At 63.1% G+C, this 54,919-nt stretch carries 59 protein-coding genes, 1 tRNA gene and 2 pseudogenes (2 of these 62 only partly in view); 26 read left to right on the top strand and 36 right to left on the bottom strand.

Annotated features, from left to right (window positions below):
* Window positions 1-555, top strand: the 3' portion of a protein-coding gene (locus tag R6U53_RS06010) for a sulfide-dependent adenosine diphosphate thiazole synthase (protein ID WP_410321457.1). 375 nt of this gene lie to the left of the window's left edge; the window shows 555 of its 930 coding nt (coding positions 376-930); its start codon lies beyond the left edge, outside the window; the stop codon is at window positions 553-555.
* A 9-nt stretch (window positions 556-564) separates the two neighbouring features.
* Here R6U53_RS06010 and R6U53_RS06015 read toward each other — a convergent pair whose 3' ends face one another.
* The 3 genes from R6U53_RS06015 to dcd form a co-directional block, all read right to left on the bottom strand.
* Complete coding sequence (locus tag R6U53_RS06015) at window positions 565-1,239, bottom strand: class I SAM-dependent methyltransferase (RefSeq protein WP_410321458.1); 675 nt, start codon at window positions 1,237-1,239, stop codon at window positions 565-567.
* Between the two features lie 104 nt (window positions 1,240-1,343).
* On the bottom strand, window positions 1,344-2,243 hold the full coding sequence (locus R6U53_RS06020) for a thiamine-phosphate synthase family protein (RefSeq protein ID WP_410321459.1): 900 nt from the start codon (window positions 2,241-2,243) through the stop codon (window positions 1,344-1,346).
* Window positions 2,240-2,836 (bottom strand): dCTP deaminase, encoded by a 597-nt coding sequence (gene dcd, locus R6U53_RS06025; protein ID WP_410321460.1) that lies wholly within the window; start codon window positions 2,834-2,836, stop codon window positions 2,240-2,242. The genes R6U53_RS06020 and dcd overlap by 4 nt, the downstream gene beginning before the upstream one ends.
* A 113-nt stretch (window positions 2,837-2,949) precedes the next feature.
* On the opposite strand from dcd, the gene R6U53_RS06030 reads away from it, so the two are divergent.
* Window positions 2,950-3,411: a hypothetical protein gene (locus R6U53_RS06030; RefSeq protein ID WP_410321461.1), complete on the top strand. Its 462-nt coding sequence runs from the start codon at window positions 2,950-2,952 to the stop codon at window positions 3,409-3,411.
* Window positions 3,412-3,432: 21 nt separating this feature from the next.
* Window positions 3,433-4,032, top strand: a complete 600-nt coding sequence (locus R6U53_RS06035; RefSeq protein WP_410321462.1) for an NUDIX hydrolase — start codon at window positions 3,433-3,435, stop codon at window positions 4,030-4,032.
* A gap of 24 nt (window positions 4,033-4,056) precedes the next feature.
* Here R6U53_RS06035 and R6U53_RS06040 read toward each other — a convergent pair whose 3' ends face one another.
* Both R6U53_RS06040 and R6U53_RS06045 read right to left on the bottom strand, forming a co-directional pair.
* Window positions 4,057-6,159 (bottom strand): ATP-dependent DNA helicase, encoded by a 2,103-nt coding sequence (locus R6U53_RS06040; RefSeq protein ID WP_410321588.1) that lies wholly within the window; start codon window positions 6,157-6,159, stop codon window positions 4,057-4,059.
* 134 nt (window positions 6,160-6,293) lie between these two features.
* The gene (locus tag R6U53_RS06045) at window positions 6,294-6,455 is read right to left on the bottom strand and encodes a preprotein translocase subunit Sec61beta (protein ID WP_410321463.1); all 162 of its coding nucleotides are present in this window, start codon (window positions 6,453-6,455) and stop codon (window positions 6,294-6,296) included.
* 117 nt (window positions 6,456-6,572) lie between these two features.
* On the opposite strand from R6U53_RS06045, the gene R6U53_RS06050 reads away from it, so the two are divergent.
* Window positions 6,573-6,839, top strand: a complete 267-nt coding sequence (locus R6U53_RS06050; protein WP_410321464.1) for a thioredoxin domain-containing protein — start codon at window positions 6,573-6,575, stop codon at window positions 6,837-6,839.
* Window positions 6,840-6,916: 77 nt separating this feature from the next.
* On the opposite strand, the pseudogene R6U53_RS06055 reads toward R6U53_RS06050, so the two are convergent.
* From R6U53_RS06055 to R6U53_RS06105, 11 genes and pseudogenes are all read right to left on the bottom strand, one after another.
* Window positions 6,917-7,190, bottom strand: a pseudogene (locus tag R6U53_RS06055) (transposase); the annotation flags it as partial.
* Window positions 7,191-7,494: 304 nt separating this feature from the next.
* Complete coding sequence (gene argF, locus R6U53_RS06060; RefSeq protein WP_410321589.1) at window positions 7,495-8,391, bottom strand: ornithine carbamoyltransferase; 897 nt, start codon at window positions 8,389-8,391, stop codon at window positions 7,495-7,497.
* An 8-nt stretch (window positions 8,392-8,399) separates the two neighbouring features.
* The gene (locus R6U53_RS06065; RefSeq protein WP_410321465.1) at window positions 8,400-9,455 is read right to left on the bottom strand and encodes a [LysW]-lysine hydrolase; all 1,056 of its coding nucleotides are present in this window, start codon (window positions 9,453-9,455) and stop codon (window positions 8,400-8,402) included.
* Complete coding sequence (locus R6U53_RS06070; RefSeq protein ID WP_410321466.1) at window positions 9,452-10,579, bottom strand: aspartate aminotransferase family protein; 1,128 nt, start codon at window positions 10,577-10,579, stop codon at window positions 9,452-9,454. Before R6U53_RS06070 ends, R6U53_RS06065 begins: the two co-directional genes overlap by 4 nt.
* A gap of 13 nt (window positions 10,580-10,592) precedes the next feature.
* Window positions 10,593-11,459 (bottom strand): acetylglutamate/acetylaminoadipate kinase, encoded by an 867-nt coding sequence (locus tag R6U53_RS06075; protein WP_410321467.1) that lies wholly within the window; start codon window positions 11,457-11,459, stop codon window positions 10,593-10,595.
* Window positions 11,456-12,499: an N-acetyl-gamma-glutamyl-phosphate reductase gene (gene argC, locus R6U53_RS06080; protein ID WP_410321468.1), complete on the bottom strand. Its 1,044-nt coding sequence runs from the start codon at window positions 12,497-12,499 to the stop codon at window positions 11,456-11,458. The genes R6U53_RS06075 and argC overlap by 4 nt, the downstream gene beginning before the upstream one ends.
* Window positions 12,496-13,359: a lysine biosynthesis protein LysX gene (gene lysX / locus R6U53_RS06085; protein WP_410321469.1), complete on the bottom strand. Its 864-nt coding sequence runs from the start codon at window positions 13,357-13,359 to the stop codon at window positions 12,496-12,498. Before lysX ends, argC begins: the two co-directional genes overlap by 4 nt.
* A 128-nt stretch (window positions 13,360-13,487) precedes the next feature.
* Window positions 13,488-13,670 carry a lysine biosynthesis protein LysW gene (gene lysW / locus R6U53_RS06090; RefSeq protein ID WP_410321470.1) on the bottom strand — a complete coding sequence of 61 codons (183 nt, stop codon included), beginning with the start codon at window positions 13,668-13,670 and terminating at the stop codon, window positions 13,488-13,490.
* 177 nt (window positions 13,671-13,847) lie between these two features.
* On the bottom strand, window positions 13,848-15,353 hold the full coding sequence (argH, locus tag R6U53_RS06095) for an argininosuccinate lyase (protein WP_410321471.1): 1,506 nt from the start codon (window positions 15,351-15,353) through the stop codon (window positions 13,848-13,850).
* 3 nt (window positions 15,354-15,356) lie between these two features.
* On the bottom strand, window positions 15,357-16,607 hold the full coding sequence (locus R6U53_RS06100; RefSeq protein WP_410321472.1) for an argininosuccinate synthase: 1,251 nt from the start codon (window positions 16,605-16,607) through the stop codon (window positions 15,357-15,359).
* A gap of 273 nt (window positions 16,608-16,880) precedes the next feature.
* Window positions 16,881-17,615, bottom strand: coding sequence for a hypothetical protein (locus tag R6U53_RS06105; RefSeq protein ID WP_410321473.1), 735 nt, complete (start codon window positions 17,613-17,615; stop codon window positions 16,881-16,883).
* 9 nt (window positions 17,616-17,624) lie between these two features.
* On the opposite strand from R6U53_RS06105, the gene R6U53_RS06110 reads away from it, so the two are divergent.
* Entirely contained in the window at window positions 17,625-17,906 is a 282-nt protein-coding gene (locus R6U53_RS06110) for a hypothetical protein (protein ID WP_410321474.1), read from the top strand.
* Between the two features lie 14 nt (window positions 17,907-17,920).
* Complete coding sequence (locus tag R6U53_RS06115) at window positions 17,921-18,394, top strand: 2'-5' RNA ligase family protein (RefSeq protein WP_410321475.1); 474 nt, start codon at window positions 17,921-17,923, stop codon at window positions 18,392-18,394.
* Window positions 18,395-18,458: 64 nt separating this feature from the next.
* Here the strand turns inward: R6U53_RS06115 and R6U53_RS06120 are convergent, their stop codons facing one another.
* Window positions 18,459-18,767: a hypothetical protein gene (locus R6U53_RS06120; RefSeq protein ID WP_410321593.1), complete on the bottom strand. Its 309-nt coding sequence runs from the start codon at window positions 18,765-18,767 to the stop codon at window positions 18,459-18,461.
* On the opposite strand from R6U53_RS06120, the pseudogene R6U53_RS06125 reads away from it, so the two are divergent.
* The 4 genes and pseudogenes from R6U53_RS06125 to R6U53_RS06140 all read left to right on the top strand — a co-directional run bounded on the left by R6U53_RS06125 (window position 18,655) and on the right by R6U53_RS06140 (window position 22,171).
* A pseudogene (locus R6U53_RS06125) lies at window positions 18,655-19,277 on the top strand (SDR family oxidoreductase). The gene R6U53_RS06120 and the pseudogene R6U53_RS06125 overlap by 113 nt on opposite strands.
* The gene (locus R6U53_RS06130) at window positions 19,274-20,422 is read left to right on the top strand and encodes a Re/Si-specific NAD(P)(+) transhydrogenase subunit alpha (RefSeq protein ID WP_410321476.1); all 1,149 of its coding nucleotides are present in this window, start codon (window positions 19,274-19,276) and stop codon (window positions 20,420-20,422) included. Before R6U53_RS06125 ends, R6U53_RS06130 begins: the two are co-directional and overlap by 4 nt.
* 18 nt (window positions 20,423-20,440) lie before the next feature.
* Window positions 20,441-20,725, top strand: coding sequence for an NAD(P) transhydrogenase subunit alpha (locus tag R6U53_RS06135; RefSeq protein WP_410321477.1), 285 nt, complete (start codon window positions 20,441-20,443; stop codon window positions 20,723-20,725).
* A 3-nt stretch (window positions 20,726-20,728) separates the two neighbouring features.
* Window positions 20,729-22,171, top strand: coding sequence for an NAD(P)(+) transhydrogenase (Re/Si-specific) subunit beta (locus tag R6U53_RS06140; RefSeq protein WP_410321478.1), 1,443 nt, complete (start codon window positions 20,729-20,731; stop codon window positions 22,169-22,171).
* 23 nt (window positions 22,172-22,194) lie between these two features.
* On the opposite strand, the gene R6U53_RS06145 is transcribed toward R6U53_RS06140, so the two are convergent.
* Genes R6U53_RS06145 through R6U53_RS06155 form a run of 3 tightly spaced genes read right to left on the bottom strand, consistent with a single transcriptional unit; the run spans window position 22,195 to window position 24,843 of the window.
* Window positions 22,195-23,514 (bottom strand): phosphoribosylamine--glycine ligase, encoded by a 1,320-nt coding sequence (locus R6U53_RS06145; RefSeq protein WP_410321479.1) that lies wholly within the window; start codon window positions 23,512-23,514, stop codon window positions 22,195-22,197.
* A 43-nt stretch (window positions 23,515-23,557) separates the two neighbouring features.
* Window positions 23,558-24,082, bottom strand: coding sequence for a hypothetical protein (locus tag R6U53_RS06150; protein WP_410321480.1), 525 nt, complete (start codon window positions 24,080-24,082; stop codon window positions 23,558-23,560).
* The gene (locus R6U53_RS06155; protein ID WP_410321481.1) at window positions 24,079-24,843 is read right to left on the bottom strand and encodes an AAA family ATPase; all 765 of its coding nucleotides are present in this window, start codon (window positions 24,841-24,843) and stop codon (window positions 24,079-24,081) included. Before R6U53_RS06155 ends, R6U53_RS06150 begins: the two co-directional genes overlap by 4 nt.
* Before the next feature lie 158 nt (window positions 24,844-25,001).
* Between R6U53_RS06155 and R6U53_RS06160 the strand changes: the two genes are divergently transcribed.
* Window positions 25,002-25,142, top strand: coding sequence for a hypothetical protein (locus R6U53_RS06160; RefSeq protein WP_410321482.1), 141 nt, complete (start codon window positions 25,002-25,004; stop codon window positions 25,140-25,142).
* A gap of 43 nt (window positions 25,143-25,185) precedes the next feature.
* On the opposite strand, the gene R6U53_RS06165 is transcribed toward R6U53_RS06160, so the two are convergent.
* Window positions 25,186-25,848, bottom strand: a complete 663-nt coding sequence (locus tag R6U53_RS06165) for a hypothetical protein (protein ID WP_410321483.1) — start codon at window positions 25,846-25,848, stop codon at window positions 25,186-25,188.
* Between the two features lie 84 nt (window positions 25,849-25,932).
* On the opposite strand from R6U53_RS06165, the gene ncsA reads away from it, so the two are divergent.
* On the top strand, window positions 25,933-26,916 hold the full coding sequence (gene ncsA / locus R6U53_RS06170) for a tRNA 2-thiolation protein NcsA (RefSeq protein ID WP_410321484.1): 984 nt from the start codon (window positions 25,933-25,935) through the stop codon (window positions 26,914-26,916).
* A gap of 145 nt (window positions 26,917-27,061) precedes the next feature.
* Here the strand turns inward: ncsA and ftsZ are convergent, their stop codons facing one another.
* The 3 genes from ftsZ to R6U53_RS06185 all read right to left on the bottom strand — a co-directional run bounded on the left by ftsZ (window position 27,062) and on the right by R6U53_RS06185 (window position 29,211).
* The gene (gene ftsZ, locus R6U53_RS06175) at window positions 27,062-28,246 is read right to left on the bottom strand and encodes a cell division protein FtsZ (protein WP_410321485.1); all 1,185 of its coding nucleotides are present in this window, start codon (window positions 28,244-28,246) and stop codon (window positions 27,062-27,064) included.
* A gap of 3 nt (window positions 28,247-28,249) precedes the next feature.
* Window positions 28,250-28,423: a ribbon-helix-helix domain-containing protein gene (locus tag R6U53_RS06180; protein WP_410321486.1), complete on the bottom strand. Its 174-nt coding sequence runs from the start codon at window positions 28,421-28,423 to the stop codon at window positions 28,250-28,252.
* Between the two features lie 227 nt (window positions 28,424-28,650).
* On the bottom strand, window positions 28,651-29,211 hold the full coding sequence (locus R6U53_RS06185) for a double zinc ribbon domain-containing protein (protein WP_410321487.1): 561 nt from the start codon (window positions 29,209-29,211) through the stop codon (window positions 28,651-28,653).
* Window positions 29,212-29,341: 130 nt separating this feature from the next.
* Between R6U53_RS06185 and R6U53_RS06190 the strand changes: the two genes are divergently transcribed.
* Window positions 29,342-29,415: transfer RNA gene (locus R6U53_RS06190), tRNA-Tyr, on the top strand.
* A 278-nt stretch (window positions 29,416-29,693) separates the two neighbouring features.
* Window positions 29,694-30,140 (top strand): cyclic nucleotide-binding/CBS domain-containing protein, encoded by a 447-nt coding sequence (locus tag R6U53_RS06195; RefSeq protein ID WP_410321488.1) that lies wholly within the window; start codon window positions 29,694-29,696, stop codon window positions 30,138-30,140.
* A 249-nt stretch (window positions 30,141-30,389) separates the two neighbouring features.
* Here the strand turns inward: R6U53_RS06195 and R6U53_RS06200 are convergent, their stop codons facing one another.
* From R6U53_RS06200 to R6U53_RS06210, 3 genes are all read right to left on the bottom strand, one after another.
* The gene (locus R6U53_RS06200; RefSeq protein ID WP_410321489.1) at window positions 30,390-32,654 is read right to left on the bottom strand and encodes an amino acid permease; all 2,265 of its coding nucleotides are present in this window, start codon (window positions 32,652-32,654) and stop codon (window positions 30,390-30,392) included.
* Entirely contained in the window at window positions 32,651-33,091 is a 441-nt protein-coding gene (locus R6U53_RS06205; RefSeq protein ID WP_410321490.1) for a universal stress protein, read from the bottom strand. Before R6U53_RS06205 ends, R6U53_RS06200 begins: the two co-directional genes overlap by 4 nt.
* A 172-nt stretch (window positions 33,092-33,263) precedes the next feature.
* The gene (locus R6U53_RS06210; protein WP_410321491.1) at window positions 33,264-33,491 is read right to left on the bottom strand and encodes a double zinc ribbon domain-containing protein; all 228 of its coding nucleotides are present in this window, start codon (window positions 33,489-33,491) and stop codon (window positions 33,264-33,266) included.
* 489 nt (window positions 33,492-33,980) lie between these two features.
* Between R6U53_RS06210 and R6U53_RS06215 the strand changes: the two genes are divergently transcribed.
* The 3 genes from R6U53_RS06215 (at window position 33,981) to trkA (ending at window position 37,693) form a co-directional block, all read left to right on the top strand.
* Window positions 33,981-34,661, top strand: a complete 681-nt coding sequence (locus R6U53_RS06215) for a potassium channel family protein (RefSeq protein WP_410321492.1) — start codon at window positions 33,981-33,983, stop codon at window positions 34,659-34,661.
* A gap of 93 nt (window positions 34,662-34,754) precedes the next feature.
* The gene (locus R6U53_RS06220; RefSeq protein WP_410321493.1) at window positions 34,755-36,305 is read left to right on the top strand and encodes a TrkH family potassium uptake protein; all 1,551 of its coding nucleotides are present in this window, start codon (window positions 34,755-34,757) and stop codon (window positions 36,303-36,305) included.
* A gap of 50 nt (window positions 36,306-36,355) precedes the next feature.
* Window positions 36,356-37,693, top strand: coding sequence for a Trk system potassium transporter TrkA (trkA, locus tag R6U53_RS06225; protein ID WP_410321494.1), 1,338 nt, complete (start codon window positions 36,356-36,358; stop codon window positions 37,691-37,693).
* 64 nt (window positions 37,694-37,757) lie between these two features.
* On the opposite strand, the gene R6U53_RS06230 is transcribed toward trkA, so the two are convergent.
* From R6U53_RS06230 to R6U53_RS06245, 4 genes are all read right to left on the bottom strand, one after another.
* The gene (locus tag R6U53_RS06230) at window positions 37,758-39,296 is read right to left on the bottom strand and encodes a TrkH family potassium uptake protein (protein WP_410321495.1); all 1,539 of its coding nucleotides are present in this window, start codon (window positions 39,294-39,296) and stop codon (window positions 37,758-37,760) included.
* Window positions 39,297-39,697: 401 nt separating this feature from the next.
* Entirely contained in the window at window positions 39,698-40,153 is a 456-nt protein-coding gene (locus R6U53_RS06235) for a hypothetical protein (RefSeq protein ID WP_410321496.1), read from the bottom strand.
* Between the two features lie 153 nt (window positions 40,154-40,306).
* Window positions 40,307-41,203 carry a haloalkane dehalogenase gene (locus tag R6U53_RS06240; RefSeq protein WP_410321497.1) on the bottom strand — a complete coding sequence of 299 codons (897 nt, stop codon included), beginning with the start codon at window positions 41,201-41,203 and terminating at the stop codon, window positions 40,307-40,309.
* Window positions 41,204-41,291: 88 nt separating this feature from the next.
* Complete coding sequence (locus tag R6U53_RS06245; RefSeq protein WP_410321498.1) at window positions 41,292-42,347, bottom strand: right-handed parallel beta-helix repeat-containing protein; 1,056 nt, start codon at window positions 42,345-42,347, stop codon at window positions 41,292-41,294.
* A gap of 159 nt (window positions 42,348-42,506) precedes the next feature.
* Between R6U53_RS06245 and R6U53_RS06250 the strand changes: the two genes are divergently transcribed.
* Together R6U53_RS06250 and R6U53_RS06255 are read left to right on the top strand one after the other, a co-directional pair.
* A complete protein-coding gene (locus R6U53_RS06250; RefSeq protein WP_410321499.1) occupies window positions 42,507-42,635 on the top strand; it encodes a hypothetical protein in 129 nt (42 codons plus the stop codon).
* Between the two features lie 271 nt (window positions 42,636-42,906).
* Window positions 42,907-43,344 (top strand): lasso peptide biosynthesis B2 protein, encoded by a 438-nt coding sequence (locus R6U53_RS06255; RefSeq protein WP_410321500.1) that lies wholly within the window; start codon window positions 42,907-42,909, stop codon window positions 43,342-43,344.
* Window positions 43,345-43,453: 109 nt separating this feature from the next.
* Here the strand turns inward: R6U53_RS06255 and R6U53_RS06260 are convergent, their stop codons facing one another.
* Window positions 43,454-45,265, bottom strand: coding sequence for an ABC transporter ATP-binding protein (locus R6U53_RS06260; RefSeq protein WP_410321501.1), 1,812 nt, complete (start codon window positions 45,263-45,265; stop codon window positions 43,454-43,456).
* A 137-nt stretch (window positions 45,266-45,402) separates the two neighbouring features.
* Here R6U53_RS06260 and R6U53_RS06265 point away from each other — a divergent pair, with 137 nt between their 5' ends.
* The 3 genes from R6U53_RS06265 (at window position 45,403) to R6U53_RS06275 (ending at window position 48,376) form a co-directional block, all read left to right on the top strand.
* Window positions 45,403-45,687 (top strand): PqqD family peptide modification chaperone, encoded by a 285-nt coding sequence (locus R6U53_RS06265; protein ID WP_410321502.1) that lies wholly within the window; start codon window positions 45,403-45,405, stop codon window positions 45,685-45,687.
* A gap of 557 nt (window positions 45,688-46,244) precedes the next feature.
* Window positions 46,245-47,159 carry a hypothetical protein gene (locus R6U53_RS06270; RefSeq protein ID WP_410321503.1) on the top strand — a complete coding sequence of 305 codons (915 nt, stop codon included), beginning with the start codon at window positions 46,245-46,247 and terminating at the stop codon, window positions 47,157-47,159.
* Window positions 47,153-48,376, top strand: a complete 1,224-nt coding sequence (locus R6U53_RS06275; RefSeq protein ID WP_410321504.1) for a nucleotidyltransferase family protein — start codon at window positions 47,153-47,155, stop codon at window positions 48,374-48,376. The genes R6U53_RS06270 and R6U53_RS06275 overlap by 7 nt, the downstream gene beginning before the upstream one ends.
* A 4-nt stretch (window positions 48,377-48,380) precedes the next feature.
* Here R6U53_RS06275 and R6U53_RS06280 read toward each other — a convergent pair whose 3' ends face one another.
* Entirely contained in the window at window positions 48,381-48,767 is a 387-nt protein-coding gene (locus R6U53_RS06280; protein WP_410321505.1) for a cupin domain-containing protein, read from the bottom strand.
* Window positions 48,768-48,861: 94 nt separating this feature from the next.
* Between R6U53_RS06280 and R6U53_RS06285 the strand changes: the two genes are divergently transcribed.
* From R6U53_RS06285 to R6U53_RS06300, 4 genes are all read left to right on the top strand, one after another.
* A complete protein-coding gene (locus R6U53_RS06285; RefSeq protein WP_410321506.1) occupies window positions 48,862-49,605 on the top strand; it encodes an alpha/beta hydrolase family protein in 744 nt (247 codons plus the stop codon).
* A 177-nt stretch (window positions 49,606-49,782) separates the two neighbouring features.
* Window positions 49,783-49,926, top strand: a complete 144-nt coding sequence (locus R6U53_RS06290; RefSeq protein ID WP_410321507.1) for a hypothetical protein — start codon at window positions 49,783-49,785, stop codon at window positions 49,924-49,926.
* A gap of 48 nt (window positions 49,927-49,974) precedes the next feature.
* A complete protein-coding gene (locus R6U53_RS06295) occupies window positions 49,975-51,426 on the top strand; it encodes an Hvo_1808 family surface protein (RefSeq protein ID WP_410321508.1) in 1,452 nt (483 codons plus the stop codon).
* A 56-nt stretch (window positions 51,427-51,482) separates the two neighbouring features.
* Window positions 51,483-51,731 (top strand): glutaredoxin family protein, encoded by a 249-nt coding sequence (locus R6U53_RS06300; protein ID WP_410321509.1) that lies wholly within the window; start codon window positions 51,483-51,485, stop codon window positions 51,729-51,731.
* A gap of 15 nt (window positions 51,732-51,746) precedes the next feature.
* Here the strand turns inward: R6U53_RS06300 and R6U53_RS06305 are convergent, their stop codons facing one another.
* The 3 genes from R6U53_RS06305 to R6U53_RS06315 form a co-directional block, all read right to left on the bottom strand.
* Complete coding sequence (locus R6U53_RS06305) at window positions 51,747-53,087, bottom strand: glutamate-1-semialdehyde 2,1-aminomutase (RefSeq protein ID WP_410321510.1); 1,341 nt, start codon at window positions 53,085-53,087, stop codon at window positions 51,747-51,749.
* A 469-nt stretch (window positions 53,088-53,556) separates the two neighbouring features.
* Window positions 53,557-54,015 carry an Lrp/AsnC family transcriptional regulator gene (locus R6U53_RS06310; protein ID WP_410321590.1) on the bottom strand — a complete coding sequence of 153 codons (459 nt, stop codon included), beginning with the start codon at window positions 54,013-54,015 and terminating at the stop codon, window positions 53,557-53,559.
* Between the two features lie 11 nt (window positions 54,016-54,026).
* On the bottom strand, window positions 54,027-54,919 hold the 3' portion of the coding sequence (locus R6U53_RS06315; RefSeq protein ID WP_410321511.1) for an ammonium transporter. 823 nt of this gene lie beyond the right edge of the window; the window shows 893 of its 1,716 coding nt (coding positions 824-1,716); the start codon falls outside the window, past its right edge — the gene reads right to left on this strand; it ends in the stop codon at window positions 54,027-54,029.

Here is a 54,919-nt window from a genome sequence, read left to right on the forward strand (position 1 = left end):
GCCGGCGCGAAGATGCAGAACATGACGGAGTTCACCGACATCGTCATCCGCGAGGATCACCGCGTCGGCGGCATCGTGATGAACTGGACGCCGGTGCACGCGCTCCCCCGGGAGATCACGTGCGTCGATCCGATCGCGGTCGAGGCCGACCTCGTCATCGACGCGACCGGCCACGACGCGGTCGCCGTCTCGAAGCTTCAAGAGCGCGGCGTCCTCGAAGCCGCCGGGCTCGAACACGCCCAGGCGCACAACACCGGGATGGATCAAACCGACGCCGACTCCTACGGTGCACCGGGGCACGACTCGCCTGGCCACGATTCGATGTGGGTCGCCAAAAGCGAGGACGCGGTCGTCGAACGCACCGACCTCGTCCACGAGGGGTTGATCGCGACGGGAATGGCGACGGCGACGACCCACGGACTCCCCCGAATGGGGCCGACATTCGGCGCGATGTTGCTCTCCGGAAAGCGCGCCGCACAGATCGCGATGGACGAACTCGGCGTCGACGGTCCGGCGGTCGAAATGGCGACCAGAGCCGAACCCGCCGACGACTGAACCGATCCGTCACCCGTCTCGCTGGGCGACCGTTCCGCTCGCGAGGCCGACGAACCCCAATCCGAACTCCTCGTAGCGCCGCCCGACGGTTCGTTCGGCGAGGGCGGCGCGCGAGGCACCGACGCGGCGCGAAAGCGCTCCGTCGAAACGGTCGAATGGAGCCGAGAGAACGTCTTCGACGCCGCTCGTGGGCGATCCGGCCGCGACGAACGCCTTGAAAACCGGATTGAGCGGCCTGCCGATCGGCTGGTCGGTCGTGGTCGCATCGAGAAGCCCGACCCGACCCCCCGGACCGACGAGGTCACACCAGCGATCGACGACCGTCGTCGGATCGTCGAACAGCCCGCAGACGAACGTCGCGAGAACGGCGTCCGCCTCCGCGATCGGAAGTGACGTTGCGTCGCCTCTGAGGACCCAAACGTTGTCGTATTCGGCGACCCGAGCGCGAGCGCGAGAGAGCAGCGGTCCGGTCAGATCCACTCCGATGACCGTCCCATCGGACCCGACGCGCTCACGGAGGAACGGAAGATTCCCACCGCTTCCACAACCGGCGTCGACGACGGTGTCGCCCTCGCTTGCGACCCGCCCGGCGGCGACTCGCCGCCACCTAGCGACGCCGGGGGCGGTCGCGATCCGATCGTACAGGTCGGCCCACCGACCGTAGAACCGAGCAACGTCGTTCATGATAGCGAATTCCCGTCAGTGACCCACGGCTGAAGCCGTAGGCTTCCTCGCTGATTTTCTGTGAATCACTCCGATCTTTCCACGGTTATCGGGGCTTTGCCCCCTCATTGAGTTATTTTTCGGACGATCTCGACGACGGCCGAAGCATCCGGACCGAGCACATAGCAGATGGGTTCGATGCCGAAGCTACCGGTCTGATAGAGTACGTCGACGTCGGGCGTCCCGTGGATGGCTTCTGCGACTGCGGTTTCGATATCGCGATCGGCGTCGAACTCGGCGGTGACACAGCCGGCCGATTCGAGGGCGTCGATCGTCCCGGCGTCGTAGCTGATGTTGAGGGCGGCGCGAGCGTCCGACCCAGCGCCTCGGGCGGCGAGCAGGATCGACGCGACGTGCTCTGAGACGCCGAACTCCGGTTCGCCGGGGACGGTCGCGCGGCCCTTGATATCGAGGATCCGCCCGGGAACGCCGGCGACGCCGTCGATCGTCGTCGCCTCGGGAAGTGCCTCGACGAGATTGGAGCCGACAGCCGGGATGAGGGAGGCGAAACCGCTCGTGTTTTCGAGGGTGCGGACGCCGCGGCGAACCGACGACCGAACCCGTTCGGTTATCCGCAACTCACCGTCGGGGTCGTGGATGTCCAGCGGACCGTCGTACTCGCCGATCGGCGGGTACGCGGCCTCGTGGATACGGGCGAGCAGATCGGCGCGTTCGAGTCGCCGAATCAACACCTCGGTCTCGACGAGCGCTTGCACGCGGCTCATGTCGCCGGCCGAAAGTCCCTCTGCGATCCGCTCGACCAGGCCTACGACTCGCTCGTCGGTCGCGATGTCGTCGTTGATGTCGACCTCGCCGTGGGCGTACTTCGAGACGGCACTCTGGCTGACCCCGAGCAGATCGGCGACCTCACTTTGGGTTCGACCGCGCTCGCGGAGTTCGCCGGCGAGCATGGTCCGGAACGTCGGGAGGAACTCCTCGACGACGATCTCTTCGATGAATTTCATCGCTCCAACTGTGCGCCGCCGAACTCCTCGTCGGACTGGATCCGAGAGGCCTGCGGCCCCGACTGGTCCTGATACTTCGAGCCGCGGTCACTGCCGTAGGGCGACGATGCGGCGTTTTTCAGTTCCGTGAAGATGACCTGTGAGATGCGCATGTCGGGACTCAGCGCGACCGGTGCGGTCCCGAGGTTCGACAGTTCGAGGGTGATCTGCCCGCGATAGCCGGGATCGATGATGCCCGCCGTCGCGTGGATGACGATCGCGAGTCGGCCCAGCGAGGAGCGTCCCTGGACGGTCCCCAGGAGATCCGGTGGAATCTCGACGCGCTCTTTGGTCGTCCCCAAGACGAAGTCACCGGGGTGGAGGATGAACTCCTCGCCCTCCTCGACGTGGGTCTCCTCGACGTACTCACCGACTTCCTGTTCGCGGTTCGGATGGATACAGGAGATGTTCGTCCGCTGAAACTCGAGGAATTCCCGGCCGAGGCGGAGGTCGATGCTCGCCGGCTGTATCTGTAGCTCCGGATCGGCGAGCGGTTCGACGACGAGATCGCCGTCGGTCAGTCGCCGACGGATGTCGGTATCCGAGAGGATCATATCCCGACAGGGGTCGCCGAGGACTTAAAATCGGACGGTCGGGCGCGGGAGCGATCGACACGTCCCGCGCCGCGTCCGGAACGTTCACCACGGTCGGCCGAGGATTGACGGACATGTTCACGCCCGACGAGGTGGCCGGCGTCGTCGATCTCTTCGGGACGTTGACCCGCGAGGAGGCGACACTCGCGCTCTCTGAGCTCGCATACCGACGCGGCGAGGAAGTCACCGAAGATGCCATCGACGACGCGCTCGCGGCCTTCGCGCTCGTCGGCGTCGACCGTGACGTCGATCGACTCGTGGCCCCCGGCCCGGCCGCCTTTCCAACACTCCCCGACGGAGCCGAAGACCTACCGCACATCCTCGACACCGACGGACGGTCGCTCGACAGAGCAGTGGTCGTCGATGCGGCGATCGAGCGGCTTCGAACCGAGGCGGTCTGTGCGGCGACGCTCGAGGCGGGCGAGCGGGCGACCGTTCTCATCGACATCAGCTACGACATCGAGGCGTGGGGCGGACCAAATCTCGCGGGGATCAGGGAGCTGCTCGATACCGTCCGGGATGGGACGAACTATTAAGATCGAACGTCTACCCCCCACATGGATTGGGAGCGGGTCGTGCGGTATAAGCCGACCGCGACGGTCGAGGGCGACAGAGAGGCCTCCGTCCTCGTCCCGGTTATCACCCGCGCCGACGGCGAGTACCTGCTCTTTACGAAACGCGCCGACCATCTTGGCGAGCATCCGGGACAGATGAGCTTCCCCGGCGGTGGGCGCGAACCCGAGGACGAGACCCTCGAAACGACCGCAAAGCGCGAGGCGTTCGAGGAGATCGGGCTCGATCCCGAGGTGGCCGAGATCGTCGGCCGCCTCGACGACATTCCGACGGTGTCGAACTACGCGGTCCGACCGTTCGTCGCGCGGATTCCCGACGCGGAGTACGTTCCGGACGAACGCGAAGTCGCGGAGATCGTTATTCTTCCGGTTTCAGGGCTCACAGACCGCGAAAACTACGAATCCGAGCGACGAGAACATCCCTACTACGGCGACATTCGGATCCACTACTTCCGCGTCGATGGGTACACCGTCTGGGGGGCGACTGGCAGAATGTTGGTGCAGTTTCTCGAACTCGCTACCGACTGGCGAATGCCCGCCGAACCCGACCGCGTCGTCGATCCCGACGCCGAGTATCCGGTGTAGAGCGAGCGGAATCGCCGGATTCGATCACGGGGCCGGAGGTGATCCGTCCCACGCGTCCACGTCCGTATAGAAATTCAACATAGCGAACTTCAGTTTCTCGGGGGCGATGTCGATGTGCTCGTCGCGCTCCTCGGGCGGAAAGCTCGGATAGACGCTGTACTCGGCGAGTTCGTGCCGTTTCGAACTCGTGTAGCGCTCGTCGACGAGGACGCGAACCCCGAAATCGTCCGGCGATCGGACGACCCGACCGAGCGCCTGCCGCGTCTTCCGAACCGTCGGGATCTCGACGGCGTACCGCCAGCCCGCGTCGCCACCCGACCCGTCGCCGAACGCGCCCTGATAGGCGCGCTGGACGGCCTCCATCCGGTCATCGAGATGCGGGTACGGCACGCCCACGACGATCACGCTTCGAGCATCGTCGTCATCGAAGCTGACGCCCTCCGCCAGCGTACCCCAAAGCGACGTGAACAGGACCGCGTCGTCGTCCGCGATGAACTCCCGTCTGAGCTCTTCCGCGCGGATACCCGGTCTGTCGAGATATGGAGTCGACTCGCCCGAGAATCGGTGATAATAGCGCTCGGCCTCCGCGTAACTCGGGAAGAAGGCGAGGGTGTTGCCGGGGGTGAACCGGACCGTGTCCTCGATTACGTCGCCGATGGTCTCTTGGACGCCGGGATCGTCGCGCTGGCTCGCGAAGAGGGCTGGCGTCTCGACGGCGTAGGTGCGCCGGCGCGATTGGGGGAACTGCTCGCCGTAGGCCATCGTGAGTGGATCGTCGAGCCCCAACACGTCCTCCGTGACGTCGAAGGGTCGAAGCGTCGCGCTCATGAGAATCGTCGCGTGAAGCTCCTCGAACAGCGGCTCAGTGACCTGTCTCGGCAAGCAGGTGTATAACTCGGCTCTCCCGACCACGCCGGTTTCGGTCCGACGGACACCCGCGACGGGGTACTGTCCGAGCTCGACGCTCGATTCCATCCACCGCTCGATGAACGCCGACGCCGTGAGCGTCGGACACTCCTTTCGGGTCGTCTCCTCGCCCTGCTTGTACGCGCGTTCGTAGCGGCGGTCCAGCTCCTCGCCGAACGCGAGCGCCTCCTCGAGATCGGTCCCGAACCCCTGCCCAGTGTAGTTCTGTAAGAACGTAACCGACAGGTCGTCCCGACCGGTTTCGTTGTCGATGGACACGTCGGTCCACTCCTCGTCGACCGCTTCGCGATCGCCGAGGCCGAAGGAGTCCTCGTACGTGTCGACCAGCGCGTCCCGGAACGTTCCGATGACGTTCGCCGCCGGGTCCGCCCGCGCGTCCTCGACCCCGTCGAGTTCGTCGAGCGCTCCGTCGAGGGTTCGTTCGGCGAGCGTTCGCGTCGCGTGATCGCGTGCGGCGTCGGCGACGTTGTGCGCCTCGTCGAAGACGACGACGATGTCCTCGGGGTCGCGGCCGAGCCACCGGAAGAACTGCTCGCGAATCATCGGATCGAGCAGGTGATGGTAGTTACAGATGACGAGGTCGACGCCCTCCATCCCGTCCTTCAGCAGTTCGTAGCCGCAGAGATCCCGCTCGTGGGCGTACTCGTAGATCTCGTCCGGCGTCCGAACGTCCCCGTAGAGCCACCGGTAGAACTCGTCGGTGTCACGGGCGAGGTTGTTGTAGTAACGCTCGCAGATGTTCTGTTCCTCGCGGATGGCCTCGGCGCCGACCTCGAGGTCCTCGAGTTCCTCCATCACGGAGCCGCGGGCTTGGGCCGCCTCGCCGTCGCCGTCGCGGCTCGCATCGAGGAGTTCGCCCTCGCGTTCCTCTAGCTCCGCGATATCCTGCTCTTTGTCGACCAGTTCGCGCGTCGTATCCCGGAGCGCCTGACACTCCTCGTAGCCGACGTCTATATGACACATCGACGCCTTCCCGCGGAAGACCACCGCGCGGATCGGCTCCGTGTCGGCGATTGCGCGCGCCTCTTCGATGAACTGCCGGGTCTGTTGGTGGACGTTCGTGGTGATGACGACCGTCTTGCCCGCCGCCTGCCCGTATTCGAGCGCCGGGACGAGCGATGCGAGCGTCTTGCCCGTTCCGCACGCCCCCTCGAAGAGCACGTCGCGCTCCTCGACGAGCGCCTCCCGTATCTTCCCCATCGCGTCCGTCTGATGGTCGTACGGCTCGTCGTAGGGGAAATATCGCCGGGAACCGTCCGATTTCGCCACGACTCGTCGTTGGTCGCTTTCAGGTAAAAGGGTTCGGCGGCCGCGGCGGAAGTGATCCGTACCGGTCAGGCCAACGCGTTCAACATCAGGATGAATACACCCATGAGAACCCCGAAGGCGATGACCGTTCGGGGATCCATCGTCGGCGTGTTGCTATCCTCGGAGTCGAAGTATCGGACGAGTCCGGCGCTGGACATCAACCCACCGGAGTTTTGACCGCTGCTCATACGTCACGATTCGCCTCCGGCATCCTAAGCGTTTCGACCACCGGATTTGCCCGGGGGTTCCACCCGTTTCGTGCCGTTTGGAAAACCCTTATGCGCTCGGCTGGGATATCGCTAGCCATGCCCGTCACGCTCAAAGACTTCTACGCCGACTGGTGCGGCCCGTGTAAGACGCAGGATCCGATCCTCGACGAAATCGCCGAAGAGTACCCGGACGTCGAATTCGAGAAGGTCGACGTGGATAAAGAACAGGACGTCGCGAACGAGTACCAGGTTCGGTCACTCCCGACGCTCGTCGTCGAAAACGACGACGGCGTCGTCGAGCGCTTCGTCGGCGTCACACAGCGCGACGATATCGAGGCCGCGCTCGGAGAGGCCGGCGCGTAAACTACCCTACCCTGCTTCGCCCACCCATACGGGATTCGCTCGTTGGGGGTTAGGGTTTTGATGTAGACTCCCAGCACTCAGTCCCCGGCGATAGGCCGGTGACTCTCGGCGTTTACCGTCCCACCATTTATGCGCACGTCTACCGGTATCGAAGGAAGTCGGAGAGTTCCTCGTCCTGACCGCTGGAAAACTTCGTTTTCCAAGACGTCTCCGCTCCCCGACGCGGGCGAGGAACGGAGTCCGTGCGTCGTTTCGGGCGTACCGTAGCCCGGTCCTCTTCGCCGCGTTGTAGCCCGTATTGACCTCGTATCCACGGTTCGCACAGTGGAGGAGCTGCCGGAGGGATTCGTGGAGGTCGTCGTGGCGCTCATCGGGAACGATGACTTTAGCGGGCGCGGTTCGACGTGCCCCCATATTTCTGAGACCAATCCGGCGGAGGGTATATACACGGGAGTCGGGGAGTGCCGGTTCACGCTCCGACCTACTCGCTCGTGGTTCGAGACGCCTCTGACGGCTCGTCATCACGAGAGATCTCCGGTCTTTCGAACGACTTCGCTCGCTCTCTCACGGGCGCGAAGCGCCCGTTCGAATGGTCAGCGAGACCTTTGATCCCGCACGGCTTAACATCGGGAGTTCCATTTTGAATTATGCTGAGTTATGACAGCAGGTACGTCAACAGCCCTTTCTGCGCGTGCAGGCGGTTTTCCGCCTGATCCCACACGATCGAGTTCTCGCTTTCTAACGCCGCGTCGGTCACTTCCTCGCCGCGGTGGGCGGGCAGACAGTGCATGAGGAGCCGGTCACCGAGGAGGTCCTCGGTCACCTGAAAGCCGGTTCGCGAGAAGGCGTCGAGTTTCTCCGCACGCTCGGATTCCTCGCCCATGCTCACCCACACGTCGGTGTAGACGACGTCGGCACCCTCGGCGGCGCTTTCGGGATCGGTGACTATCTCGGGCTCGCTCCCGAGTTCGGCCGCCTGATCCAACACCGCGTCGTCGACGCCGTATCCCTCGGGCGTAGCGACGACGAGATCGAGCCCGACGAGCGCCGCCCCGAGGACGAACGACTGACAGACGTTGTTCCCGTCGCCGACCCACGCGACGCGGGCGTCGAAACCGTCGAAGCGCTCGCGAATCGTCAACAGGTCGGCGAGCGTTTGACACGGATGAGCGTCGTCGGTCAATCCGTTGACGACCGGAACGGTAGCGTACTCACCCAACTCGATCACGTCGGCGTGATCGAAGACGCGGGCCATTATCACGTCGACGTACCGACTGAGCGCGCGGGCGGTGTCCCGGACGGGTTCGCCGTGCCCCAGGTGGATGTCGTCGGGGCCGAGGAAGATCGCGTGGCCGCCCAACTGCGTCGCGCCGGTCTCGAACGAGACCCGCGTCCGCGTCGAGGGCTTCTCGAAGATCATGCCGAGGGTCTTGCCGTCCATCGCCTCGGCGGTCTTCCCGCGAGCCGTCCGCTCCTTCAGATCGGTCGCTCGCGTCAGTACGTCGTCGAGTTCTTCGCGTGTCAGATCGTCGATGTTCAGGAAGTTAATCATGGCTGTCGTCACGTTAGCTCGGCCGCGACGGTCTCCAACACCGCCGCCGCGCGGTCCAACTCGCGCAGTTCGAGGTGTTCGTTCGGTGCGTGGTCGAGATCGGAATCGCCGGGGCCGTACGTCGCCATCGGGCAGCTCCACACCCCGGCGTAGATGTTCATGTCCGCGGTGCCGGTCTTTCTGAGGAGGCGCGGATCGCCGCCCGCCTGCCTGATCGCGACGCGGAACGCCCGCGCGACCGGCGTTCTCGGGCTCTGCATCGTCGGTTCGACCGCGTCGGACCAGTTGACCGTCCCCGCCGTGAGTTCGGCGTCGGCCAGTTCTCTGACCTCCCCGGTGGTGTAGCGCGGGGGGACCCGCAACTGGGCGTCGAGCGCCGCCTCGACCGCCAATCCGTCGTCGCTCACACCGCCCTCGATCGCCACCGGCTTCGGCGTGACGCGCTCGAAGACCGGATCGTAGTCGTCACCATCGAAGCGCGCTTCGACGGCGGACCACCACTCGATCGCTTCCTGGATCGCGTTGTTCTCCGGGCGGGAGGTGTGGCCCGACTCGGAGGTACACAGGTAGGTGCCGCTGAGGATCCCCCGGTAGCCGAGCGTGATCCCGTCCCAACCGGACGGTTCGCCGTTGACGACCGCGTCGGGAGCGTCGCGATCCTCGGCGAGGTGGCGCGCGCCGCGGGAGTCGATCTCCTCGCCGACGACACCGGCAAAGGAGACGCCCGTGCGGACGGCCGCAACGGCCAGCGCCGCGAGCGGCCCCTTCGCGTCGACGGAGCCGCGACCCCACAAAGTGGGGCCGTTCTCGCCCTCCTCGATCCGGACCGGGATGTCGCCCGGCACCGTGTCGATGTGGGAGGTGTAGAGGACGCCGTCGTCGGCGGGTGCGCGGACGTTGCCGACATCGTCGACGAACACGTCGCGGCCGTGGTCCTCGAAGAAGTCGACGAGCGCGTCCGCGCACGCCTCCTCCTCGGGCGTCGGCGAGGGGATCGAGACGAGTCGCTCCAGCAGCTCGCGGGCCTCGGCGTCGGCGGTCGATCCGGAGGCCGGGTCGCTCACGCGACGACCGCCTCCAGCGCGTCGAGGAGCGCGTCGGCGTGTTTCTCCTCGACTGTCAGCGGCGGCAGCAATCGGAGGACGGTCCGGCCCGCCGGCAGCGCCAATACGTCGTGGTTCAACGCGAGGTCGCGCAACAACCGATTCGAGCCGCGCTTGACCTCGATACCGATCATGAGGCCGTGGCCGCGAACCTCGCGGACGTCGTCGCCCATGCGTGTCTCGATCCCCTCGCGAATGTACGCGCCTATCTCCGCCGCGTGTGCGGGCAGCGACTCGGATTCGATCACGTCGAGGGTCGCCCCGGCGGCCGCCGACACGACCGGGCCGCCGCTGAACGTCGAGCCGTGGTTCCCCGGGTCCTCGGCGATCCAGTCGCGACACAGCGTTGCTCCCATCGGGAGCCCGCTCGCGAGGCCCTTCGCCGTCGTCAACACGTCGGGGACGACGTCGTACTTGTCGGCCGCCCACAGCTCGCCGGTGCGGCCGAGGCCGGTCTGGATCTCGTCGAGGATCAACGCCGCCCCCGAAGTCGCCGTCTGGACGCGGACCGACTGGAGGTACGACTTCGGGACGGGGTTGATGCCGCCCTCGCCCTGTAGGGGTTCGATGATGACCGCGGCGGTGTCGTCGTCGACCGCCTCGGCCATCGCGTCGCGGTCGCCGTACTCGACGAACTCGACGGCTCCGGCGAGCGGACCGAAGCCCGTCTTGTACTCGTCTTTCCACGTCGTCGCGAGCGCGCCCATCGTCCGACCGTGGAAGGAGCGGGTCGTCGCGACGATCTTCGATCGACCGGTCGCGTGGCGGGCGAACTTCAGCGCCGCTTCGTTCGCCTCGGTGCCGGAGTTACAGAGCCAGACGTTGTCGATATCGCCCGGCGCGACGTCGGCCAACTGCTGGTACAGCGCCGTCCGCGCGGCGTGAGGGTAGGACGCTTGCACGTAGAACAGCTGTTGGAGTTGCTCGGTCGCCGCGTCGACCACGTCCGGATGGCAGTGGCCGACCGGCGTACAGGCGTAGCTCGCGCCGAAGTCGAGGTACTCGTTGCCCTTCGTGTCGTAGAGATACACTCCCTCGCCACGCTCGATGCCGATCGGTTTCTCGGAGAAGACGAAGCCGCTCATGGTGTGTGTGCTATCATTCGATCGCACCGGGGGTTATGTGTGTCCCGCCGCCGTCGAGGGCCGAACGGATCGGCGATTCGGCGTTGGCGTCCGCGATGACGACGCGCTCGGCGCCGCCTTCGAGTGCCTCGGTCGCTGCCATCACTTTCCGGCCCATGAAGCCCTCGGCGACCGATTTCAGTTCCTCGTACGCTTCGGGGGTGTCGACAGTGCCGATGACCGTCGACGGGTCGTCGGGGTCGCCATAGACGCCGGCCACGTCGGTCAAAGAGACCAGCGCCGCGTCGAGTTCGGCGGCGACCGCCGCGGAGGCGCGATCCGCGTCGGTATTCACCGCGACCCACGGGCGAGACTCCGCCTCGCCGTCCGCCGACCGTTGCTCGGCGACGTCCTTGGCCAACATCGGCGGCGAGGCGACCGGCGTGTAGCCGTCCTCGAGCAACGTCTCCAACAGCTCGCCGTTGACCGACTGGATCGAGCCGGAGTGGTCGCCCCGGCGGATCTTTTTTTTGCCGTCTTCGAGGACCCGGACCGCGGATTTTCTCGGTCCGGTGAGCAGTCCACCGTCGACGCCCGAGAGACCGACGGCGTCGCAACCCTCGTTTCGCAGGCCAGTGACGAGGTCGGTGTTGACCTGTCCGGCCATGGCCATCTTGAACACCTCCATCGTCTCGACGTCGGTGAACCGACCGACGACGCCCGAGGGCGTCTCGACGTACTCGGGCTCGATGCCCATGCGTTCGAGCGCGTCGTCGACCGCCGTCGAACCGCCGTGGACGACGACGACGTCAGTTCCTTCCTCGGCCAGCGCCGCGACGTCGGCCAGCGCGCCCTTCGGTTCGACCGCGCGCGCGCCGCCGATCTTGACCACGACCGTCATGGTGCCCCCACCGGGTGCATACCGGTGAATTCCAGCCCGGCCGTCTCATCGAGACCGAGCGCGATGTTCGCCGCGTGGACCGCCTGTCCGGCGGAGCCTTTCATCATGTTGTCGATCGCCGAGAAGACGACGATCCGGCCGTTGCGCGAGTCGAGTTCGAAGCCGACCTCGGCGTGGTTCGAGCCGGCGACCGCCTTGGGTTCGGGGTAGCGGTAGACGCCGGAGCCGCCCGCGACGATGCGGACGAACGGTTCCTCGGCGTAGCTGCCGCGATACGCCTTCCACAGATCCGCCGTCGATACGGGATCCTCCGGGTAGACGTGGCAGGTCGCGGAGGCCCCGCGCGTCATGTCGACCGCGTGGGCGCTGAACGACACCTGCGTGCCGAGGAACGCCTCGATCTCGGCCTCGTGGCGGTGACCGGTCGGTGCGTACGGTCTGACGACGCCCGAGCGTTCGGGGTGTGAGGAGGCCTCACCGCCGCCTGCGCCGCCCTCCGAGGAGCCGACCTTCACGTCGACGACGATTTGCTCTCCCCCGGCGAGGATATCCGCGTCGAAGAGCGGTTTCAACCCGAGGATCGCCGCGGTAGCGTTACAGCCGCCCGAGGCGATCAGTTTCGCGCCAGGGAGGTTCTCGCGGTTGAGCTCCGGCAGCGCGTATTCGGATTCGGCGAGCAGTTCGGGCCGGTCGTGGCCGTCGTACCACTCGTCGTACTCGGCTTCGGTGTCGAGTCGGAAGTCAGCGCTCAGATCGACGACGACCCCTGCTGCGTCCCGAAACGCGTCGATGTGTTTCATCGAGACGCCGTGGGGCGTACACGCGAAGAGCACGTCGACCGACTGGAGGTCGTCGGGGTCCGAAAATCGGAGATCCGTCCCCCGCAGGTTCGGGTGGACCGAGCCGATCGTCTTGTTCCCGTAGCTTCGACTGGTCGCCTGGACGACTTCGACGTTCGGGTGGCCGTCGAGTAATCGCAGCAACTCGCCGCCGGTGAAACCGCTCCCACCGACGACGCTCGCGGTCGAGGACTCGCTCATGCGGTCACCTCGACGCCGTGAACGCGCGATTCGAGCCAGTCGACGACGACGGCGGGCACGTCGACCTCCGAAACCTCGTTGAGCGCTTTGAACTCGACAGTGTGGTTGACCTCGTGGACGGTGTAGGAGTCACCGGTCTCCATGAGGTCGATGCCGAGCAGCCCACCGCCGACCGCCTCGGAGGCGCGCTCGACGAGATCGGCCATCCCGTCGGTGATCTCGATGGACTCGGTTTGGGCTCCGCGGGCGGCGTTCGTCAGCCAGTGATCCGAGGAGCGAGCCATCGCCGCGATCGGCTCGCCGTCGGTGGCGAGCACGCGGATGTCGCGTTCCGGCTTCTCGACGAACTCCTGGATGTAGAACACCTTGTGTTCGTAGTGACCGAGCGTCTCTTTGTGTTCGAGGATCGCCTCGGCGGCGTCTCGGGAGTCGATCTTCGCCATCAGCCGCCCCCACGACCCGATAACGGGTTTCAACACGCAGGGGTAGCCGAACTCCTCGATGGACTCTATCGCGGACTCTTTGGTGAAGGTGACTTCAGTCCGGGGCGTCGGCACGTCCGCCTCGGCGAGCGCGAGGCTGTTTCTGGCTTTGTCGGCGCAGATCGCCGCCGTCTCCGGATCGTTCACGACGGGGATGTCGTAGGCGTCGACGAACCGGGTGACGTACCGCGATCGGCTGGTCGCGAGACAGCGGTCGACGACTATGTCGACGGCGTCGAACGCCGCCGGCGCCTCGTGGATGCCGAAACGCTCCTTGCGGACGTCGATCTTCGTCACCTCGTGGCCCCGGTCGCGAAGCTCGCTCAACAGGAGCTTCTCGTCGCGGCGGATCCGCGAGTAGAGGACGCCGACGTTCACGGGGCGTCACCTCCTAACGGCCCGTTAGCTCGAGACGAAATCGTCGGCTCGGCGTTCACCTGGCGACACCTCCGATCCCGCTGGCAGAGCCGGCGTTCGAACGACGATGCGCGCCGACGTTCATCGCCTTACTCCCCCCAGTCCTCTTCCAGCTCGGGGGCCTCCTCGAGGACGACGGGGTCGACGGAGACGACCTCGAGTTCGGCGCCCGTGATGGGGCTGTCGATTATTTCGCCGACCTCGACGTCGGCGGGAATCTCGATTTCGTCGCCCGTGATGGGGTCTTCCGTGGTGATCGTGTCTTCTGCCATTGTACAGTATACTCGTCGACACACCTACTTAAAAGCTTCGAACTTATCAGAACAAAGTAATAAGCCATACCGGCAACTATCGGTGTATAACCCCCGAATAAGGCTTTAACCCCGATTCAATGTCAGTTGCTTTACTTTTTAGTGAGGCGGGACGGCGGGTCTCGCCTCGGCCGTCGGCTACACACGGCGGGTTACCTCCTCGTCGAGCCGCGTTTCGGCGCGTTCGAGCGCCTCGCGGCGTTCGTCGACGGTCGCACGATCGGCATCCAGCCCGTCCGCGACGCGGGACAGTTCTCGTTCGACCTCCGCCGGTGCTGGACCGCCGACCGAGTCCCGCGAGGCGACGCTCTCGACCGGATCCAGCGCCGCCACGACGGCCCCCCGGTCGACAAAGGCGTCGAGCGGATCGCCGAGCACCTCCGTGGCGGCGGCGGCGAGCGCCGCGTAGGCGGCGTCGACGTCCGCGTCGTCGGCCATCCGCTCGGCCGCGAGCGCGACCAGTTCGTGGGCCGTACGGAACGGCATTCCCTCCATCGCGAGCAGATCCGCGACGCCGGTGGCCGTCGAGAACCCGCCGTCAGCGGCGGCTTCGAGCGCCGATTCGTTCCAGTCTGCCGTCGCGACTGCGCCGGCCGCGACCCCGGTCGCCTCGGCAACCGCATCGATCGCCTCGAACGCGTGCGGATGGGCGCGCTGGAGGTCGCGGTTGTACGCCCGCGGGAGCCCCTTCAGAATCGACAACAGGGCGTTTAGCCCGGCGGCCGCCTCGCCCGCCGTCCCCCGGACGAGCTCCATCGTGTCGGGGTTCTTTTTTTGCGGCATGATCGAGGAGGTCGACGCGTAGGCGTCGTCCAACTCGACGTGTCCGAGGTTCGAGAAGACGACGAGATCCTCCGCGAGGCCCGACAGCGTCGTCGCGAGCGCGGCGACCGCGCCCGTCGTTTCGACGAGGAAGTCCCGCGCCGAGGCGGCGTCCATCGAGTTGCGGACGAGTCCGTCGAAGCCGAGCAGTTCGGCGGTCCGCTCGCGGTCGACGTCGAACGGCGTCCCGGCGAAGGCCGCACCGCCGAGCGGCGATCGGTTGATACGGCCGTACGCGTCGAGCAATCGGTCGGTGTCGCGCGCGAGCGCTGACTCGTACGAGCACAGGTAGTGTGCGACCGTCGTCGGCTGGGCCGGCTGGAGGTGCGTAAAGCCCGGCATCACCGTATCGGTGTGGTCCTCGGCGACGTCGGCGAGCACCTCGCGGGCATCGATCGTGGCCTCGGCGGCGACGAGGGCGTCCTCGCGGAGTCGATAGCGGATGCACGTCGCGACCTCATCGTTGCGGGATCGGGCGGTGTGCATCCGGCCGCCGCGGTCGCCGATGTGCTGGATGACCGCCGTCTCGATGGCCGCGTGGACGTCCTCCCCGTCGGGAAGGTCGGCGTGACCTGCCGCTTCGACCTCCCCGAGCGCGTCGAGGATCGCGCCCGCGTCATCGCGGTCGATGATGTCCCGCTCGTCGAGCATCACGACGTGGGCGCGATCGACGGCGATGTCGGCCGCGAAGATGCGCTCGTCGGCAGCGAGACTCGACAGGAACTCGCGGGCCGGGCCGCCGCTGAATCGCTCGCGGCGGACGACGTCACCGGAGCTGCCGGTACCGACGTCATCCCGCCCGCCGCCGTCCTCGTCCGTCATGACTTACTCCTTGTTCTGGTTGATCACGCGGTTCGCCAGGCGCTCTTGGAACCCGTGGTACTTTGCGACGCCCGTCGCGTCGCTCTGTTCGATGCTGCCCGTGATGTCCTCGGTGTTGAACGAGGCGGCCTCCGCGGAGTAGACCGCGTACGGCGAGGAACGGCCGACCGGACGGGCCTGACCGCCCTCGAAACGGATCGTCACGCTGCCCGTGACGCGCGTTTGGGTTTCGGCGATGAACCCCTCGAGCGCGGATACCAGTGGCGCGTTGACGAGCCCCTGATACCCCTTCTCGGACCACTCGTGATCCACCTGCTTTTTGAACGCGCGTTCCTCCTTCGTCAACACGAGATCTTCGAGCGCTGCGTGGGCGTTGAGCAGCACCGTCGCCGCGGGATGCTCGTAGTTCTCTCTGACCTTCAGCCCGAGCATGCGATCCTCCATGATGTCGGAGCGGCCGACGCCGTAGCCGCCCGCGAGGTCGTTGAGTTCTTCGATGAGTTCGACCGGCTCCATATCGCTGTCTGCATCGGAACGCGTGGCGTTCCGATTGCTCTGGGAGCTCTGCTCGCCGGGGTCGAGCGAAACCGGGTAGCCGTTCTCGAAACCGACCTCGATCTCGAGCGTATCGGCGGTCGGCGCGTTGGTCCACTCGTAGATGCCCTCCGGTGGGACGTAGCTCGGCTCTTCGAGCTCCGAGCCTTCGACCGATCGACTCCAGAGGTTCGTATCGATGCTGTATTTCCCCTCGTCGCCGCCCTCGATCGGCAGGTCGCGCTCCTCGGCGTACGACTGCTCGAACTCCCTCGTGAGCCCGAGTTCGCGGACCGGCGCGATGACCTCAAGATCGGAGTCGCGCCAGACGGCCTCGAAGCGGAGTTGGTCGTTTCCCTTCCCCGTCGAGCCGTGTGCGAGACCGGTACAGCCCTGTTCTTTCGCGACCTCGAGGATCGACGTGGCGATCACCGGACGCGCGAGAGCGGTCCCGAGCGGGTAGCCCTGATAGGAGGCGTTCGCGCGGACGGCGTCGAAACACAGTTCGGCGAACTCGGCTTTCGCGTCGACGACGTAGTGTTCGAGGTCGAGCGCCTCGGCGGTCTCCTCGGCCTCGGCGAACTCCGCCTCGGGCTGGCCGACGTCGACGGTGACGCCGATAACCTCGTCGTAGCCGTATTCTTCTTCGAGCAGCGGTACGCAGACGGTCGTGTCGAGCCCGCCGGAGAAGGCGAGCGCGACGCGTTCGGTATCTGACATTGTGTGTTGTGTGGGTGACGGACCGTCGACCGGACGGTCATCGTTGGGATCGGGGCGAGCGCGACGGGGGAGTGGATACTATTCGGGCCTACCGGCCCGCCGCGGTCGCGAGAGAAGAGTGGACCTACCGCTGGAAGCGATCGCGCCGGTGCGGTAGGGTCGCGTCATGTACTCGTGAGTATTCGCAGAACGGTATTAAATGCTTGCGGAACGTCGATCGCGTGGGACGTGATACCGAAGCAAGCGGCGGTCGGATCGCGGAGGCACGACGACCTATCGCTCCCGCCCGATGAAAAGCGAGGCGAGGAGGAACACCGCGACGCCCAGCGCGGCCGGCGCGCCGCCGTAGGTGTCCGTCTTCGCCGGGGAATGTGAGACGGGATCGAGAGCGTCCTCGGTGCCGGCATCAGCGGACCCATCCGGACCGACCGCGACGACCTCGAACGTCTCACCGAACTGCGCCAGTCCCGGCCACGTCGCGGCCTCCTCGCCGAGGCGTTCGGGCTGGGGGGAGACGCTGGTCAACTCGCCGCCTTCCGGCGCGATGACGATCAGTTCGCGATCGAGGCTGTCGTACGTCGAGAACGGTTCAGACAGCACGATCCGGTCGCCGTCGACGCGGGCGAGGTTCTCCCAGCGGAACTGGTAGGCCACGATCCCCGTCTCGCCATCGACGGTCGTTTCGACGGTCACCTCACCGACGCGGAGCTCCCGGTCGAGGTCGGCGCTGGCCTCGTCGGAAATGAACTGCATCTCCTGTCGAAACTGTTGGGCTGCCGCCGCTCGAAGCTCGGGATCGTCCCGTGCGTCCTCGAACACCGCCCGATCGTCGGGGTCGGTCAGGTCGAACTCGTCGGTGAATACGACGTTCGCGTCGCCGTTCGGTTCGAGTTCGACGACGAATTGGCCGTTCGCGGGCGTGTCGACGGCGGCGGCGCTGCCGGCGAGCCCCCCGAGCGCGAGAGTCGCGATACAGCAAACGACGGCGATCCGAGCGGCGAGGTGCATCGTCCGGAGATGGCCGTCGAGTGCAAAAAACCGACCGATTACGCGCCGTCGATCGACGAGTGTGCCGCATCGGCCGGAGCGCTTTTGATCGGGGCGGTCCCATCACCGGACATGTTCGACAGGGGCGCACTCGAAGTCGAGGACCTGCTAAAGCTCGTCCTCCTGCTCGTGGTCGTGATACTCGTCCTCGAGATCGTCGGGGAGTTCATCAGCATCCTCGCGTCGATCAGTCCGATCATCGCGGTCGTCATCGTCGTTCTCATCATCGCGTACTTCCTCGATTACATCTAGTGTACAGCTGTAACGTGCCGGTTCCGACGGAGATCTCCAGACTTGCGCGGGGCCTCGCGAGCGATTGTTTCGACGCGACGACGCGGGACCGACACACGCTCGTCCTCAAGCGCCTCGGCGACGGAGCACCTGCCAGGCTCGCCCGTCGAATCAGACGCGAATTGGCGGGCGTTGGCCCCTTCGAGGCGCGACCCGACGGTGTGGGGACCTTCCGAACGCCGCCGGTCGGCCGCGGGCCCGTCGCCTATATCCGGATCGAGTCGCCGACGCTCGTGGAGCTACACCGACGACTCTGTACCGCCTTCGAACCGATCGACGGAATCGAGGGCGACGACTACGTTCCACACGTGACCATCGCCCGCGGCGGCGACGCGGACCGGCTCCTCGGGCGCGACTTCGACAACCTCACGTGGGAGGTCGAGTCGCTGTCGGTGTGGTCCGCGGAGTACGGCGAGGAGGTCGAGCGGATTTCGCTTCCGATCCGGTGAGTAGGGCGTCTGGAGGTATGTCGCCGCGAGCCAGTTCTCACCGGCTGCGACCTGTCGTCCACGCCTATGTGCGTTCCCCGCCTCGATTCGCGACGGTGTACGTATCATGGCACTTCTCGATGGCAAAGCGGCGGTCGTTACCGGCGGCAGTTCGGGGACCGATCAGGTGATCGCGCGCGGCTTCGCGGAGCACGGTGCCGAGGCGGTCGTCTCCGAGGTCCGCGAACCCCCCGAAGGAGGAGGCAAAACCGACTTGCGAACTGCTCGAAACCGAAAGCGACACCGAGTCCGTCTTCGTCGAGTGCGACGTGACGCGTCGGTCGGACCTGACCGACGCGGTCGACGCCGCCGAAGCGGCCGGCGGACTCGACATTGTGGTCAACAACGCGGGGATCTGGCACACCCAAGACTTCTTAGACGTGATCGACCCGGAGTACCAGCGACTCGCGGGCATCAACCACGAGGGGCGTGCTTCGGCTCACAGATCGCCGCCGAGCGGCTGGTGGAGAACCACGGTGGAGACACCACGGTCGATACACGCAGTATCGCGGGACCCTTCGGCAACGCGGAGTTGGCGACGTATTCCGCGTCGAAGGACGGATTGACGATGTTGACCGACTCGCTCGCACACAAACCGGGCAAAGACGTGGTTCCGGTGAACGCGGTCCCCCCAGGTAGCGCGCAGACGATGATTGGCGGCGAGCCGGCAGATCCGGGTGCGGCGGCCACAGAGGCCGAACAGTTCACACATATGGTCCCGCTTGGGCGATACGGGCGGCCCGAGGAGATCGCCGGCCCCTCGACGTTTCTCGCGAGCGACCGGGCGGGATACGTGACCGGCGAATCGCTCGTCGTCGACAGGGACTGGACGAGTCGACGATGAGGATCGGCGTCCCGAGTGAAGCCGATCCGGACGAATCGCGCGTGGCGCTCGTGCCGCCGGTCGCGAAGAAACTCGTCAATACCGGTCACGACGTCGCCGTGACCGCAGGGGCGGGCACGGGTGCGGATTGGAGCGATGCGCAATACGCCGCCGTCGGGTGCGAGATCGTCGACGGTCGCGATGGCGTCTTCGAACGGTCGGACGTCGTCCTACAGGTTCGCGCCCTGGGAGCCGTTTCGGACGCACCGATGGAGCCGTATCGCGACGGACGGACGGTCATCGGCTTACTCGGCCCCTACGACCTCGACGACGGGACCCTCGACGAGCTCGCGACACGACGCGTCAGCGCCTTCGCACTCGAACTACTGCCGCGGATCGGCCGAGCGCAGAGCATGGATGTACTGACCTCCATGGCGAGTGTGGGTGGCTACAAAGCGGCGGTGCTTGCGGCGGACACCCTGCCGAGCCTCTTCCCGATGCAGATGACGGCCGCGGGGACTATACGCCCTGCGAACGTGTTCGTCGTGGGTGTAGGGGTGGCAGGATTACAGGCCATCGCGACCGCCAAACGGCTCGGTGCGCGGGTGCGCGCATACGATATTCGGCCGGCCGTGAAAGAGGAAGTCGAGAGCCTTGGCGCGAACTTCGTCGAACTCGATCTCGAAGCGACCCAGGCGGCAACCGAGGGCGGATACGCGAAAGCCCAACAGGATGAGTTCTACCGAAAGCAGCGGGAGGCGATGACCGAGGCCGTCGGGAACGCGGACGTGGTGATCACCGCGGCTGCGGTGCCGGGACGGACGGCGCCGACGCTGGTCACCGAAGAGATGGTCGACGGGATGGATTCGGGCTCCGTCGTCGTCGATCTCGCGGCCGACGGCGGCGGCAACTGCGAGCCGACCCGACCCGGAGAAGCGGTCGCGTACGGCGGTGTCACGATCGTCGGTCCGACGAACCTGCCATCCCAGGTGTCACACACGGCGAGTCAGCTCTTCGCGAGCAACGTCACCAACTTCCTCGACAACGTGCTCGAGGAGGGGCGACTCCACGTCGACCTCACCGACGAGATCGTCGACGCGACGCTGCTCACGCACGACGGAGTGGTTCGAGCGCCGCACAGATCGGGTGGTGTCGATGCCGCGTAACCGCCGGGAGTCGAGCTGATGGCGTTCGTCGATAACCTGACGCTGTTCGTCCTCGCGGGCTTTCTCGGATACGAACTCATCACGAAGATTCCTGCGACGCTTCACACGCCGCTCATCTCGGGGACGAACGCGATCTCGGGTATCACGCTGATCGGTTCCGTCGTCGTCGCCGGATCGGGGAATTCGACGCTTGCGACCGTCCTCGGTTTCATCGCAGTCGTCTTGGCGACGATCAACGTGGTCGGCGGCTACCTCGTCAGTCACAAGATGCTCGAAAATTTCGGTCGACGGAGGGGTGAGTAACCGATGGGTGGGATCCTGAGCGGTCTGCCACCCGAGACGCTTTCGGTCGTGTACCTCGTCTCCGGCGTTCTATTCATCCTCGGACTTCGGAAGTTGACCCACCCGCGGACGGCCGAACGGGGCAACGTTATATCGGCTGCCGGGATGGCACTCGCCGTGGGCGTCACCGTCCTCTGGTTCGAGATCCTCTCGCCGTTCGTGTTGGCCGCGGCGCTCCTCGTGGGAGGGGCCGTCGGGACCTGGCTCGCGCTGTCCGTCGAGACGACCGACATGCCGCAACTCGTCGGCGCGTTCAACGGCTTCGGGGGCGGAGCCTCGGCGCTCGTCGCGGGCGCTGAGCTCGTCGATCAGGTCGGGACGGTCGGCCCGAGCGAGCTTTCGGCCACGGTGTCGGGCGCGGCCGCAGTCACCGGATTGATCGGCGCGGTCACGTTCTGCGGCAGCCTCGTCGCCGCCGGAAAACTGCACGGGATCTACGAGGATCCGATCCACTATCCCGCTCAAAACGGCGTCAAAGTTGGCGTCGCTGGAGTCGCGGTACTCGTCGGCATCGTACTGGTCACACAGTCGAGCCTGGGAGTGGTTTCGATGGGGCCGTTGGTCGAACCGTACTGGGCGTTACTCGCAGTGGCGTCGATCCTTGGCGTGTTGTTCGTCATCCCGATCGGCGGAGCCGATATGCCCGTCGTCATCGCGCTCTTGAACGCCTTCTCCGGGTTGGCGGCCGCCGCGACGGGCTTCGTGTTGAACAACAGCGTTCTCATCATCGCCGGGACGCTCGTCGGTGCCTCCGGGTTCATTTTGACGACGATCATGTGCGACTCGATGAACCGGTCGCTCACCGACGTGCTGTTCAGAGCGTACGGCGGCCCGGGCGCGGGAGGCGATGGAGCGGACGACGTCTACGAGGGGAACGTCGTCTCGACGTCTCCCGAAGAAGTCGCAATGCTCCTCGAAACCGCTCGCCGCGTGGTGATCGTCCCGGGCTACGGAATGGCCGTCGGGCAAGCCCAACACGCCGTCGCCGAGTTGGCACAGCTGCTGGACGAAGACGGCGTCGAGGTCGTCTTCGGCATCCACCCCGTCGCGGGCCGGATGCCCGGGCACATGAACGTCCTGCTGGCCGAGGCGAACGTCCCCTACGAGCAGATGCGAGAACTCTCGGATATCAACCCGGCGTTCTCACGGACCGATCTGGTGCTCGTGACGGGGGCGAACGACGTCGTGAATCCGACCGCCTACTCCGGCGAACCGAGCCCGATAGCTGGCATGCCGGTGTTGAACGTCTGGGAAGCGGAGACGGTCGTCGTGAACAAACGAAGTCTGAGTCCGGGCTACGCGGGAATTCCGAACCCGCTGTTCGCGATGGACAACGCCCTCATGTTGTTCGGAGACGCGAGAGAGGAGATACAAGCGCTGGTGAACGAGTACAAGGGGAGCCGCTGATCCCCGTTCGGCTCGGAAAGCCATCAGTCCTCGTTCGGCCCGAGATACCCCCACGCCAACAGGCGATCGCCGTCGCCGTCGATCCAGCGTTCGCCGATGTCGTCGCGGTAGTACAGGTTCGGGATGACGATGCGGTCGATCCGGTCGTAACACACAGTTCGGGCTTCCTGCATCGTCTCTCCTTTCCCGGTCACGACGAGCGGCATCCCGCTGTCGCCGGCTACGCGCCACTGCCCCTCGACGTTTTTTGCGTCCTCGATGTGGATTCCTTCGCGACTGTCGGTCTCGAAGACGACGGCCGCGTTCCGCGAGCTCTCGTCGTACGTCTTCTCGTCGTCGAAGGGGAACGGTGGGAGGACGACGCGAACCCCGATCTGGTAGCCCTCGTGGACCGTCAGATCCGGATCGTTACCGCTGGCGAGATCGTAGAGGAACTGTCCGGTCGGGGACTCGAACGATTCCTCCTGGAGGGTGATCGTCGGATAGCCGAATCGGGGCGTGAACTCCAGCGGATAGATCCCGTTTTCGTTGACGATGCAGTTGATATCGATGCTCCCGACGTACCCCTCCTCTGCGAGCCATCCTTCGAGTCTGCCGAGCGTCTCGTCGAACAGGTCGTTCTGGCCCGCCCAGAACATCGACGTCCCCATCTCGCCCGTCGACGGGCCGATGTTTCCCGGGAACAGTTTCTTGTGCTCGAAGTTGAAGTTCACTCGATCGATGAACCGCTCGCCGTCGAAGAAGCCACAGACGGCGACCTCGACGCCTTCGACCTTCCGCTGCAGCTGGAATCCCTTCATCCGATGGCCCCACGCCTTCTTGTACGCGCCCAACACCCCGGTCACGTCGCTGCCGTCGTCCTCGTTACCGACGTACAACAGCCGTTTGACGTTTTGCACCTCTCCGAGGGGCTTGATCACGTAGGCAGCCGGATTCCGCTCGACGAACTCGATCCCTTCGTCGAAGTCCGAGAACACCTGGTGCTCGATGGTGTTGACGCCGTGTTCCTCCAAGATCTCCATCGCGTAGCCGCGATCCTCCTCGAGGTGATCCGTGTTCGGCGTCCCGCCGATCACAGTCGTCCCGTCCTCGCGAAGTTCCCGGGCGAGCGCACCCGTCCCGACATCGCTACCCACCCAGATGTCGTCGAATATCACCACGTCGGCCCAGTCCACTTCCGCGCGCCAGTCGTCGGTTTTCGCGACGAACCCGTCGGCGATCTCCTTGTCTCGCTCGCTCTCGATGTAGTATTTCACGTCGTGTCCCTCCCCGTGGACCTGCCGGGCGACGTCGCCGATGAGCGCCGAATCGAGCGAACAGAACAGGAAGTTCTTCGCGTCCATAGCGAACCGATGCGACCTGCCGAATAAAGCGTGGCGGCGGTTCTCACCCGTCGAGCGCGTCCGCGAACCCCCACTCGTCGGCTCGGTCGAGCGCGTCTCGACGCGCGTCCGCTCGGAGCTCCGACACCGCCTCCGCGTCGTCGAGGAACGCTTCGACGGCACCGATATCGTCGGGATCGGGGTCGTTCGCCGTCCCCCGGATTCGGCCGGCGAGTTCGGGATCGTTCGCCAGTCTGTCGGCGACCGCGCCGGGCGGGATACGCAGTTCGTCCGTCCGGTGGGGGAGTTCGAGCGCGTCGGCGTCGAGCGCGTACAGTTCAAAGCGGTAGGGCGGCGACCCGATATCGGCCAGAGCCGTCGGCCCCCCGCGGTCGGTGCCGGTGTGGTACGCGAGCCTCGCGACACCGGTTTCGAAGGTGATGACGCCGCACTCGTCGACGTCGCCCAACAGCGCGTTCCGCGGGAACAACAGCGCGTAGCCGTCGAGTCGCTGGTCGAGCGCGCGTTCGAGAGCCGGCGAGAGTTCGGAGATCACCCGAGACCGGCGCAACTCGCCGTCGGGGATCATAGCGGATCGGGAATCACGACGTTTCGGAATCGTTCGGCAACCGTAGCCGAGTCACCGTCGGTCGGCGAAAGCCCATCCGCGGCGGTTCGGAACGCCTCGGCGGCCGGCGTCTCCGGCGCGTGCGCGAGGATGGGAACCCCGGCCGAACGGGCCGCCTGAACGGCGTCGCTTTCGGGCACCGTCGCGAGCGTCGGCCCCTCGAAGTAGCGTTCGGCTTTCTCGCGGACGTCGGAGATGTCGCCGCGAGCGCGGTTGAACACCGTGCCAGCGATCTCGGAGCCGTACGACAGGGCGTACTCCTGCACTTTGAGCCCGTCCGAGATCGACGGGACTGTCGGGTTGAGGACGATGACGACGCGGTCGGCCAACACGATCGGGAGCACGGCGCTCTTCGAGCCCAGTGTCGCCGGCGAGTCCAAGAGCAAAATATCGGTGTCGGCGGCGAGTTCGGAAACGACGTTTCGGAGCCGGTCGGGGTCGGCAGCTTCGAACGCCGCCAACGAAGTACCGCAAGGAACCACGGACATCCCGAAGCGTTCGTACGTAGCCGCCTCGACGGGTGCACCGCCCTCGACGAGGACGTCGTGCAGCGTCGTTTCGACGTCCGCGAGCCCCGCGTGGAACAACAGGTTCGCCATTCCCGTATCGGCGTCGACGACGGTTACGTCGTAGCGGTCGGCTAGCGCCATCCCGAGCGCCATCGTACTCGTCGTCTTGCCGGTGCCGCCCTTGCCGGAGGCGACGGCGAGCGCTTCGACCATTCGTTAGTTGCGAGTGGGTCGAATTCGGATATAAGGGTTGGGTTCACCGATGAACTCGATCAGCCACCGCGTCGAATCGAGCGGATCGACGGTGTTTGGCACAAACACTACTAACAATCATTAACATTTAAGACCATGAAGGTTTTTGAGCAACGTAGATGACGCGAGACGAAATCGCGCCGATGGTTCCGGTGATGCCTCGAGCGGAGACGACGACCGACATTCGCGCCGACGGGGGCCCGCGGAAGCGCTACGACCCCGAGGAAGTAGCGGCACCGGTCGTCCCCGACCTCCGGTGATCCCACACGACGTTTTCCGGACACCCATCCGGTAGCGACGGCGCTACACCACGTCGCCACGGACGCTGACGCCGTCGCGGTCGGCGCGAAACGCCCGGAGCGTCTCGGCCGCGCGTTCGGCCTCATCGTCGTCCAGACCGAGCATAGACAGGCTGGCCGACAGCGTCGGGAAGACGAACTCGCCCGCCTCGAGCTTCCGAAACGCCTCGGTACTCGTTCGACCACCGTCCTCCGTGTCGATCCACAGACACGCCGCACGTGGGTCGAGCAGTTGCGTATAATCGTCCCTCGCTTGGGCCCCCTTGAGCCGCTGAGTGACGTTGTGTTCGAAGCCGGTGTTGCAGACCTCCAAGTGAACCGGCTCGCCGTCGTCGAACAGGTGCGCCGCCAGACAGCGTTCGGGCGCGGCGTATCCCGAGGCGTTCGCCCGGACGCACTCAGGAAACGCGTCGGCCCACTCCGCGGAAACCGTCTTACCGACGCCCGAAACACCGAGTCTCGATTCGAACTCCGGCTCTCGCTCGGATGCGTCCTTGAACAGGAGATCCTTCGTCACGTAGACGCCGAGGCGATCGATCGGATCCATCCCGAGGACGACGTCGCCGAAAGCCCACACCTCGCGGACGGGAACCGGTGTCGGCTCGGACCCGACCGTCTCGACGACGGATCGGAGGCGCTCGACGGCTTCGGCTCGGCTGTAGCTCATCGCCACATCGAACGGGCCGACGGAACAAACGGTTGTCCCTCCGAGCCGAAACCCGTATCCGACCGAACCGGCAAGGAACTCACAATGCAGTGCGATAAATGCGGCGAGGACGCGGTCATGCACGCCGCCTACTCCGGGATTCACCTCTGTGAGAGCCACTTTCGTCGCTCCGTCGAGTCGCGCGTTCGACGGCGGATCCGCGACGACGCGCTCATCTCGGACGGCGCGACCGCGGAGAACCCCGAAACGTGGCTCATCGGTCTCTCGGGCGGGAAAGACAGCGTCGTGCTCACCCACCTCCTCGACGAGACGTTCGCGTCCGATCCGCGGATCGAACTCGTCGCGCTTACGATTCATGAGGGGATCGAGGGCTACCGGGACGCCTCCCTCGACGCGTGTCTCGAACTCACCGACGACCTCGACATCGAACACGAGGTCGTCAGCTACGCCGACGAGTACGACGTCGAGATGGATGCAGTCGCAGAGGACGATCCGCTCGGGATGGCCCCGTGTGCGTACTGCGGCGTCTTCCGTCGCGACGCGCTCTCGCGCTACGCCGAGCGGTGCGGCGCGGACAAGCTCCTGACGGGCCACAACCTCGACGACGAGGCTCAGACCGCGATGATGAACCTGCTGTCGGGCGACGTCCGACAGGTCGCGAAACACTTCGACGCCTCGCTCGGGAGCTTCGAAGACCGAGAGGTCGACGACGATCCGTTCGTCCCGCGCGCGAAGCCGCTCCGAGACGTTCCTGAAAAGGAGGTCGCCCTCTACGCTCACCTCCTCGAGCTCCCGGTCCACATGGCCGAGTGTCCTCACGCCAGCGAAGCGTATCGGGGTGAGATACAGGAACACCTCTACGACCTCGAGGACGGTCACCCCGGAACGCGCCACTCGATCATGTCCGGCTACGAGGAACTCGCGCGACTCGCAGCGGAGGCGTATCGCGGCGACGAGAACGCACCCCGCGGCGAGTGCGATCGCTGTGGCGCGCCGACGAACAACGAGATCTGTCGGAAGTGCGAACTCGTCGACGCGGTGGGGGGCGAGCTACCGAGCGACGACTGAGACGAGGCGACGACAGCCCGTAGTAGGGCGGCGTCAGCCGAACGTCATACGCGCCGTTTACACACGACATATCAGATTAAATTTCGATACTATAAAAAGTAAAAGTCGGTTAAAGAGATACGATAGAATGTATATCTATATCGACTTATCTAACTACGTCAATACCGTTATTCTGTTCGAGTTCCGAGCGACCGCCGTCGGTCTCGCCAACGTTGAACTGGCCGCCCGAGTTACTTGAGGAACCGAACTCGTCGTCGTCGATACCCTCGATCGCCTGTCGCGAGGCGTCGGCCTGCTTTTGAGTCGTCGGACCGAGGATCTGTGCGGACTGGACGCCGGTCATGATCGCCATGACGCGGACCTTGCCCTTGTACTCGTCTTGGATTCGAGCGCCCCAGATGACGTTCGCGGAGGCCTCGAGTCGCTCGGTGATGTTTTGAGCGATGCCTTCAGCCTCTTTTAGAGTGAGATCCGGTCCGCCCGTGATGTGGACTAATCCGCCAGAGGCGCCCCGATAGTCGACATCGAGGAGCGGGTGGTTCATCGCGTCGTTGACGACCTCCTTCGTCTTGTTCTTGTCTTGGGTCTCGCCGACGAGCATCACCGCGACGCCGCCTTGGTTCATGATCGAGGTCATGTCGGCGTAGTCGAGGTTGATGAGCGACGGCTGGGTGATCGTCTCGCTGATTCCCTTGACCGTCTCGGCGATGATCTGATCCATCACGGAGAAGGCCTTGCCGATCGGGAGGTTCGGGACGTAATCGAGCAGCCGGTTGTTGTCGAGGACAATGATCGAATCGGCCTCGTTGCGGAGCTTTTCGAGCCCCTCCTCGGCTTTCACCGTGCGGGCGCGCTCGACGTTGAACGGCGTCGAAACCATTCCGACGACGATCGCACCCTGCTCTTTGGCGATCTTCGAAACGACGGGGGCGGCTCCGGTTCCGGTGCCGCCGCCCATGCCCGCGGTGACGAAGACTAGGTCGGCCTCACCGAGGACCTCTTTGATCGTCCCCTGGGCCATCTCTGTGGCGCGTTCGCCCATCGAGGGGTCACCGCCGGCCCCGAGTCCGTTGGTCAGGGATTTCCCGACGAGGATCTTCGTGTCCGCCTCGATCATTTTCAGGTGCTGTTTGTCGGTGTTGATCGCGATCGTATCCGCGCCGTCGACGCCGATGTTGTACAGGCGGTTGACGGTGTTGTTTCCGGCCCCACCGGCACCGACGATGACGATTCGGGGGTCGCCGAACTCGTCGTCGTCTGCCAAGTTAGCATCCATATCCCGCTGTTCGGCTTCGGCGTTCTCCAGCGCGGAGTTGACGATATCTTGCATCGTCTACACCTTCGCCCACGGACGGTTCTTTTCGCGAGGCTCCGTCTCCTGCTCGTTTATCATCTCGCGCACGGCGGAGCGAATCGCCTCGCTCCGGTTCGGGAATTCCCCCGTATCGACCATGCGTTCGACCTGTTCAATCTGCTGCTTCGGGATTCGTAGTGTCACACGCTCCATATTGTTCCCCTCTGTTTCGTGAGTAAGACGATGTTGCACACGCGACCGAATCACGTTTACACCGGCAGGACGTTTGAAACCGGGCATATGCCAGATCCCCACCGTGTGTAAGACGCACCGTCTTACGCAAACGTACGCACAAATGGGATGGACTTAAATGTTTCCCTCAGCGTAAGACAACTCCAGAGAAATAGTGTTTACAGCCCTGAGAACCCAAAAACGAGCGTTTACGAATCCTGAAGAACGTCCGCTGCAGGGGTCCGACGACCGCAACCGGGGCAGAATCCCCAGTCCGAACGGAGCTCGTCACCGCACTCGCAGAAGACACGATGGCTCGCTTTCTCCCCACAGTTCGAGCAGTAAACGGCAGATTGCGGCAGGTTCTCCCCACATTGTTTACACACGTTTCCTGCGTCGTCAGACGCGTTTTCGGACTCGACCGTCGGCGTCTTACGATCACCGTCCGATCCGTGAGACACGTCGGTAGAATCGCCATCAAGCGAGATGTTTACGTTCACATCTTGCGGTGCTTGCGGCGTGTACGCGCTCGTCAACCGATCGGCGATGATCTCGTCGACCCGATCGGCGATGATCTCGTCGAGCGATCCCTCGAACGCCTTCTGAGATGAACCCCCGTTTACGCCGCTTTCAGACGCGTTTACGTGAGAATCGCTGCTCCCGTCGAGGTACTTCCGGAGCGCCTCGCGCATCACCTCGCTCTTCGAGGCGTCGAACTCCTCGAGTTGCCGGATGAGTTCGTCGTCGGCCCGGAAGGTGATCTTGCTCATTACGTGTCCGACAGTTGTGTGTGACGGTATTTCAATCTTCGCGCGCCGTCCGACAGCCACCCGTCAGACGACGGGACACGGATCGAGGTCAAAACCGTTAAGTCACGCAGTCGTCTCCTTTCGAGTACGACCGCCCTTAGCTCAGACTGGTAGAGCAGTCGACTGTAGATCGACTTGTCCCCCGTTCAAATCGGGGAGGGCGGACTCCTTTTCCAGTCGAATCGCAGTCGACTGTAGATCGATTTGTCCCCCGTCCCCGTGAGCGGAGCGAACGAGGGCTCGGAAGTCGCGCGCAGCGGAGCGAGCACGTCTTCCGGCGTTCAAATCGGGGAGGGCGGACTGCCTTTCCGGTCGAACCGTGATGAATTGCCCTTCGATCTGTGCCTCCTGAGCGGCACGAGCGGAGCACGGAAGCCACCGGCTCGCGAGCCGAGTGGGAACCACCCGGACGTTTTAGTAGCGTATCGCACCAAAAAGGTACTATGGACATTACAAATATCATCCAAGAGGACATCGTCACCGTCTACCTGGACGATACGATTTCCGACGTTGCAGAGGTACTTCAAGACGAACACGTGGGTAGCGTGGTCGTATTGGACGCACACGACGAGATACTGGGGGTAGTTACGGACCGCGACCTGGTCGTCTACGGGCGGAACTTCATCGACTCGCTCGAACACACGACGATAAACGAGATCCTTTCGACCGACGTGTTCTCCGTTGGCCCCGACGTGAGTGTGGCCGAGTTGACGGCACGAATGCGCGAGGTGGGTGTGCGACGGGTTCCCGTGGTCGAGAACGGCGAACTGCGCGGCATCGTAACGCTCGACGACCTGATCGTTCTGCTCGCCGACGAACTCGATAGCCAACCCCTCCGGGATCTCGCCGCCGTCATCGAGTCCGAGTCACCGCCGAAAAGCGACGACTGAGACACCGCCGCTCGAAACACCCCGGACCGTCTCGCTCGTTTCAAATCGGGGAGGGCGGACTTCATTTTCCGTCGGATTACGGCACCCCCGGTTAATCAGCCGTCCCGTATCGATCGATAAAGCCGATAACCGATCGCGCCCGTCGTTCAGTTTGCACTGTGATCGAGATCGAATTTGCCCTCGACTACGCACGCACGTGATCTACGTGGTTCTGCTGAATACTGGGCTCGGATATTTGCTTGTATATTCTCAGCGCCGGCCAAACACCCGCTCTCGTAGCGATCGGGGCGAGGGACGTTCAGCTAACAACACCGGCGTCTCAAGCCGCTCGATCGTATCGAACGCGAGCGAGCCGCGAATAATCCGTGACAGCAATCCTCGCTCCGTCGCCCCGATAATTACCAAACTGTATTCGGAGCCGAGTTCCCCGATCACGGTCTCTACATCGCCCGACTCGATCCGTAACTCCGCATTTCCCAGCTGATGGCCCTCAGCCCACTCGCTTAAGAACGAACGCCCTGCGTCTTCGTCGCCAGAAGCCACAACGTGAAGTAGTGAAATATCAACACCAACGGTGTCCTGTAATGCACGGGCGACCTCCGCAGAGAGATCCGAGGACGGGCCCCCGGCGGTCGGAACAAGTACATCCGAGAGCTCGAGCGATTGACCGTCCAACACGAGGAAGTCACACGGCAGGTCGTGTGTGAGCTCATCCAAGGTGCCTTCAGCACGCCCACCCGCAAACTGTGTACCGCCGTATCCCATCACAACGGTGTCCGCGTCGTTCGACCGGGCCGCATCGAACACTTCTGCAACGCCTCTGTGCGAAAGAATCGTTTTCGTCTCGATTGGGACTTCGAACGCCTCAGCGTCCGCTTTCGCGTCTGAAAGTAGCTTTTCAGACGAGGCGTCAAGCTCCGCTTTGTGCTCGGCAGCAGTCGCGAGCGACGTCTGATCGGGCACGTTGACGATGTGTGTTGCAAGGACGCGACCGCCCTTGTGTTGGGCAATCGCGCCTGCCAGCGTTATGAGCGCACTCTCGGTTCGTGGATTCGCGACGGCGACCATAATCGTCGGGCCTTCATCCCCGGTCGGTGCGACGGCGTCGGCCGCCTCGACAACTTGGTCGGGGAGCTCTTCGTCACGACGCTGAATGTAATCCGAAAGCACTCCCTGCTGTTCTGTTTTATCACGAGCGTACACGAAGTACCACACCACAGCGGCGATCACGAACGCCGCCGACAGCGCGATCTCGATACCATCCATAAACGCGACGAGACCGAGGGACAATACTGCGCCGAGTATCGGTGTGATGGGGTAGAGCGGAACGGTAAAATCCGGATCATACTCCGGGGTGTCTGCCTCACGGAAGACGATTAGTGCTGCGTTCATCAGTGCGTACACGATGAGGTGTAACACGCTGGCAGCTTTCGCAAGCACCTCTATCTCCTGCCCCAAGACGGCGATGAAGACGATGATAAGCCCACCCGTGACGAGGATCGATCGGTAGGGCGTCGCGTAGTTGGGATGGATTTCATTGAGCCAGTTCGTGACGATTTTGTCACGGCCCATAGCGAAGTTGATGCGCGCCGAGGCGAGGATCGAGGCGTTCGCAGATGATGCCGTCGCCAACAACGCGCCGACAGTCATGATCGCGGCAGCCGCCGCAGCGATGCCACCGATTGGCCCGATCGACGAGGGGAACGCGACCTCGGCGGCCTGTGCGACCGGCGCGTCCTGACTGAGTTCGGGCCATGGAATGACGCCGAGCATCGTTGTGACTAGAATCGTGTAAATAACGGTGACGATGGCGACGCTCCCGATGATCGCTATCGGAAGGTTTCGCCCTGGGTTCTTCAGTTCCTCCGCCACGGTAGCGATCTTCGCGTATCCGAGGAAGGAAACGAACACGAGCGCGGTTCCTGGTAAGATCGCTCCAACACCGAACGGTGCGAGCCCATCTTCCCCGGCGAGCGTCGCATAATCGAACGACAGAAAGCCTGCAATGGCGAAGACAGTAAGAATCGAGAGTAATAGGAAGACGATGACCGTCTGCACACCGCCGGTTTCCTTGGCTCCGATGTAGTTGACGGCGACGAAAACGAGCCCCGCCAGCAGCGCCCCCAACTGGACCGGGTTGAGAAACGCGATCGTGGGGAGGCCGACGAAGACGGCGAGATACTGACCGAAGCCGATACAGTAGAACGCCGAGGCGAACGCCAACCCCATCCAGTCGCCCATCCCGGCGATCGAGCCGAACATCGGGCCGAGCGACTTGTTGATGTAGTAGTAGCCACCACCAGCTTTCGGCATCGCGGTGCCGAGTTCCGAGATCGACAGCGCGTTGACCATCGCGATCACGCCGCCGACGATGAACGAAACGACGACGATCGGTCCTGCCGCATTTGCGGCGACGCCGGGCAACACGAAGATGCCGGCCCCGATCATCGTCCCGATGCCGATCGTCATAGCCGAGACCAACCCGAGGTCTTTGGCGAGTTCCTCGTCGCTCATTCGTTGGAGTCGTCACGCGGGAGCGCGATCACCGGTCGATCCGCCTTCGTGACGAGCTTCCGTGAAAGATCACCGGAGAGGAACTGTGTGATGCGGTTGTCGCCGCGGGGGCGGTAGGCGATGGCACTGGCATCGACTTCCTCGGCAGCCGCAAAGATCGCGCCGACGACATCTCGTGCATACGCGGTGTGATCGTCGGCATCGGGGAATACCCTGCGGACAGCGATGTACGCCTTCTGTGCTACCTCTTCGGATTGTTCGACCGGTGTCTTATCGGGGACACCTTCACCTTTTTCCACAACGTGGAGTGTAGTTACGTGATCGGGCTGGTACGGTTCAAGTGCCATCGCCGTCTTGCGAGCATCTTCTTCGTGTGCAACCGGTAAGAGAACGTGAGCGAGCAAATCCCGGTTGTTGGACTCAACACTATTTGTCATACAGGGTGGTACCTTTGCAATTTTAAAAAGTGTATGGAATCGATCTCCCCAAACCAACCATATTAACGATTCCGTTAAAAATAAGCGAAATTCTGTGAGATATGTACGTAGTTCTAGTAGTGATTACGGTTGGAGACTGGAACTTCGAAAGAAGCCCGGTCAAACTGGTGGGCTACTCTAGGAGGAAGGTCTCGTATTCGGCACTCCCACAGACAGGACACGTTATCGTCTCTGTCTCGATCGTCTTCCCGCAGACACGGCATTCGATGGCAACATCGGATTCACAATCCGGACACGTTTCAGCAGCGACGTTAATCGATGTGTCGCAGGATGGACACGTAACTGCCGGGCGTCCCTCAGACCAGGGCGGAAACACGTTCTCAAGTATTGTCATCGCCATCTTCCAAGTAGTTGGTCGTCCTACCCGTGTACGCTTGTATCTATCGGCGACGTATAATCGTCTTTGATACTTGTTTAGTACAACACTTCGAAGAACGCCTATGTTCGGTTTGTTCAACGACCCCGTGATCGGATTGAACTTCAAGGACACTCAATCATTTTTGTCCGGGCCTAAGTAACTCCAGTGCGTTCTTTTTTCACCGTCGGGATGGCGTTCAAGCGTGACGTGGTAGCGTCTCGTTTCATCTTCCTGTTCGATAACCAGGTGAATACCGGGGTCCGTTGTCCGAACGAATTCGTAGTCCTCGACATCGTCCCGATCCTTGAGTTCATCGCGTATCATCCGTTTTCAACGCTCGCGTTCGCTCGGAAGAATCGGCGTTATCCATGAGAGACACTCCGTTAGTGACCCATATCAACGTTCGGTCACTACCCACCCGGAACGAGAGACGGGGCGATTTTTAATCGATGGGAGTGAAACGGCGAGTAAATGTATCTACTCATCGTCGGGGCGGGGGATATCGGAACACCCCTTATCGACATTGCCATCGAATCGGGCAATGAAGTCGTTGTGATAGAAAAAGACGATGCCAAAGCCGACCAAGCAGCTAGTGAGTACGATTGTTTGGTACTCAATGCAGATGCGACGACGAAAGAGATCCTTGAGGATGCCGGGGCTTCACAGGCGGATGCGATCATTTCGACGACCGACCAGGACGCGACGAATATCATGGTCTGTCTACTCGCCAAGGAACTCGAAATCCCGTCGGTCGTTTCCGTGGTTCATAACCCCGAGCACATGGCACTGTACAGACAGATCGGCGTCAATACGATGGAAAACCCACAACAGCTCATCGCGGAGTATCTGTACCGGTCAGTCGCCCGTCCAGCGATCGTTGACTACCTACGGATCGGTGAGGAAGCCGAAGTGTTCGAAATCACGATCACCGAGGACGCACCGATCGCTGACAAGACGATCGAGCAAGCGGTTCAGAGCGGCATCATACCGGATGACGTCCTCATAATCGCTGTCGAACGGGAGGGGCAAGACCCACCGATTACGCCGAGGGGAGGAACCAAAATCAAACCGGACGACTTAGTAACCGTCTACTCGGCTTTCGGTGCAGACCCGGAACTCACGGATCTGTTCGGACATCACGAAGACGAGTGAACTACCGTATCATCGATCCCGCTGACGAAGAGCACCAGTGCTCTGACGCACATCTCGAATAATCCCAACCATAGACACGGCAGAGAACGAGAAATGAGAGTAAATACGCGAACGGTAGGGCGAGACGTCGGTCGCATTCTCCAAGCCATCTCGCTCATGTTGGTCGTTTCGATGGGCATCGCAACCGTCAATCAAGAGTACTACACAGTGCCGGCGTTCGGCATCTCAGCACTCGTAGTGGCCGGTATCGGCACACTTCTTTCACGGGCCAATCGTGATGCCGATCAACCCGAGAAACTAGATGCGATGGTCACCGCCGCCAGCGCGTGGGGAGTGACCGGGCTACTCGGTGGGCTGCCGTTTCTGTTGATCGCGTGGACGATCGCACTCGATCCGTACCCAGCGTGGGCGAACACACCCCAAATGAACGAGACGACGGCGATCTTTTTACAGCCGTTAGAGTCGGTGTTCGAGAGCATGAGCGGGTTTACCGGAACCGGTCTGACGATGGCCGCCGTCGAGGAAGATCTTCCGCGGTCGCTTCACTGGTGGCGTTCGTTCACCGAGTGGATCGGCGGGGTCGGCGTGATCGTCCTCACGGTCGCCATCCTCGCTCGCCCCGGGAGCGGATCGTTCACCCTCTATGAGAGCGAAGCTCGTTCGGAAAAGATTCATCCGAGTATCATCTCGACCGTCCAAGAGATCTGGAAGATCTACCTCGGGCTCACGCTCGGTGCGGTCGTGCTGTTCTTGGCAGTCGGCATGCCGCTGTGGGACGCGATCAATCACGGCATGACCGGTATCGCAACGGGTGGATTTTCCGTCCACGCCGATTCGATCGGCCACTACAACAGCCCGCTGATCGAGTACGCGGTCGTTCCGGTCATGCTCGCCGGGAGTATCGCGTTTCCCGTTCACTACCTGATTTTCAAAGGTGAATTACACAATTTCTATTCGGATCTGCAGACACGGTGGGTGTTCATTTGGTTCGCTATCGGTTCGCTCGTACTGACTGCTATTCTGTATGGAAACGGGCAGTACGAAACGCTCGAAGAGACGTTTCGAATCGCACTGTTCCAGTTCGTTTCCGCTACTTCGAACGCCGGCTTCGGAACAGCAACGGTTGGGACAGGGACGGGACAAGTCTGGAGTGCGGGCGCGACGCTCTTGTTGTGTCTCGGGATGCTTACCGGAGCCGCTGCCGGGTCCACGGTGAGCGGTATCAAAATCGTTCGAGTGATAACGCTGATTAAAGGAACTGGCTGGCAAATCAAGAACGTCTTTCTACCCGATAGTGCCGTTCGATACCTTCAGATCGGAGACCGAAGGCTGAGTGAAGAACAGGTTCAGCGCGAATATACGGAAGCCACGGTTGTCTTCATTCTTTGGCTGGTATTTCTCTGTCTCGGAATCGCTGTGTTTCTCTACGCTCTTTCACCTGCATATCCGCTCGAATACATCATTTTCGACGTGATGAGCGCACAGAGTAATGTCGGGCTCGATTCCGGTATTACCGGCCCGGAGATGCCCGCGATCACCAAAGCGATGTTAGTTCTCAATATGTGGGTCGGCCGGCTCGAAATTATACCCGTCGCGGTAATTCTCGGTGCCATCTTCGACCGACTCAATTTGTATCAACGATAAGTAGCCCGAGGCATAGTAACCGATTTCAGCGATAGACGTTTAGCGTGTCTATGCAGGTGGTCATCATCGGGGCGGGAGAGGTGGGGACGAGTATCGCCGCCAGTCTCGCAGCGGCGCACGACATTGTGGTAATCGATGTGGACCCCGATCGGACAGAGGAACTCAAATACGAACACGATGTGCTCACCGTGGCCGGCGATGGGACGGCATCCGAGATACAGGAAACCGCGAACGTTCCGGATTCCGACATAGTCATCGCCTGTACCGATGACGACCAGACGAATCTCGTCGCGTGCGGAACATCGAAGACACTGGGGGAGGCCTTCACCATCGCACGGGTGAAGAACACGGAGTATCTTCGGACCTGGGAGCGTGAGCAGACGGCCTTCGGCGTTGATTTTATGGTCGGTACGGACCTTCTGACCGCAGAGAACATCGTCCGAATCATCGGATTACCCGCAGCGATCGATGTTGACCCATTCGCTGGCGGGCTCGTTCAAATGGCCGAATTTGAACTCCCCGAAGAGAGCCCGATCGTCGGACAAACGGTTGCCGAAGCCGATCGGTTCGAATCGCTCACGTTTGTCGGCCTTTTCCGTAACAAAGAAATGATCTTACCCCGGGGGGATACAGACATCGTAGCCGGCGATCGGGCGGTCGTCATCGGGAGCCCAGAGAGCATCCAGCTGTTCGCAACCGATCTTGCACCGCAGGTTACTCCGGACCGTACGGATGATATCGTAATCCTCGGTGGGAGCGAGATCGGGTATCATACGGCCAGAATTCTCGAAGAGCGTGAACTTGGATCTCGGCTCATCGAGCAGGATACGAAACGTGCACGATGGCTCGCAGAGAAGCTTCCGAAGACGACGGTACTGGAACACGATGGAACCGACACGGAGTTTCTCACACGAGAACACGTTGACGAGGCCGATATCGTCATCGCGGCCCTCGAATCGGACGAACGGAACCTTCTCACATCCGTCCTTGCGAAGCGCCTCGGCGTTGACCGTGTCGTCGCTGTCGTGGACAGTCCGGACTATATCACGCTGTTCCAAGAGATCGGTATCGACGTTGCAATCAACCCACGAACCGTAACCGCTGAAGAGATAATCCGGTTCACGTATGAAAGCGTCGCGGAGAATATCGCAGTCCTCGAAAACGATCAAGCAGAGGTCTTGGAGCTTGAGTTGAGCGAGAGCTCTCATCTCGTTGGAAAGCCAATCGAAGACCTCGCCAAGGAGATCGATGGAAGATTCGTTATCGGAGCCATTACACGGGGACGGTCGTTGATAAGCCCACGAGGGGATACGGTCTTACATCCGGGAGATCACGTGATTATTCTCGTTGAAATGGAACTTGCAAGTGAATTGGCTTCGTTAGCGTGAACAGCCCAGTGAGCGGGTGGGCTTTCGCCTCGCTACCGCTGTAATCCTGTAGAGCATCTCGAATTCAGTTTTTATTATCGATTGCCGAAATAAAGATCGCCAGTACCGGGACGATTTCCAGCCGCCCGACCCACATCAAAAAGATCATCAGTAGCTTCGAGGCATCCGAAAAAAACAGATAGCTCCCGAACGGACCCAGCCGACCGAACCCCGGGCCGATATTCCCGATCGTTGCGAGGGACGCGCTAATCGCCTCTAATACGGAGAGTTGAATCCCGATCCGGGCCGTATCGAGGGCGATAAATACCGCTGCAAAGCCGAACAGAAGGATGTACAACAATGTGAAGACCATAATCCCCCGGATAGCGTCCTCATCGACCACGTTACCGCCAAGCCGGACCGGTTCAACGACATCCGGGTGCGCCGTAGTGAAGAGTTCACGCCGGATCGTTTTCAGTACGATCAGCCATCGAACGACTTTGACACCCCCACCGGTCGATCCGGCGGATCCACCGATGAACATCGCAAACAAGAGAAATAGCTGAGCGTGGGTATCCCACTGGGCGAAATCAGCTGTCGCGTACCCAGTGGAGTTCATCAGTGATCCGATCTGGAACGCGGCCTGTCGGAGCGTGTTCTCCGTGACTCCATCGGTCACCCCGCCCAACTCCATCGGTGGGGCCGCACCCCGAACCAAAAGGACGGACAGGACAGCGGTCAATACGGCGATTGCTCCGGCGTAAAAACGAAACTCCGTGTTTTCGAGCATGATCTCCGCTTCGCCTTTCAGGACGTGCCAAAACAGCGCGAAGTTGACGCCAGCGATAAGCATGAACGGGATCACGACCCACTGAACGATCGCTGAAAACGCGGCGATACTATCGGCCTGCGGTGAGAAGCCACCGGTCGGAAGCGTGGTAAATCCGTGTGCGACGGCGTTGAACAGATCCATATCCGGCGCAAATCCGAGCAGGTGGAGCCCGTAGAGCAAACAGATGAGGACGAGCGTGAACCCGAAATAAATTAACCAGAGAACGCGTGCGGTCTCGGCTATTTTCGGAGTGAGCTTCTGGAGCTCTGGCCCCGGTGCTTCCGAGGCCATTAGTTGTGCTCCGTTAACCGCGACTTCCGGCAGAATAGCGATCATCAAGACTATGATACCCATTCCACCGAGCCACTGGGTGAGCTGCCGCCACATCAGCAAGGCGTGGGAGTGTCGATCCGTGCTGATTTCGCCCATGACAGTCGCGCCGGTCGTCGTGAAGCCGCTCATCGATTCAAATAGCGCGTTGACAGGGTGGGCAAGCGTTGAAGCAGTGCCGTATCCGGCTAGAAGATACGGGATCGTCCCAACGACGGCCGCCATTATCCATGCCAGTGACACGAATAACAGCGCCTCTCGCGGGCCGAGATCGGGATCGGCGTCGATCTGTTCAAGAGCAAATCCGATTGTAGTAACGATCACAATCGAGAGAGCGAATACCCAGATATCTTCCGTATAAATGACTGCGATGAAAAGCGGGATGAGCATCGTGGCTGCGAGGTATTTCAGACCGGTGCCAAGAAGCGCGACACTCGCTTTCCAATTCACACGCCACGCCATAGAATTGGAGAACTCTGTCAGGGGCATCAAACTACCGAAACAGTTGCTGTACTGAGTTCATTCTCCGTACTGAACGCGCAACGTCCGTCAGGCACTACGGGTTTCAACGAAGCCGAGAGGTGATTTTCGTGAGTCCCCGGTATTCCGTCTGAACGTCCGCCTGCGGCGCTGTCTGTAGTTTGAATTATGTAGTTTTATCAACGCCCACTGAGGAGCTGCTTAATTCCGAGTTCCGCCCGCTGGGTGTCGAGGTGATCGCCGCTACCGTGCCACCGAACCGTCCGGATCCTCGACGCCGGAACTGCTATCGGTTTCAACACCTGCGCTCTCGTCTCCCGATTTCGATACACCGCATAGCCGTGCCACCCATCAGCTGCCTGCAGCTTCGAGTGGTATCGAGGCTAGACCGTGAGCTCCACCGGCCATCGGTCACCGACCCACGACCATACGGAGGGGTCTTTGCTGTTGTAGCGCCGGTCGGTCCACGGAGTTCCGTCGATTCGAAACCGTTTATGGCGGAGTTCGCCGGACTCGCTCTTGTCCGCGACGATCGCCTGCTTTTTCCACGTCTTCTTCGTGATCACGACAACCCGCCACAGCGGTGGGTGGATCGAACTCTCGTCGTGGGCGAGGTAGATCAAGAGGCCGTCGTACTTACGCATCTTGAACACCGATAGCCGCATGTTCTCGCGCATCGAATAGCCCGAGTTCCCGTCACCGTCGCCGACCGACGAGAACTCGTCACCGATGAAGAGCTTCGACTGTCGCTCGTGTTCGAGCGGGTCGCCGTCCGCATCGATCCAGTCGGTCGTCTCTTCGAGCGTCGGAGTGTTCTTGTGGCTATTCGGTTCCCCCATCGCTATTTTTCCCGTCACGATCAGCACGATTGGTTGGCTTGCACGCCGACGCGATGCTGCGAAGCGACGAGAGCGAACCCACCATAGGGGACCACAGCCAGCCACGAAGCATCTTGCCCACTCGGAACGCCGGTATCCGTCGACGGCGAGCGCTCAGCGCCGGTCGACGAACTCGACGATTCGATCGGCACAGACCTCACCGGCGTCCTCCTGTAGGAAGTGACCGGCGTCTTCTACCCACACATCGGGGGCGTCCATGGCCGTCGGCACGAGTTCGCGGAACAGGTCTCGGAATCGATTCGTGATCGGATCACTATCCGAAAACAGCGCGAAAAACGGCTTCTCCCACGCGGCGAGATCCCCGCGCAACCGTGCGTGACGATCCGCTCCCGGCATATCGGGAGTTTGCGGGACCATCGGTGGCCACACGTACGCGCCGGCTTTCGACGCCTCGTCGGGAAACGGTGCGTTGTAGCCGGCGATCGCCCCGTCGGAGAGTTCCGAGACACATCCGCCGTCGACCACCCGCGCGACGTCGAGGTCGTCGGCCGAGACGACCACGTCTTTGAATCGGTGCCACACGTCGGGAAGGTCGGTTTTGCCGTCGGTCAACAGCGCGTTCATCGCGACGATTCGATCGAAGCGTCCGGGCTGATCGGACACCGCGAACGGGAGGCCGAGGAGACCCCCCCAGTCCTGACAGACCAACGTTACGCCGTCGAGAGCTAGCGTCTCAACGAACCGCCGGAGCGTCTCGTAGTGCATCTCGAAGCCGTACTCGTCGCCCTCGGTGTATTTGTCCGATCGACCGAAACCGAGGAAGTCGGGGACGACGACCCGACCGCGATCGCGCAGACGAGGGATCATCTTCCGGTAGAGAAAGCCCCAGGTCGGTTCACCGTGCAGACAGAGGAACGTCTCGGCACCGTCGCCGAGCACGTCGACGTAGGCCATCTCGGCGCCGTCGTCAGTAACCGTCACGCGGTCGTAGGGGAAGTCGTACTCGGGGAGGTGCTCGAACCGCTCGTCCGGTGTGCGCACAAGTGACATGTGATCACGAAGGACGGACGGGCACTCAAAGGTGTGGGTCGGTGATCGGTGGGTGGCGGGCGAAGGGACGACAGTCGCAACGATCCGATCAGGCGTCGGGATCGAAAGGCTTCGGGAGTTTCGTCTCGTCGCCTTGGTCGGCGATCGGGTCGTCGAACCCGGAGACGTCGTTTCCGATCAGCTTCGTGTTCGAAGCCGACGGGTAGACGAGGATGCCGATGTCTCCGTCCTCCGCGCTGATCGTGTTCTGTCGAGCGCCGCTGTTCGTCGTCTCGAGGGCCAACAGTCCGTAGTGAGCGACGCCGTTCTCTCCCGGATCGGCTCCGGTGACCTCGATCATGTTGTGAATCGCATTGTGGTTGTCGCCACCCCACAGGGCGAGGCCGGCGTCGTTGTCCCGGACGGTGTTCCGCTGAACGTGCACGCCGTCGCCCGGTTGATAGAGGATGATCCCCGAGGACTGGAAATTGTCGCGGTCCCACCAGTGATCCGCGACCGTGTTCTCCCGCACGTGGGCGGTCGCGCCACCGCTGACCTGGATGCCGTTTTCGGCCCACCCATCGGATTTGGGCCCCAGCCCGATCACGTCGTTGTTCCTGATCGAAACGTCCGTGTCGGTACCTTCAGCCAGGATGCCGACCCGATGACCGCCGTTCAGCGTGTTGGATTCGATCTTGCCGGTCGCGCCGTCGCCGAACCCGACCGAGAGGAACCGCCGACCGAGCGCATCGTCGCCGTCGACCTCGTTCGAGCGAACGTCGACGTCAGCGTCCCCTACGCGGATTCCGAACGTCGGACCGGCGGGGACGTTACTGACGGATATTTCGTTGTTCGAGATTTCGCCGGAGTACCCGTCGTTGTACACGACGTACGTCCCATCGCCACCGCCGTAGAAGTCCCGTCCGTCCACCTCGATCTCGTGGCCGGAGATGACGAACCCGTCGTCGGTCGCGACGATCGCGCCATCGGCGGTCTGCTCGGCGTTGATCAGCGTGGGGCTACCGCCCGGACCGTTCGCGTTGCCGTTCGCCTTCCCACCTGCGTTGCCGGCCGCGTGACCGTTCCCCTTCGCCGCCGAGGTCGTGCCGAATGCACCGACCCCACCTATCCCGATCGCCGTACTGATGAATGCTCTTCGGTGCATAGTCACGTGACCATCGCGGCGATGCGTGAAAAGCGTATATCGAGGTGTCCGCACGGCTGAAACTGTCGTATTAACGAGAGTTTATCGAAGTAAACAGTGTTGGGAACGAGAGTATACCGATAACGGTACCGGATGGAGTACCACGTGGGTAAAACGCTCATGAAAGACTACACAGCACCGACGGTCGAAACGTACGGGAGCGTCGAAGAGCTCTCCGAGACGGTGGATGGCGGCTACGGCAATGGTGGCGGACCGCCGAATGAAGTCCCCGGTAATCCACCAGTCTAACGCCGCCAGCCACGAGGTTTGGACCGATCCGCCGGAATCGGTCGACGTTCCACGGCCGACGCCGAAAGCGTCGATCAGTTCGACGGAGACGACGGATCCGGATCGTTGAACGATCGTTCACTCGCGAGCGACCGAAGGGCGCGATAGGGTCCGTACCCGCCCCGGTAAATCGGAGTATAACTAATGGAGGACTGGTTGTGATGTCGCACCATGTGGAGCCACGGAACACTGTCCCTCCCAACGCCGGTCGGTATCGAGCAACGGGGGAGTGATGTTCACCACAGCGCGTAAACTCGTCGCGTTATCCCGGAGTGAGCTGCTCTTACTCGGAACGACGACGGTGTTACTCCTCACGAGTCGGGCGTTGCTCACGCTCGTCGGGTTGGATCGGACCCACCGGGCGCTCGATCGACTCGTTCGCGTCCTTCCGCCCTACACGACCGTACGCGATCCGGACACGATTCCGTGGGCAGTCGCGGTTATGGGCGCCTACGTCCCGATCTACTTTTCGTGTCTCATGCGTGCAGTCGTCGGCGAGCGGCTGTTCGCCGCGAACGGCCATCAGACCGAGATCCATTTCGGCGTCGCCAAAGACGACGAGTTCGAAGCACACGCATGGGTGGAACGCCGCGGGGAGATCGTGATCGGCGAACTCGAGGAGGGAGAACACGCGCGATTCCAGCCGTTGTATAGCTACCGGCCGCGGTGATATAAAAATCGATCATCGTCGAGTGCGTAGCTCCCGGCACCGAACCAGGATACGTGACCGGAGGAGGACGTTGGGACCTCCCAGCTGGCTACGATACTCCCGGTGAGTCTCATGCGTGCTCGATACTCCCATCCTGTATCGCGTGGAGGTGGGCGTACTGTCCGTCGTTGCGGATCAGTTCGCGGTGACTGCCCGCTTCGGTGATACGGCCGTTCTCGACCGTGTAGATCCGGTCAGCGGCGCGAACCGTCGAAAGTCGGTGGGCGATGGCGACCACCGTCCGGTCGTCTCCGAGACGCTCTATCGTCTCGTGGATGCGCCGTTCGAGATCCGAATCGAGATCGCTCGTCGCCTCGTCGAGGAGCAGCAGTTCGGCGTCGCTCAGCAGCGCGCGCGCGAGTGCGACGCGCTGTCGTTGTCCCCCGGAGAGTTTCACGCCGTTGTCGCCGAGTACGGTCCCGTAACCGTTCGGTAGTTGGTCGAGAAAGTGCGTGATCTGTGCGACCTCCGAAACGCGTCGGAGCTCGCGGTCGGGGACGTCCCGGCCGGTCGTGAGATTGTACCGGAGCGTGTCGTTGAAGATGTGTGGATCTTGGCGCACCATCGCGACCTCGTCGCGCCACTCGCGAAGATCGAACTGGTCGATCGAGGTGCCGTTGGCTCGGATGTCACCGCCGGTAGGGTCGTAGATCCGGGCCAACAGTGAAACGATCGTGGATTTCCCCGCACCGGACTGGCCGACGATTCCGACGAACTCCCCGCGACCGATTTGGAGGGAGATGTCGTGAAGCACCGTCTCCTCCTCGTCACCGTAGGCGAACGACACGTCGTCGAACTCGATCTCGTCGATTCGATCCGGAACGGGACTCGTCCCGCCATCCGGCTCTTGATTTTCGGCAAGCCGTTCGACGAACCGGTGGGTTCGAACGAGGTGTGGCAGATTCCCCTCGATGGCGTAGATCGTCGAATTCAGACTGCTGATCCGTGGGCCGAGACGGAACATGGCGAACAAGAACACGCCGAGCGCCGAGATCGAGAGCGCGAGATACGTGATCGCGACGTAGATCAACCCAAACAGGACGATCGCCACGCTGAGTTCGTAGAAGCTACTGATCGCGATCTGGTTTCGGTACAGCGCGATCCGGGAGTTCGTGTACCGATCGACGATCTCGTGGAACTCCCCGAGGAGTCGGTCGGCCATCCCGAACAGTTTGATGTCGCGGATCCCCTGCGTCCCGGCCTGGACGTTCTCTTGTACCTGTTCGTTCGCGGTCGCGACTCGGTCGCCAACAGTGTATCCCGGTTCGATCACGTGCCGAACGAGATACGTCAGGCCACCGAATACGGCCGTCGACACCACCGTGAGGACGGGGGCGATAAAGAGTGCGATCGTCGCGTACATCAGACACAACAACGTCTGCTGGACGAGCGAGAGGATCTGCTGAATGGCTCTGCTGGCGTACTGCGTTTGCGTGATGATCGCGTTCAGGATATCGTCGGATCCCTCGTCGTCGTAGTACGGGACCGACGCACCCAATGCGAGTTCGTAGGCGTGGGTTCGGAGATGCCGCTCGTACTCGATGGTGAGCACCGACGCCAGCCACTTCGCGAGAAACGTCACGGAGTAGCGAACGACCATGACGAACGCGAGCCCCAGAATGAGAAATTCGAGCGTGAACGGGAGGCCGAGCGTCAGATACGCCTGGAGGAACAGCCCCGTGACGCCTTCGGCGTTCTGCGCCGCCTCGCCGCCGGCCTGTGCGGCTTCGATGATGGGAAATAGAAACGTGAGACCGATCCCTTCGAGTAAGGTGCCGACCAGACTCAACGCGAGTACGAAGCTCATGAACACTGGACGGTGATGAGCGACCTGCTTCAGCGAACGCAGTTTTTCCGTCGTCGAGATGTCCGGCTCCGTCATGTACCCGTACCTGCGAGCACCACGGGATAGTTATGAAGTTGTTATAGGGCGTGACTAACACACATAGAGGACAGTCTTCGGATAAAACCTATCGTAATCGATGAATAACTATGTCCCATCCATGCTGACGAAAACGCATGTCCGCAGTCGACACGACCACGACCGTTAGGGCGAGCGAACACCCGACCACGACCACCGTCGACGGCGAGTTGATGCTTCTCAACACCGAGACGGGGATGTACCAGGGGCTCACCGGCGTCGGTCCCCGAGTGTGGGAACTGCTCCGGGAGCCGACGACGGTACAACGCGTCGTGGAGACGCTTACGGACGAGTACGACGTGACGGACGAAACCTGTGAGCGGGACGTCCTCGAGTTCGTGCGAACGATGGCCGAGGAGGAGCTCGTCGAGGTCGACCCGTGAGAGACCCGTAAAACGTCGAACAGGAGCGGCGAACCGGAAGTACCGGGCTCTCGATCACGCGAGCGAAGCGTTTCCGGGGATGAAAATAGCCAAGAAGGGACTGTCTACCGGAAAATACAATCACGAAAGGCTGAGTATAACAATATCACTCCTCCCTGGAGTGCCACGTGGGTGTGAAACCCATGGAAGACTACCAGACACCGGCGGTCGAAACGTACGGGAGCGTCGAGAAGCTCTCCGAATCGATGCATGATGGCGGCTACGGTGACGACCACGACGGCGGAGATCTCGAGGGCGTGTGATCGGACGTAAGGCGATTTCCGATGGACACCCGGACTGCTCCGGATGAGTCAGTCCGCGCTCCACATCCTACGCGGCCATCATTTTTGAAGCTGAGAAAGCAGCACCCGTTGCGGTTTAATAAGCCGGTTAGAGAGCGCATAGATATACTCACCCGAGCGAGAGACGTAGAGCATGTTGGCGGACGCCAGCGAACGCGAGTGGAGGGGCGTCGATGGGGGACTAATCGAGGGGTGGGGAGACAGGAGGTATGCCCCGTGAGAGCGACCTCGGCTCGATCGTACTCGGCGTTCGGGCTGACGGTTCGTTCGGATCTCGACCTCCCGGAGCTTCCACGGCAGGACGGATCGGCGGGCGAGCGGGCGGACGTGGCGATCACCGTCGGGGAGATCGACCGTCCCGAACTCACGGAGTGCGACGACGGGACGGTGGAGTACGCCGGGCCGGACGAGTACTACCTGACGTACGAGGTCGTCGACGTGGCGGTTCGGGACGGGCGCGAGATCGTCGTCGCTCCGAAGGGTGACGTGCCGAACGAGATCCTCAGACACGTCGTCCTCGGGCCGGCGTTCAACCATCTGCTTCACCAGCGCGGCCACTTCGTGTTGCACGCGAGCGTCGTCGACGTCGACGGCTCCGCGGTCGCCTTCCTCGGCGAATCCGGGCAGGGGAAGACGACGACCGCGATGGCGTTCCTGCTGGAGGGGTATCGAGTGCTGAGCGACGACGTGGCCACGATCGCGTTCGGCGACGACGGGCCCGCGGTTCGAAGCGGCTATCCCGCGATCAAGCTCGATCCGGCGGTCGTCGACCGTTTTGACGTCCCCGTCGGCGAGCCTCGGGAGATCAGCGACGCGCGGGAGCGACACTTCTACCCGCTTCCGTACGAGCAGCCGTCCGAACCGGTTCGGTTGGAGCGCAGCTACGTGCTCGAAGACGCCGAGCGCTTCGAGATCGCGGATTTCAGACCCGAAATGAGGATGATGAAACTGATCGAAAACACCTACACGGCCGGGCTGCTTTCGGACGACGCGACCGCGGTCTCGAACTTCGGCCAGTGCGCCGAACTCGCGGCGGCGATCGACGTCAAACATCTCCGACGGCCGCGCGATCTCGAGGAGTTACCTCGCCTCGTCGAGCGGGTGATCGAGGACCTCGAAGACACATGGTGACCGACACGCCCCCCGAGTTCGAACTCCTCGTTCGGTGTGTCCGACCGGACGGAGCGGTGGCAGCGGACGATCGCCTCGACGCGGTGCTCGCCCGAGATCCCGACTGGGACCGAGTCCTCGAACTGAGCCGGAGACACGGCGTCACGCCGCTTTTGAATCGAGGCGTGCAAAAGCACGAAGCGTCCGGCACAGCCCTAGACGTGCCGGAGCACGTTCGGTCGGGGTTGACCGACCGAACCAGATCGACCGCGATGCAGAACATCCGGTTCGCCTCGGAGCTTCGCGAACTCCTCGAAGCGTTCGAGGAGCGTGGCGTTCGCGCGCTTCCGTTCAAGGGGCCAGCGCTCGAAGCGTTCGCCTACGGCGACGTCGGAATGCGAGCGTACGGTGACCTCGACGTTCTCGTCCCCCGCGAGGACGTTACCGAGGCCGTCGATGTACTCGAAACCCGCGGATACGAGTGGGAGGACGTGCCGAGGCTCGACGACTCGCCGATACTTGGGGGACCGTTCACGAAGCCGCTGGTGGCCGAATACGAACTGCAACGTGACGGAACGACCGTCGAGGTTCGGTGGCGCATCGGCGACGCCGATCAGCCGTTCGCACCGGACGTCGAGACGCTCTGGGAGCGCCGGGAGACGGTCGCGGTGGCCGGCTACGACGTCCCCGTGCTCGCCCCCGAGGATCGACTCCGAATGTTAGCGTTTCACGGCACCAAACACAAGTGGCACCTCCTGAAGTGGGCCTGTGACTTCGTGGCGGCGGTGGTGGCGACCGACATGGACTGGCCCGACCTGCTCGACGAAGCGCGACAACACGGCGACGGAAGACGGCTCCTCATCGGAGTCTCGTTGATCGATCGACTGTTCGACGTGTCCGTTCCCGACGCCGTTCGCACGCGGCTCGAGGCCGATCCGCGAGCGGAACGCCTCGCGGCGGCGGCCATCGAGGAACTGTACACCGAGACGACGACCCGTCCCGAGCGGCGCGATCGGGTCGCATACACGGCGCGTGCGACCGATTCGATCGGTGGCTCGCTTCGGACCGTGCTGTATCACTCGCGGGCCCATCCGGGGCTCTCGGAGTACCGGCTGCTACCGCTCCCGGGGGTCTTCCACCCGATCTATTACCTCGTCCTTCCGATCCGCCATCTCGTCGAGCGATCGCCGTTCTCGAACGGTGGGGCGCGAGGCGAGGGCGCGGTCGACAGAGCGTGATCGTTCACGCCTCGGGATCGTAGCCGTGTGCGTCGTCGACCGTCGGCGCACCGATCGCCAGCGCCCGGACCGATGCGTCTGCGTCGTCGGGGTTGTACGCCCGATGCGGGTTGCCGGGATCGATGACCAATACCTCATCAGGGCCGACGACGAATTCGCCCTCGGGCGTCTCGACGTGGAGCGTCCCGTCGAGGACGTAGAACGCCTCGGTCTGCTCGTCGTGGTAATGATATCCCAGCGGGAGCTGTTGGCCCGGTTCGGCCTCGTAGATGCGGAGTCCGAACGACGAATTCTGAAAGTCGAGACCGGCAGCGGCGCTGATCGACCGAACGTCGGCGTCCCGGTCGTCCCACTGGTCGAGGTCCGCAGTGTCGATATAGTGATAACTCATACCACCCGTTTCGCTCGGGGGCCTTAGAACGTTTCGGGCCGGGTATCGGAGAGCGAGGGGAACGGATAGGGACGACGGGTGCGAACCACCCCATATGCCGATCGAACACGAGATTCCGATCGACGGACAGACCATCTCAGCGATCCACCACGAGACCGATGGCGACCGATGGATCCTCTTTTGTCACGGCTTTCGCAGCGACAAGACGGGGAGCTACGAGAGCCGATGTGAGCGCGCGGTCGAAGAAGGATACAACGCCGTCAGGTTCGATTTCAGGGGAAGCGGCGAGTCCGGAGGCGCGTTCGTCGAGTCGACGCTAACCACCCGAATCGCCGATCTGAGGGCGGTGATCGGACACGTCGATCCTTCGTCGTACGCGCTGTTCGGCTCCAGTTTTGGGGCGAAGGTCGCCTTTCACGCGGCCGCGCGAGCCGGCCGGACGAGCGAAACCGTCGAACCGACCGCGATCGTCGCGCGCGCACCGGTTACGTACAACCGAGCGTTCGACGCCTACCGGGAGACCGTCGACTCCGAGGGCGTCCTTCGGTACGATGGCGATCACGCGATCGACCGCCGCTTTTTCGACGACTTCGACGCGTATTCGTTCGACGAGGGGGCGGCGGTACTCGATGTTCCGATCGCCATCTTTCACGGGAGTGACGACGAGTCCGTCCCGATCGACGACACGTTCGAGGCCGCCGCGGCACTCGACACCGACGTGCTCGTCGGGAAGTACGCGGGGGAGGGACATCGGTTTTCCGCGACGGCAGAAGACCGACTTCGGACGCAGGCGTTCGACTGGTTGGGAACCGTCTGGCCGCCGGCCGGATCGCGATGAATCGCGTCGATGGTCGAAGATCACACGGGCGGCAGGTATACACGAACGTGTGCAACGGGGCCGCAGTGTATCGGTTGAAACGTCGGCCCGTATTATTACCTCCCGGCGATGAGCGACGGACGAGGCCATCGGCGTCGCGGCGGACGACCGGCGCGACCGACGATAGGGGAGACAGAGATGACACTGCTCACACGCGTCCGAAACCTGCTCGGTGACGACACCGTCTACGAGTGCCGCCACTGCGGGACGACGCTCGAGTCCGAGCTCGACGAGTGTCCGACCTGCGGAAACCGCGCGGTAGCCCGCTACGAGATCCGGTGACGGACGCTCGCGGCGGGTTTTTGATACTGCGGTCCCGTAGTCACGACAATGACTCGACGGCCGATGGTCGCCATCGCGCTACTCGCGGTGGTGGTCCTGGCCGGCTGTACCGTCGGCTATCAGCCGGGCGTTTCCGATCGATCCGAACCGCCGACAGAGGGCGAACTCGGCTACTACGACGGCTATCGGTACGACGACACGTTCGACATCGATCCTACGAACGGCCTCACCGAACGGGAAACGGAGGCCGTCGTCTCGCGAGCGATGGCTCGCGTCCAACTGCTCCGGGGGCTGCGGTTCGAGGAGGATGTCGAGGTGGAGATAATCAGCCGCGAGGCGTTCCGCGAGGAATACGACGACGTCTGGCGGGAGCCGTCCGACGACGTGCGAGCGCTCGACAACGCCCAACACGAGGCGCTATTCCTCGTCGGCTCCGATGAGGACGTCGTCGACGTGCGACGTGGGAACCGCGGTGGAACCGTGCTCGGCTTTTATCAACCCAGCACGGAACAACTCGTCATCGTGAGCGGAAACGACCCCGCGACGCTGGACGACGAGTTGACGCTCGCCCACGAGTTAGTCCACGCCGTACAGGACCAGCGGTTCGATCTGGGATCGATCGAATCGTCGACGCTCGACGGGACGAACGCCCGAAACGGGCTGATCGAAGGCGATGCATCCCTGGTAGAGAGCGTGTACGAACGCAACTGCGAGACGGGCGAGTGGCAGTGCGTCGAGACCGACACGAGTTCGGGAAGCGCGCTGTCTCCCGACTTCCACTGGGGCGTGTACTTCCTGAGTTTCTTCCCGTACGCCGAGGGTCCGACGTTCATAGACCACCACCGCGACGCCGGTGGCTGGGACGCAGTCGACCGAATGTACGACGACCGACCACGGACGAGCGCCGAGATCATCCGGCCGGCGAGTTACCGAACCGACGCCTACGGCAACGCGACCGTCCGCGATCGGCATGGCGGGGGCTGGGAGCGCGTCCGCCTCGAAAACGGCTCCGACGCCGCGAGCGTCGGCCGGGCCGGGGGCGCGTCGATGTTCGCCTACACCGCCTACGCCGGCGATTCGCCCGGCGTCATCGACAGAGAGGAGTTCCGAAACGCCGGATCGGACGGCCTCGACTCGACGCGGCCGTACACATACGACGTCCCCTACACCGAGGGGTGGTACGGCGACCGCCTCCACGCCTACGAACGAAACGGCGAGACGGCCCACGTCTGGAACGTGACGTTCAACGACGCCGAGAACGCGACGGCGTTCGTCGACGGATACGGGCAGGTCGCGGCGCACTGGGGCGGCGAACGGGCCGGCGGAACCGTCTGGACGTTCGAGGAGACGGATCGGTTCGGCGGCGCGGTCTGGGTCGAGCGCGACGGTAACGCGGTCACGGTCGTCAAGGCACCCTCTGAGGCGGCGCTCGCGGAGGTGTACGCGCCGGTTGGTTCGATGTCGGCGAACGCTGCGCGCGGACCCGTCACCGCGGATTGACGCGAGGCGGACACAACACCGTCGCGCTCTTTACGCGTCCACGCCTACGACCGGTGATGGCGAACATTACCCTGTACGAGTTGTCCGGCTGTCCGTACTGTGCGAAGGTCACCGACAAACTGGACGAACTCGGCATAGAGTACGACAGCATCGAGGTCCCGCGTGCCCACGGCGAACGGACCGAAGTCGAGGAAGTCAGCGGCCAGACCGGTGTTCCGGTCATCATCGACGAGGAGCACGGCGTCGACGGGATGGCCGAATCCAGCGACATCGTCGCGTACCTCGAAGAGACCTACGGGGTCTGAGCCGGCGGGGGAGAGCTACAGCGCGTTTTTGTACGCCTCGAGCGTCTCCGCCACGTCGGCCTCGGTGTGGCCGTAGGAGACGAAGTTCGCTTCGAACTGATTCTGCGAGACGAGGATCCCCTGTTCACACATTGCCGGTCGGAACAGCCGAGCGTACCGGTCGGTTTCGGCGCGGCGAACGTCCGTTCCCCGCTTCGGGCAGGCGTCGTATCGGCTACACGAGTGATCCTGCCGGCAGCCGTTCGCACAGCACTCGTCCTGTGACGAGCCCTCGGCGCGAGTGAAGACGAGTTTGAAAAGCGAATCCGAGCCGACGACGGTGTACTCCGGAGCGTGGTCGGCGACGAGATCCGAAAGGCCCTCTCTGAGCTGTCGGCCCAGCCCGTTGACGTGGTCGTACACATCGTTCTCCGCGCAGAACGTCAGGGTCTCGAGGCCGGCGGCCATCGTCACCGGATTCCCCGAGAACGTCCCCGCTTGAAAGACGTCGCCGGCCGGCGAGAACTGCTCGATGTATTCGGTCTTGCCGCCGATGGCGCCGACCGGGAAGCCGCCGCCGATGATCTTCCCGAACGTCGTGAGATCGGGATCGATGTCGAATTTTCCCTGCGCACACCCGAGACCACCGACGCGGAAGCCGGTGATGACCTCGTCGAAGATCAAAAGCGAGCCGTACTCGTCACAGAGGCTCCGGAGTCGGTCGTGGTAGCCGTCCTGCGGATAGACGATTCCCATGTTCGCCTGGATCGGCTCGACGAGGACGGCCGCGATGTCGTCGGCGTGTTTCTCGAACGCCTCGCTCGCCGCGGCGGGATCGTTGAACGGCACCGGGACCGTGTGTTCCGCGAACGCTTGTGGGACCCCGGCGCTGGAGGGTTTCGGATCGTCGGCGTCGCCGGCGACGAGCGTCGTTTCCTGCGCGCCGTGGTAGCCGCCCTGCATGATGAGGATCTTGTTGCGCCCGGTGACCGCGCGCGCGAGGCGGCAGGCGGACACGGTGGCCTCGGTCCCACTGTTGACAAAGCGGATCATCTCGACCGACGGGACGTGTCGGCAGACGAACTCGGCGTGTTCGACCTCGAGCTCGGTGGGCATCCCGTACATGGGTCCCTCGGCGGCGCGCGATTGGACAGCGGCCTGTAACTCGTCGGGCATGTCGTGACCGAGCAACAGCGGCCCGAGCCCCTGTATCCAATCGACGTACCGGTTGCCGTCGGCGTCGATCACGTGGCCGCCGTCGCCTCGGTCGACGAAGACCGGATACGGCTGCGGCGCGGCGCGAACCGAGGAGTTGACGCCGCCGGGCATGACCGATAGCGCCCGGTCGTAGAGCGATCGGGAGGCTTCGTGGTTCATGTCGAGTCCTTCTCGTCGTGCCCCGAAAGAGTTACTATCAGTTCCCGGCGCCGCCCCACGACGACGACCGCCGTACGATGTTGTACGGTCGTCCAGTGAATAACCCAGTATCCACTTGAACACGCCTAAATATTGGTTCGAACAGCGAATATTGCAGGATTAGGTCGACAAATCATATGCTACCCCGTAGGCTCACCTGCCGCGACGGCCGCGGTATCAGTACAGCACCGGAAAACACGAGCCGAAACGGTTGGCACCTATCGGTTCCTCCGTGGGGTCCCATGCGGACCCACATTTTCGCGTTCGTCACGTCCAGAGATCGGCTACTCGGTGATCGATGCCCCATTCGTGGCCGACATCGAGGCCACCGTCCCCAGCGCGTTCCGGATACCGGGTGAAACGCTTCGGGGGCAAGCCTCGGGGCATTCGCCTTGTCCACGGAAAAAACGGAGGGCTACCGACGCGATCGTCAGTCGGGGATCGGACAGTCGTTCTCGCGACGCGTCGAGACGACCGTGTCGGTGTCGATACCGCACACGTCCGGGTCGTCGTGCAGCTCGCGCAGGCAGGCGCCGATCGCCGCCGCGTTCTCGAACAGTCCGATCGCGAAGACGCTCTCGGGACCGCTCGTGTGGTAGACCGTGGTGAATGCCGAGCGCGATCGGAGTCGGTCGGTCACGCGATCGACCGCATCGAGATCGACGCGGAGTCGGAAGACGACCGTCTCGTAGCCGAGTTCACCGTAATCCAGTTGCGCCGCGTAGCCGTCGATGGTGCCGTTCTCTTCGAGCGTCCGGACCCGTTTTTGCACCGTCGTCGGGACCGCGTCGACGGCCGCCGCGAGGTCGCGGATGTCGGCGCGACAGCCGCGACACAGCGCCGCGACGACGTGTCGGTCGAGCGCGAGCGATTCCGCGTCCGGTTCCATCGTCGGCACGTTCAGACCGCGTCGGTACCGACCTCACCCGTGCGGATCTGGTATGCGTCCTCGACCGGCAGGATGAACACCTTGCCGTCGCCGGGTTCGCCGGTCTCGCCGGCCTTGCACATCGCCTCGGCAACGTCCTCGGCCGGGATATCGGCGACGACGCACTCGACTTTGACCTTCTGGTGGAGGTCGACGCTGTACTCCTCGCCTCGCCACTGGCCGGTCTTCGCCGGCTGGGAGCCGCGACCGGAGACGTTCGTGACGGTGAGCGAGGGCGCGCCGATCTCGGCGAGACCCTCCTTGACGTCCGAGAGCTTGTCGGGGCGGATGTACGCCATGACCATCTTGATGCCGCCGTCGTTGGGCTGGCCACCATCCGTTCGGATGATACCGTTTCCGTCGTCGCCGACGCTGCCGCCGTCGGTCGCGACCGCGTCGCGACCGCCGAACTCGGGGTAGGTGTCGACGCCGTGTTCGGAGACATCGAGTCCATCACGTTCGTGTTCGGGGATAACGCGTGCCTGTCCGATCGCTCTAAAGACACCCCAGACGAGCGCCGTCGCGGCGACGGTCCAGACGGTGATGATGAGCGTCCCGAGGATCTGCGGGGCGAACATCGCCGCTTCGATGCTCAAGATACCACCGGGGACGACGCTCGCTGCGATGGGGGTGCCACCCGTCGACCACAGCGGAAAGAGGACGATACCGAGTGCGCCCGCGCTCCCGTGAACCGGGAAGACCGCACAGACGTCGTCGATCTTGAGTTTCTTTTCGACGAACTCGAAGACGATCGGTAGCTGCGCACCGGCGAGTAGGCCGAGCATGAGGCCGCCCATCGGAGTGAGCACGTCCGCCGTGCCCGTCACGCCGACGAGACCCGCGAGCATCCCGTTTGCGACGTACA

Source organism: Natronomonas sp. (assembly GCF_046483325.1).
In the GTDB taxonomy this organism is placed as follows: domain Archaea; phylum Halobacteriota; class Halobacteria; order Halobacteriales; family Haloarculaceae; genus Natronomonas.

Coding starts and splice junctions, on each gene's coding strand:
- R6U53_RS06015 (WP_410321458.1), bottom strand. CDS start 1,239: ATGAACGACGTTGCTCGGTTCTACGGTCGGTGGGCCGACCTGTACGAT.
- R6U53_RS06020 (WP_410321459.1), bottom strand. CDS start 2,243: ATGAAATTCATCGAAGAGATCGTCGTCGAGGAGTTCCTCCCGACGTTC.
- dcd (WP_410321460.1), bottom strand. CDS start 2,836: ATGATCCTCTCGGATACCGACATCCGTCGGCGACTGACCGACGGCGAT.
- R6U53_RS06030 (WP_410321461.1), top strand. CDS start 2,950: ATGTTCACGCCCGACGAGGTGGCCGGCGTCGTCGATCTCTTCGGGACG.
- R6U53_RS06035 (WP_410321462.1), top strand. CDS start 3,433: ATGGATTGGGAGCGGGTCGTGCGGTATAAGCCGACCGCGACGGTCGAG.
- R6U53_RS06040 (WP_410321588.1), bottom strand. CDS start 6,159: ATGGGGAAGATACGGGAGGCGCTCGTCGAGGAGCGCGACGTGCTCTTC.
- R6U53_RS06045 (WP_410321463.1), bottom strand. CDS start 6,455: ATGAGCAGCGGTCAAAACTCCGGTGGGTTGATGTCCAGCGCCGGACTC.
- R6U53_RS06050 (WP_410321464.1), top strand. CDS start 6,573: ATGCCCGTCACGCTCAAAGACTTCTACGCCGACTGGTGCGGCCCGTGT.
- argF (WP_410321589.1), bottom strand. CDS start 8,391: ATGATTAACTTCCTGAACATCGACGATCTGACACGCGAAGAACTCGAC.
- R6U53_RS06070 (WP_410321466.1), bottom strand. CDS start 10,579: ATGAGCGGCTTCGTCTTCTCCGAGAAACCGATCGGCATCGAGCGTGGC.
- R6U53_RS06075 (WP_410321467.1), bottom strand. CDS start 11,459: ATGACGGTCGTGGTCAAGATCGGCGGCGCGCGCGCGGTCGAACCGAAG.
- argC (WP_410321468.1), bottom strand. CDS start 12,499: ATGAGCGAGTCCTCGACCGCGAGCGTCGTCGGTGGGAGCGGTTTCACC.
- lysW (WP_410321470.1), bottom strand. CDS start 13,670: ATGGCAGAAGACACGATCACCACGGAAGACCCCATCACGGGCGACGAA.
- argH (WP_410321471.1), bottom strand. CDS start 15,353: ATGACGGACGAGGACGGCGGCGGGCGGGATGACGTCGGTACCGGCAGC.
- R6U53_RS06100 (WP_410321472.1), bottom strand. CDS start 16,607: ATGTCAGATACCGAACGCGTCGCGCTCGCCTTCTCCGGCGGGCTCGAC.
- R6U53_RS06105 (WP_410321473.1), bottom strand. CDS start 17,615: ATGCACCTCGCCGCTCGGATCGCCGTCGTTTGCTGTATCGCGACTCTC.
- R6U53_RS06110 (WP_410321474.1), top strand. CDS start 17,625: ATGGCCGTCGAGTGCAAAAAACCGACCGATTACGCGCCGTCGATCGAC.
- R6U53_RS06120 (WP_410321593.1), bottom strand. CDS start 18,767: ATGTCGAGTCCGCCGGCCGCTTCGGCGGCGTCGACCGCGTCGGTCAGG.
- R6U53_RS06130 (WP_410321476.1), top strand. CDS start 19,274: ATGAGGATCGGCGTCCCGAGTGAAGCCGATCCGGACGAATCGCGCGTG.
- R6U53_RS06135 (WP_410321477.1), top strand. CDS start 20,441: ATGGCGTTCGTCGATAACCTGACGCTGTTCGTCCTCGCGGGCTTTCTC.
- R6U53_RS06140 (WP_410321478.1), top strand. CDS start 20,729: ATGGGTGGGATCCTGAGCGGTCTGCCACCCGAGACGCTTTCGGTCGTG.
- R6U53_RS06145 (WP_410321479.1), bottom strand. CDS start 23,514: ATGGACGCGAAGAACTTCCTGTTCTGTTCGCTCGATTCGGCGCTCATC.
- R6U53_RS06150 (WP_410321480.1), bottom strand. CDS start 24,082: ATGATCCCCGACGGCGAGTTGCGCCGGTCTCGGGTGATCTCCGAACTC.
- R6U53_RS06155 (WP_410321481.1), bottom strand. CDS start 24,843: ATGGTCGAAGCGCTCGCCGTCGCCTCCGGCAAGGGCGGCACCGGCAAG.
- R6U53_RS06160 (WP_410321482.1), top strand. CDS start 25,002: ATGACGCGAGACGAAATCGCGCCGATGGTTCCGGTGATGCCTCGAGCG.
- R6U53_RS06165 (WP_410321483.1), bottom strand. CDS start 25,848: ATGAGCTACAGCCGAGCCGAAGCCGTCGAGCGCCTCCGATCCGTCGTC.
- ncsA (WP_410321484.1), top strand. CDS start 25,933: ATGCAGTGCGATAAATGCGGCGAGGACGCGGTCATGCACGCCGCCTAC.
- ftsZ (WP_410321485.1), bottom strand. CDS start 28,246: ATGCAAGATATCGTCAACTCCGCGCTGGAGAACGCCGAAGCCGAACAG.
- R6U53_RS06180 (WP_410321486.1), bottom strand. CDS start 28,423: ATGGAGCGTGTGACACTACGAATCCCGAAGCAGCAGATTGAACAGGTC.
- R6U53_RS06185 (WP_410321487.1), bottom strand. CDS start 29,211: ATGAGCAAGATCACCTTCCGGGCCGACGACGAACTCATCCGGCAACTC.
- R6U53_RS06195 (WP_410321488.1), top strand. CDS start 29,694: ATGGACATTACAAATATCATCCAAGAGGACATCGTCACCGTCTACCTG.
- R6U53_RS06200 (WP_410321489.1), bottom strand. CDS start 32,654: ATGAGCGACGAGGAACTCGCCAAAGACCTCGGGTTGGTCTCGGCTATG.
- R6U53_RS06205 (WP_410321490.1), bottom strand. CDS start 33,091: ATGACAAATAGTGTTGAGTCCAACAACCGGGATTTGCTCGCTCACGTT.
- R6U53_RS06210 (WP_410321491.1), bottom strand. CDS start 33,491: ATGGCGATGACAATACTTGAGAACGTGTTTCCGCCCTGGTCTGAGGGA.
- R6U53_RS06215 (WP_410321492.1), top strand. CDS start 33,981: ATGTATCTACTCATCGTCGGGGCGGGGGATATCGGAACACCCCTTATC.
- R6U53_RS06220 (WP_410321493.1), top strand. CDS start 34,755: ATGAGAGTAAATACGCGAACGGTAGGGCGAGACGTCGGTCGCATTCTC.
- trkA (WP_410321494.1), top strand. CDS start 36,356: ATGCAGGTGGTCATCATCGGGGCGGGAGAGGTGGGGACGAGTATCGCC.
- R6U53_RS06230 (WP_410321495.1), bottom strand. CDS start 39,296: ATGGCGTGGCGTGTGAATTGGAAAGCGAGTGTCGCGCTTCTTGGCACC.
- R6U53_RS06235 (WP_410321496.1), bottom strand. CDS start 40,153: ATGGGGGAACCGAATAGCCACAAGAACACTCCGACGCTCGAAGAGACG.
- R6U53_RS06240 (WP_410321497.1), bottom strand. CDS start 41,203: ATGTCACTTGTGCGCACACCGGACGAGCGGTTCGAGCACCTCCCCGAG.
- R6U53_RS06245 (WP_410321498.1), bottom strand. CDS start 42,347: ATGCACCGAAGAGCATTCATCAGTACGGCGATCGGGATAGGTGGGGTC.
- R6U53_RS06250 (WP_410321499.1), top strand. CDS start 42,507: ATGAAAGACTACACAGCACCGACGGTCGAAACGTACGGGAGCGTCGAA.
- R6U53_RS06255 (WP_410321500.1), top strand. CDS start 42,907: ATGTTCACCACAGCGCGTAAACTCGTCGCGTTATCCCGGAGTGAGCTG.
- R6U53_RS06260 (WP_410321501.1), bottom strand. CDS start 45,265: ATGACGGAGCCGGACATCTCGACGACGGAAAAACTGCGTTCGCTGAAG.
- R6U53_RS06265 (WP_410321502.1), top strand. CDS start 45,403: ATGTCCGCAGTCGACACGACCACGACCGTTAGGGCGAGCGAACACCCG.
- R6U53_RS06275 (WP_410321504.1), top strand. CDS start 47,153: ATGGTGACCGACACGCCCCCCGAGTTCGAACTCCTCGTTCGGTGTGTC.
- R6U53_RS06280 (WP_410321505.1), bottom strand. CDS start 48,767: ATGAGTTATCACTATATCGACACTGCGGACCTCGACCAGTGGGACGAC.
- R6U53_RS06285 (WP_410321506.1), top strand. CDS start 48,862: ATGCCGATCGAACACGAGATTCCGATCGACGGACAGACCATCTCAGCG.
- R6U53_RS06290 (WP_410321507.1), top strand. CDS start 49,783: ATGACACTGCTCACACGCGTCCGAAACCTGCTCGGTGACGACACCGTC.
- R6U53_RS06295 (WP_410321508.1), top strand. CDS start 49,975: ATGACTCGACGGCCGATGGTCGCCATCGCGCTACTCGCGGTGGTGGTC.
- R6U53_RS06300 (WP_410321509.1), top strand. CDS start 51,483: ATGGCGAACATTACCCTGTACGAGTTGTCCGGCTGTCCGTACTGTGCG.
- R6U53_RS06305 (WP_410321510.1), bottom strand. CDS start 53,087: ATGAACCACGAAGCCTCCCGATCGCTCTACGACCGGGCGCTATCGGTC.
- R6U53_RS06310 (WP_410321590.1), bottom strand. CDS start 54,015: ATGGAACCGGACGCGGAATCGCTCGCGCTCGACCGACACGTCGTCGCG.